This window comes from Pseudomonas sp. SJZ077 (assembly GCF_007993905.1).
GTDB lineage: Bacteria > Pseudomonadota > Gammaproteobacteria > Pseudomonadales > Pseudomonadaceae > Aquipseudomonas > Aquipseudomonas mandelii.
The window spans coordinates 1-56,042 of record NZ_VIUJ01000022.1 but is presented as its reverse complement, the minus strand read 5'-3'; the positions used below and the strand labels follow the sequence as shown (position 1 = coordinate 56,042).

Here is a 56,042-nt window from a genome sequence, read left to right as displayed (position 1 = left end):
CTCATCCCGCTCGACCCGGGTCACCGGGCAGCCGAGACGGATTTTCTCTTTGAAGGTCGCCGTCAATGGCTCGATGTAAGCACTCGAGCCACCTTCGATCACCCGCCATTGCGGGCGATTACTGACGGACAGCAGGCCGTGATTCTTGAAAAACCTGACGAAGGATTGCAGCGGGAAACCGAGCATGTCAGCCATGGACATCGACCAGATTGCTGCGCCCATCGGCACGATGTAATGCAGGATGAAGCGTTCGCCATAGCGGCCGTTTTTCAGATAGTCGTCCAGCGTGGTGTCGGCGGCGATCCGACCCTCGGCCAGGTCACGCTGCGCCTCTTTGTTGAAGCGCTGGATATCGCGCAACATGCCCCAGAAGCCGGGTGACAACAGATTTCGCCGTTGGGCAAACAAGCTGTTGAGGTTATTGCCGTTGTATTCCAGGCCCGAGTCCGGATCCTTCACTGAAAAACTCATTTCAGTCGGTTTCGACTCCACGCCGATCTGGCCGAGCAGGCGAATGAAATTCGGGTAGGTCCAGTCGTTGAACACAATGAAACCGGTGTCCACGGCGTAGCGCTGGTCATCCACGGTCACGTCCACGGTATGGGTGTGCCCGCCGATCCAGTCGCTGGCCTCGAACAGGGTGATCTCATGCCTGCGATTGAGCAGGTAGGCGCTGGTGAGCCCTGAGATTCCGCTGCCAATGATCGCAATGTTCACGGCACGTCCCTGATCGGTGGGCTGCTGCGCACCATGCGTTTGCCGATGGCCAGTTTCACGCAATTGGGCATTTTCGACAGGGGCCAGAGAGCAGCCATGAACAGCCCCGGAAAAGCGATCTCCAGGGGACGGTTCTTGAGTTTGGCGAAGATGTGCCGGGCGGCTTTCGCCACTGGCCAACTGAGCGGCATCGGGAAGTCGTTTTTCGCCGTCAGTGGGGTCTCGACAAACCCCGGGCTGACCACTGTGACTTCGATGCCTTCCGGCGCAAGATCGATGCGCAGGGATTCGAACAGATAACGCAGCCCGGCCTTCGACGCGCCATAGGCTTCGGCCCGTGGCAGCGGCAGGTAGGTCACCGAACTGGCGACGCCCACCAGATGCGGCGCGGTGCCCTTGCGCAACAAGGGCAACGCGGCCTCGATGCAATAGGCGCTCGCGAGCAGGTTGGTGCGCACCACGTGTTCGACGATCGAGGAATCGAACTGCTTGACGTCGACGTATTCGCACGTGCCGGCGTTGAGGATCACCGTGTCCAGCGAGCCCCATTCATGGGCGATCTGTTCGCCGATTTCGCGCACCGCCTGACTGCTCGTCAAATCGCCGGGCACGACCAGCACTTGCCCCGGATAACGCAGGGACAAGACTTTCAGCACCGCTGTAGAGCGCGAGCTCACGGCCAGATGAGCACCGGTTTTGAGGATTTCTTCAGCCAGCGAGGCGCCGATGCCGCTGCTGGCACCCGTCAGCCAGTATCGCCGTGGAGGTGTAAGACTCATCCCATTCTCCTTTTCAGCCAGGCAATCGCCCGACCCAATACGGGTAAATGTTCGTAAAGCAGTGCCCCGGCATCGAAGTAATCCCGGTGACGATAAACCTTGTCGCGCCAGAGCAGGTACGAGCAGCCGTCGACACGAATCAACCGGCCGCCGCTCAGGCGCGGATGGCGGTAACTCATGACCCAGCGCAGATAACCTTGGCCTTCGCCGGTCTGGTCGAAACCGTGAAAATCGAAACGCAGTTCGGTGACGTTGGCGTAGAGCTCGGTGAAGTAGCTGCGCAACTGTCCGATCCCTTGCACTTCATGCAGCGGATCGGTGAAGTGCACGTCTTCGGTGTACAGCTCGCCGAGGCGTTGCAAACTGTTTTTATCCAGCTGCGCGAATTGCCGGGCAAACTGCCGCAGGAAATCACTCATGAGCGCCTCCGGCATCGTGTCGCGAGGGCAAGTTCTTGAACGCGGCCAAGGCTCGCTGGCGCGAAGTGCTCAGGTTGACGATCGGCGACGGATAATCCGCCACGCCGAACAGACCGCCGACGTTCGCCGGGTTGTGCGCGTCTTTTTTGTTCAGCCCAGCCAGTTCCGGCAGCCAGTGCTTGATGAACACGCCTTCGGCGTCGAATTTCTCCGATTGGCTCAGCGGATTGAAAATACGGAAATAAGGGGCCGAGTCAGTGCCCGTGGACGAACTCCACTGCCAGCCACCGTTGTTCGCCGCCAGGTCGCCGTCGATCAAGTGGCGCATGAAAAAGCGTTCGCCTTCGCGCCAGTCGATCAGCAGGTTCTTGGTCAGGAACATCGCCACCACCATGCGCAAGCGGTTGTGCATCCAGCCGGTTTCGAGCAATTGACGCATCGCTGCGTCGATGATCGGCAGGCCGGTACGGGCTTGCTGCCAGGCCAGCAGTTCTTCCGGGGCGTCGCGCCAGGCCAGGGCTTCGGTTTCCGGGCGGAAGGCACGGTGACGCGAGACCCGTGGGTAGCCCACCAGAATATGTTTGTAGAACTCGCGCCACAGCAACTCGTTGATCCAGGTGACCGCGCCCACCTTGCCGCTTTCGAACTCGCCTTGATTACTGTGCAGGGCGGCGTGCAAACACTGGCGCGGGGAAATCACCCCGGCAGCGAGGTAAGCCGAGAGCTGGCTGGTGCCGGGTTTGGCCGGGAAGTCGCGCTCGCTTTTGTAGTAATCGATTTGTGCGTCGGCGAAGGTGTCGAGACGGCGTTGAGCTTCGGCTTCGCCGGCGGGCCAGAGCTGGCGCAGGCTGTCACTGGGCGTTTCGAACCCTTTAACGCTCGATGGAATGTCGTCACTGCTGATGGGCAACGGATCCTGTACGGCCGGTTTGGCCACCCGTCCCGGAAGCGACCGGTGCAGACGTTCGTAACAAACTTTGCGGAACTGGCTGAAGACCTGGAAGTAGGTGCCAGTCTTGGTCAACACGGTGCCCGGTTTGAACAACAACTGATCGAGGTAGCTGAAGAAGTCGATGCCATGGGCCTTGAGCGTTTCGGCGACTGCCGTATCGCGACGGCTTTCATGAACCCCGTATTCCTCGTTGACGTGCACCGCCTCCGCGTTTAATTGCTGACACAGCTTGAGCAAAACCTGCGGGGCTTCATCCCAGCGAGGGGCGTGGCGAATCAAAAGGGGAATGTTCAGTTCGCCCAGCGCGTCGCTCAGTTCACCCAGATTGCGCAGCCAGAAATCCACTTTGCACGGCGCGTCATCGTGTTCCAGCCATTGCGCCGGGCTCAACAGGTACACGGCCACCGTCGGGCCGCGAGCGGCAGCAGCCGACAGGGCGGTGTTGTCGTGCAGGCGCAAGTCGCTACGCAACCAGATCAAATGCATGGAAGTGTCCATTAAATAAGCCCACGCTTAACCAGTTCCTGGTGAGCCGATAGCGGGTCTTCGGCCAGGAACAAATCAACACTCTCGGACGTTTTTGCGGACAGCTCGGCGTGGTGGATGCATACCGTTGGTCCGGCAATCATTTTTGGGCAACTGACGCCATTCAAAAGTTTCGGCAGCTGCGAAATGTTCATGGCTTTGCTGGAATACAGCAGTACGCCGCGGGCTTGCAGGTGATCGACCGCCAGCGCGAGTTCGCCCGGCGGCAGCGGCCAGTCGAAGACCTCCACCGGGCAATCGGCGCTGCTGATCAGCCACGCGGTCAGCCACAGGCAAGGTTCCATTGGCTGGTCCGAGTGATTGATCAATAGCAAGGGCGCGGTACGTAACTGACGGTTGTTATGGTAGATGCGTGCGCCGAATTTGCTACGCAGCCAGGAAAAGAAAAACACCCGCTCCATCTGCGCGCCGAACTGGCCCTGCCAGCGTTGCTCCAGCTCCGCCAGCAACGGCATCAGCAGTTGTTCGCACAAGGTGCGGGGCGGATACAGCGCCATGGCTTGATTGACGGTGTCATCCAGCGTGCGTTCATTGAGCTGGGTCACCGCTTGCAGCAATGTCTGGCCCAGCACTTGCCAATCGTTTTCGACGGTTTCGGTAAAGGCCTGGGGCGTGTCGAGCAGCTGCTTGACCTGACTGACGGCCACGCCGCGATTGAGCCAGGTGAGGATGGTCAAAATCCGCTGCACGTGTTCGGCAGAAAACAGGCGATGCCCCTTGGGCGTGCGCTGGGGCACGATCAGCCCGTAACGACGTTCCCAGGCACGCAGGGTCACGGCGTTCACGCCAGTCTGGCGCGCCACTTCGCGAATCGGCAACCAGCCTTCGTCCAGGGCTTTCTTGAAGTCGGCGCCAAGGTCTTCGCTGGCGCTGGTGTCGATTGGGCTTTTCATTAGATGGCGTTTCGCAGGCTGAGGTTTTCCGGGTGCGGCTGAAGGTAAACCTGCTGCGCGATGTACGGATCCGGGTGTTGACGGAAATAGTGTTTGAGCAGCGTCAGCGGCACCACCAACGGCACGATGCCGTGCCGGTACTGGCCGATGACGTGCTGCATTTCCTGCTTGTCTTCAGGGCTGATGAATTGCTTGAGATAACCGCTGATGTGCTGCAGGACGTTGGTGTGGGTACGCCGCGTCGCGCATTTTTTCAATGCCGCCATCAGTTCGCTGAAATAGCGCGGGCCGAGTTCCGCAGGATCGGTCTGGCCCATGTTGCCCAGCAGGTTGCCCAGGGTTTTGTATTGCACCGGGTTATGGGCCATCAGCAAGTATTTGTAGCGCGAGTGAAATTCTATGAGGCCGCGTCGTGTCACTCCTTCTCGCAATAGCTGCTGCCAGGCGCTGTAGGCGAACACGCGGGTCAGGAAGTTTTCGCGCAATACCGGGTCGTTGAGGCGGCCATCTTCTTCCACCGGTAAGTCGGGGTGCAGGGCGCAGAACGCCTGGGCGTAGATACCACGTCCACCTCCGTCCACCGGCGACCCGTTGGCCTGGTAGACCTTGACCCGCTCGAGGCCGCAGGAAGGGGATTTCTGCATAAAGATGTAGCCGCAGATATCGTCCAGCTCCGCAGCCATTTTCTGACCGTACTCGGCGAGCGGCCGGGTGACGTTAGTCTCAGGGTTGACGGTGCCAACGGCTTCGGGATTTTCGGGGTCGCCGATCAGGCGGATCGGTTCGCGAGGAATGCCCAAGCCAATGGCGACTTCCGGGCACACCGGTACGAACTCGAAATAGTCGGTGAGGGTTCGGCTGCACAGGCGCGATTCCTTGTGCCCACCGTTGAAACGCACCTCCGCTCCCATCAAGCAGGCGCTGATGGCGATTTTCGGTAGAGTCGCTGGCTGTACATGCATCGGAACACCTCGAATCCAGACCTGTACAGAGCGGTAACTCTGTACAACTTTGCCTTCATCATAGATTCAAAGGTGTACAAGTCAAATTATTTGTATAGGTTTTCGAGAGGGGGTTGCATTCCCTTGTGGGAGAGGGCTTGCTCGCGATAGCGGTGGATCAGGCGACACATGGGTAGCTGACACACCGCATCCGCGGGCAGGATCTATTTCCAGCCGAGTATCCAGTCGTCGCTGGCTTTCAGCGATTGCCATGGGAGACGCTCACTGCGTTGGGTCAGCACCGCCTGCAATTCGACGTCCAGCACCGTGCCTTCCTCATCGCGGAACAGTTCGGTCACCAGAAAATGTTTTTCGCGGTTTCGCGGGTGGGCTGCTGTCCATTTCGACAGCAGCAATTTACTCGGATTGATTCTATTCACTGCAAGTGCTCGTGTAACCGTCGTGCAGCTTCCTGGCCGCTGAGCCAGGCGCCTTCGACACGCCCGGACAGGCACCAGTCGCCGCATACATACAGTCCCAGGTCGGCATCGGCCAAGGCACCCCATTCGTGACTGCTGGCGGGACGCGCGTAAAGCCAGCGGTGCGCGAGGCTAAAGGTCGGGGCGGGCATGGCGCTGTGCAACAGCTCGGCAAATGCACCGTGCAGTTGCTCAATCACCGCCTCCTTGGGCAGGTCGATATGTTGCCGGCTCCAGGCGCTCGTCGCATGCAGTACCCACGTGTCGAGGGTGTTGTCGCGCCCGGGTTTGCTGCGGTTGCGCGCCAGCCAGTCGAGCGGGCTGTCCTGCACGAAGCAACCTTCCATGGGGGTATCCAGCGGCGTATCGAACGCCAGCGCCACCGCCCACGTTGGCTCCATTTTTACCCCGGCGGCGGCCCCGGCGAGTTTCGGCGCGGAGGCCAGCAGTGCCGTGGCTTGAGGCGCCGGCGTGGCGATCACCACGTGACTGAACGGACCATGGGTGAAGCCTTCGGCGTCTTGCAGGTGCCAGTGTTCTTCACCTCGATAGACCTCGGTGATCCGGCAGGCGAAATGCACTTCCAGGTCGCCGAGCAAGCCGCGGGTGATGGCGCTCATGCGCGGTGTTCCGACCCAGCGTGTCTGTTCGTCCGGCGACAGGTTGAGCTGCCCGCCGTGGAAGGTGTAGAGCTGCGGCGTCCATTCGGCGACCCAGCCGTTGGATTGCCAACGCTGGACCTCGGTGACGAAGCGCCGGTCGCGGGCAGTGAAATACTGTGCGCCCATGTCCAAGGCACCCGCATCACTGCGCTTGCTCGACATGCGTCCGCCACTGCCGCGGCTTTTATCAAAAAGTTGAACAATGTGCCCGACTTCTGTCAGGGCCTGAGCGGCTGAGAGCCCGGCGATGCCGGTGCCGATGATTGCGATAGGTACAGTCATAGGGGCCTCGTTTACCTTTCTGTACAGACTACGCCGTGGTTTAAACCTGTACAATATTGTTTTTTGGTATAACTTTTAGCGTTCTCGATCTGACAGCTTGGCCTATTGTTAAACACAGACACAGCCCGATACCAAAGATCCCTGCTTATAAAAATAGACTAGTGATCAGGGTAAAACGCCACGCGAGGAAGAAGTCATGCACATATTGCTGACCGGCGGTACTGGTTTGATAGGACGTCAACTCTGCCGACACTGGTTGAGTCAGGGACATCGCCTGACAGTCTTGAGCCGCACGCCGGAAAAAGTCGCGAAAATCTGCGGTGCCCAGGTTCGCGGCGTCGCGTTGTTCGAAGACCTCGGGCAAGAATCGGTGGACGCAATTATCAATTTGGCGGGCGCGCCCATTGCCGATCGGCCATGGACGTCCAGGCGCAAAGCCTTGCTCTGGGCGAGTCGCATCACCCTGACCGAAACCTTGCTGGCCTGGCTCGAGACCCGCGCGCAGAAACCGCAGGTGTTGATCTCGGGTTCTGCCATCGGCTGGTACGGCGACAGTGGCGAGCGCGAACTGACCGAAGCGTCTCCGCCGTCCATCGATGATTTCGCCAGTCAGTTGTGCATTGCCTGGGAAGAAACCGCCCAGCGCGCCGAGGCCATGGGTATTCGGGTGATCCTGATTCGAACCGGTTTGGTGCTGTCTGCCGAGGGCGGCTTTTTGTCGCGGCTGTTGCTGCCATTCAAACTGGGGCTGGGCGGGCCTTTGGGCAGTGGTCGGCAGTGGATGCCCTGGATTCATATCAACGATCAAATCGCCCTGATTGATTTTCTTCTGCATCGCATTGACGCGAGCGGTCCATATAATGCCTGCGCGCCAAAACCGGTGCGCAACCGCGAGTTCGCCAAAACATTGGGCGCCGTGCTGCACCGGCCGGCGTTCATGCCGATGCCGGCCCTGGCCTTGAAAGTGTGTCTGGGCGAGTTGTCACTGTTGTTGCTGGGTGGCCAGAAGGCCGTACCGGCGCGCTTGCTGGAAGCGGGTTTCACTTTCCAGTTCACCGATTTGCGCGCGGCCCTGGACGACCTGTCCAGCCGCCTTTGAAATAGGACGTTGCATGACCGATCACGCATTGCTTCTGGTTAACCTGGGTTCACCTGCCTCTACATCGGTGGCGGATGTGCGCAGTTACCTCAATCAATTTCTGATGGACCCCTACGTGATCGACCTGCCATGGCCGGTACGACGCTTGCTGGTGTCGCTGATCCTGATCAAGCGTCCGGAGCAGTCCGCCCACGCCTACGCGTCGATCTGGTGGGAGGAGGGCTCACCGCTGGTGGTGCTCAGCCGTCGCCTGCGTGAGGCCATGGTTGCGCAATGGCACCATGGGCCGGTTGAGCTGGCGATGCGCTACGGCGAGCCGTCGATTGAGACGAAACTGGTTGAGCTGGCGGCTCAGGGCCACAAAAAAATCACCCTCGCACCGCTTTATCCACAATTCGCCGACAGCACCGTGACCACGGTGATTGAAGAAGCCAAGCGGGTGGTGCGTGAGAAGCGGCTCGATGTGCAGTTTTCGATTCTCCAGCCGTTCTACGATCAGCCGGAATACCTCGACGCATTGGTCGCCAGCGCGAAACCTTATTTGCAGCAGGATTACGATCACCTGTTGCTGAGCTTCCATGGTTTGCCGGAGCGGCACCTGAAGAAGATCGACCCTACCGGTCACCATTGCTTCCAAAGCGATAATTGCTGCCAGAACGCTTCGCCAGAAGTATTGGCGACCTGCTACCGCGCCCAATGCCTGCGCACGGCGTCGGAGTTTGCCAAGCGCATGGGGCTGGCGGATGGCAAGTGGTCGGTGTCGTTCCAGTCGCGTTTGGGTCGGGCGAAATGGATCGAACCCTACACCGAATCGCGCCTCGATGAGCTGGCGGGAATGGGCGTGAAGAAGGTGCTAGTGATGTGCCCGGCGTTCGTTGCCGATTGCATCGAGACGCTTGAGGAAATCGGTGATCGCGGGAAGGAATTGTTCCGCGAGGCGGGGGGCGAGGAATTGGTGCTGGTGCCTTGCCTCAACGATGATCCGCAGTGGGCGCGGGCGTTGAGTGCCTTGTGTGAAAGGGCGCCGTTGGCGCTTTAAAAGCTTCGCGGGCAAGCCTCGCTCCTACAGAATTGCGTCGTTGTGTCGAGCGACACACAACTTGTAGGAGCGAGGCTTGCCCGCGAAGGCATTCTCAAGGCTGACTACAACAACGGCTCATCCGCCTTCTTGTGCTTCCAGCTGTCATTGCCCGGCAGCAACAGATTCAGCCCGATCGCCACCACCGCGCACAACGCAATGCCTTTGAGGCCGAAGTCATCGGGGCCGGTGCCAGTGCCGACCAGCACACCGCCAATCCCGAACACCAACGTCACCGACACAATCACCAGATTGCGCGCTTCGCCCAGGTCGATCTTGTGGCGAATCAGCGTGTTCATCCCCACCGCAGCGATCGAGCCAAACAACAGGCACAGAATCCCGCCCATTACCGGCACCGGGATGCTTTGCAGCAGTGCGCCGAACTTGCCGACGAACGCCAGGCTGATGGCAAAGATCGCCGCCCAGGTCATGATTTTCGGGTTGTAGTTCTTGGTCAGCATCACCGCGCCCGTCACTTCGGCGTAGGTGGTGTTGGGCGGGCCGCCGAACAGACCGGCAGCGGTGGTGGCAATGCCATCGCCGAGCAGGGTGCGGTGCAAGCCGGGTTTCTTCAGGTAATCGCGGCCGGTCACGCTGCCGACGGCAATTACCCCGCCGATATGCTCGATGGCTGGCGCCAGGGCTACCGGAACGATGAACAGAATCGCCTGCCAGTTGAATTCCGGCGCGGTGAAGTGCGGAATCGCAAACCACGGTGCGGCGGCAATCTTCGCGGTGTCGACGACGCCGAAATAGAACGCCATGGCAAAACCGACCAGCACGCCGGAAATGATCGGCACCAGGCGGAAGATGCCTTTACCGAACACGGCGACGATCAGCGTGGTGAGCAGCGCCGGCATCGAGATCAGCATGGCGGTCTGATAGGGAATCAGCTCGGTGCCGTCGCCAGCCTTGCCCATCGCCATGTTGGCGGCAATCGGCGCCATGGCCAGGCCGATCGAGATGATCACCGGACCAATCACTACCGGTGGCAGCAGACGGTCGATGAAACCGGTGCCTTTGATCTTCACCGCAAGGCCGAGAAAGGTGTAGACGAAACCCGCCGCCATCACGCCGCCCATGGTCGCCGCGAGGCCGAACTGGCCCTTGGCGAGAATGATCGGGGTGATGAAAGCGAAGCTCGATGCGAGGAATACCGGCACCTGGCGCCCGGTGACGATCTGGAACAGAATCGTCCCCAGGCCTGCGGTAAACAGCGCCACGTTAGGGTCAAGGCCGGTAATCAGCGGCATCAACACCAGGGCGCCGAAGGCCACGAACAGCATCTGTGCGCCAGACAGAACCGTGCGCCAGAGCGGATCGTTGAACTCTTGCTGCATGCTCAAGCGTCCTTCTGCTTGGTACCGAAGATCTTGTCACCGGCATCGCCCAAGCCTGGGATGATGTAACCGTGTTCGTTGAGTTTTTCATCAATGGAGGCGGTGTAGATCATCACGTCCGGGTGCGCTTTGCCTACAGCGGCGATGCCTTCCGGCGCGGCAACCAGGACCATGGCGCGGATGTCGCGGCAACCGGCCTTTTTCAGCAGGTCGATGGTGGCGACCATGGAGCTGCCGGTGGCGAGCATCGGGTCGATGATCATTGCCAGGCGCTCGTTGATTTCCGGAACCAGTTTTTCCAGGTAGGTGTGGGCCTGCAGGGTTTGTTCGTTGCGGGCCACGCCGACGGCGCTGACCTTGGCACCCGGGATCAGGCTCAGCACGCCTTCGAGCATGCCGATGCCGGCGCGCAGGATTGGCACTACGGTGATTTTCTTGCCGGCGATTTTCTCCACCGACACGGTGCCGCACCAACCTTCGATGTCGTAGGTTTCCAGCGGCAGGTCTTTGGTGGCTTCATAGGTCAGCAGGGCACCGACTTCCTGAGCGAGCTCACGGAAATTCTTCGTGCTAATGTCGGCGCGGCGCATGAGGCCGAGTTTATGACGGATCAGCGGATGGCGGATCTCGAGGATGGGCATGGGAAAGGCTCCGGCGGCGGGCAAAAAAACCGGCCTAGATTAATCTATCCGAGGGTGTTGTCCTATAGACATACAGTACGTTAGTCCACAAACGCTTGATCTGGCCGTGCGGGATGCGTACCTTTGCCCGCTTTTCCCGAATCCGTCCCCCCCTGGAGAGCGCCATGTCCGCTGATCTCGAGCATATCCGTCAAATCATGCGAGAGGCTGACTGCCTGTACACCGAAGCTGAAGTCGAGGCGGCCATCGCCCGCGTCGGTGCACACATCAATGAACAGCTGGCTGACACTAACCCGGTGGTGTTCTGCGTGATGAACGGCGGCCTGATTTTCGCCGGCAAGCTGCTCACCCATCTGCACTTCCCGCTGGAAGCGTCCTACCTGCACGCCACCCGTTATCGCAACGAAACCAGCGGCGGTGACCTGTTCTGGAAAGCCAAGCCGGAAGTTTCGTTCCTCGACCGCGACGTGCTGATCATCGACGACATCCTCGATGAAGGTCACACCCTGGGCGCGATCATCGATTACTGCAAACACGCTGGCGCGCGCAAAGTGCACACCGCCGTGCTGATCGACAAGGACCACGACCGCAAGGCTCGCCCGGACCTGAAAGCCGATTTCGTCGGCCTGCCGTGCATCGACCGTTACATCTTCGGTTACGGCATGGACTACAAAGGTTACTGGCGTAACGCCAACGGGATTTTTGCTGTTAAAGGAATGTAAGAACATGACCGTGCCCAGCTTTCTTGATCAAACGTTGTTCGCCGGATTGGCCGAGAAAGCGGCCGCGAGTCCTCGCGGGCGTCAGCATCACAACTTCCATCAGATGGAAGAGGCTTGCCATCGCATGGCGGTGGGGTTACAGCCAAACACGTATATCCCGCCTCACCGACACTTGGGCGACAACAAGGCAGAAACATTGCTGGTCCTCAAAGGGCGGCTCGGTTTGCTGATCTTTGATGAGTCTGGCGTGGTCGTGACGAAGCAAGTCCTCGTCGCCGGTGGTGATTGTGTCGGCGTGGACCTGCCAACAGGCGTGTTCCATGGCCTGGTCGTGCTGGAAGCCGACAGCCTGATGTTCGAGTGCAAGGCCGGGCCTTATCGCCCGGTGGGTGAAGGTGAGCTGGCGACCTGGGCGCCACGTGAAGGCGAGCCGGGTGTGGCCGAGTATCAGGCGTGGATGCGCGCACAGTTTGATTGAGCCGTGCGCTCAATTTTCCTCGGCCAGCCAGCGTTCGCTTTTGCGACGGGCCTGTTCCAGGTTGTTCACGTAGGCCAGCTGACGCTGTTCCCGATGGATGCCCGCGCGCCTGAGCTTCAGGCGCACCCGTGGAGCGGTCGCCACCAGAATCAGGCCGATGCCGTCCTTGCGGTAATCCCTCAGGATATTGTCGAAGGCGGCCAGCGCCGTCATGTCCAGCATCGGCACGGCGCTCATCTCGACGATCACCACTTTGACCTCCGGGTTGAATTTGCGTAGCACCCCCAGCGCTTTTTCAGCTGCGCCGAAGAACAGCGGCCCGCGTATCGCGTAGCAGCGAACGTGCTCCGGCATGTCCTGCAAGGCTTGATGGAAGCCGCGAGGCAGTTCGGCGGTGTCGGTGAGATCGCTCATGCGCTTGATAAATAACCCGGCGGCCAGCAGCAGGCCGACGGCGACGGCCATCACCATGTCGAACAACACCGTCAGGCTCAGGCAGGTCAGCAAGACCAGCACATCGCTGCGAGGCGCGATGCGCAAGGTATGGAGCACGTGCCGGGCCTCGCTCATGTTCCACGCCACCATGACCAGCAACGCGGCCAGTGCCGCCATCGGCAAGTAGCTGAAAAGCGGTGCCAGGACGAGTATTGCCATCAGCACCACGGCGCTATGAATAATGGCGGCCAGTGGCGAAAAGGCGCCGCTGCGCACGTTGGTGGCACTTCGGGCAATGGCCGCCGTGGCGGTAATGCCACCGAACAAAGGTGCGATCAGGTTGCCCAGGCCCTGGCCCAGCAGTTCTGCGTTGGGGTCGTGTTTGCTGCCGGTCATGCCATCCGCCACCACCGCACACAACAAGGATTCGATGGCGCCGAGCATGGCAATGGCGAACGCGGGCGCCAGTAACTGACGGATCAAATCGTAAGACAGGTGCAGCGGCTGGCCGTCGGGGCCGGGTAGATTCCAAGGCCAATCGAAGCTTGGCAGGAACGGCGGAATGCCGGGATGGCTGACGCCGTCGACCATATAGCTGAAGCGCTCACCCAATGTCGCCACCGCCAGCCCGCCGTGCTCCAGCGCCACCCCCAGGAGCGCGCCGATTGTCAGCGCCACCAGATGCCCCGGAATCCTCGGCACCCACCGTGGCCAGACAATCAGAACGGCCAGGCATGTGAGGCCGATGATCCCGTCCCCTAGTCGGGCGCTGGGCAACGCCAGAATCAATACGCCCAGTTGTTCGATGTAGTGTTCTGCCTGGCCGGCGGTGGTCAGGCCCAGCAAATCCTTCAATTGCAGGGTGGCAATGACAATGCCGATCCCGGCGGTAAAGCCCAGGGTGACCGGGTACGGAATGTACTGAATCAACCGCCCGGCTCGAATCAGCCCCAAGGCAATGAGAATGACGCCGGCAAGCATGGTGCAAAGCAGCAGGCCGCCCAGGCCATATTGTTGGGTGATGGGCAACAGAATGACCACGAACGCGGCGGTCGGCCCACTGACATTGAAACGTGAACCTCCCGTCAGGGCGATCAGGGGCGCAGCGATCAGTACCGTATACAACCCTTGCTGGGGCGGTACACCTACGGCAATCGCCAGGGCCATGGCCAACGGGATGGCAATAATCCCTACCGTCACCCCGGCACTGATGTCGCCGCGTAAGCGCCTGAGGGTGTAGCCGGCGCGCCAGGTCTGACGCCAGGCCGCAAACAACGGGGGGACGGAGAACGTCATGCACACTCCCTAGAAGACGATGCACTGTTGAACGACGGCTGAAAGCTCGTCCAGCATGGCCAACCTCGTACTGCGAAGTATTGACCTATATCGCCAATTCGCGCGGTTGATCCTCATGCTAGAGTGCTTGGCCTCGTCTTCGGAGCCCGTCATGAGCCTTTTGATCCGCAGCTGCGCCGTCTTGTTGCTGACCCTCAGCCTGCCTCTGGCGGCCGCCCCGGCGCTGATGCACGCGCAGTTTCTGCCGCCTGATGACCTGACCCTGCGTGACGCGGAGCCCGAGCAGCAACAGTTGTTGCAGGTCACCGAGTATTCGGTGGTGGTTGGCAGCCAGCGTCAGTCCAATCAACAGCCGATTCCGGTCACGTCTCCGATGATGATCCGCCTCAAGGGCAAATCCTTGAACAAGGGCGCGACCATCAACCAGGTGCTGGTCAATTTCGACGGCGAAAGCAAAAGCCTGAAAAAGCCGATCTATGACGAAAAAAGCAAAACCCTGACGCTGTTTTACCCGATGGCGCAGTACCGGGTGGTGATCGATTTGTTGCGCAATGGCACGGTGTATTGCCAGTTCCTCAGCTACGCCAACGGCCATGTCTGGGCCGATCTGCACACGGGCGCTGTTCGTCCGCGTTGAGCCTTGTGCCCGGGCAGGGGTAAACTGCCCGCCCCGTGAAATGTCTGCGAGCTGGAGTCGGCAATGCGTAAAGATAAGAAACAAGTGATTGGTGACGAGATCGGCGATGAGCAGATCAAGTTGTTTCTCGATTTCGAACCGGTCGACGCCACTTCGCCGTCCCTGCATAAGCTGATCAAGGCCTACCGTGGCTTGCGCATCGATGACTTCGAGCGTTTTCTGACATTCTTCGTCGCAGCCGGCCTGGACCTGGATGGCAAGGATGAGCACGGCAATGACTTCGTCGCCCTGATCAAGGATCAGCGCAATGCCGCCGAGTACGTCGAGTTGATTGCCAAGGCGCGCGGCTGATCCCGGACACACCGGAATATGTGGCGAGGGAGCTTGCTCCCGCTTGAGTGCGCAGCGCTCACAAAATCTATGCCGTTCGCAGAGCTTTGGGGCCGCCTCGCAGCCCAGCGGGAGCAAGCTCCCTCGCCACAAAGATAATTTCAGCGTCCTAAAAAAACGCCCCGCTCTCACTGAGAACGGGGCGTTTTTCATGGGGCCGAATCAAGCGTAGCTTTCGGTCTCGTTACTGGCTTCAACCAGTTCCAGGGCGACGTTGTTGTGCGCATTGATCTTGCGATACAGCGCAGCGTCGGTTTCCAGAACTTTTTCCCGGGCCGGGAAGATTTCCGCCAGTTTGGCAGCCCATTCGCCGGATGCCTTGTTCGGGAAGCATTTTTCAATCAGCTCAAGCATGATCGAAACAGTCACCGAAGCGCCTGGGGAGGCGCCGAGCAGGGCGGCAAGGGAACCGTCCTTGGCCGCGACCAGTTCGGTACCGAACTGCAGAACGCCGCCTTTTTTCGGATCCTTCTTGATGATCTGCACCCGTTGGCCGGCCACTTCCAGGCGCCAGTCTTCGGCTTTCGCCTCAGGGTAGAAGCGACGCAGGGAGTCCAGACGCTGCTCCATCGACTGCATTACTTCGCTGACCAGGTACTTGGTCAGGTCCATGTTGTTTTTCGCCACGGCCAGCATCGGGCCGATGTTGCCGGCGCGAACCGACATCGGCAGGTCCATGAAGGAGCCATGCTTGAGGAACTTGGTGGTGAAACCGGCATAAGGTCCGAACAGCAGGGACTTCTTGCCATCGACCACGCGGGTATCCAGGTGCGGCACCGACATCGGTGGAGAACCCACCGCAGCCTGGCTGTAGACCTTGGCCTGGTGATGCTTGACCACTTCCGGATTGTCGCAACGCAGCCACTGGCCACTGATCGGGAAGCCGCCGAAGCCTTTGCTTTCTTCGATACCCGAGGCCTGCAACAGTGGCAGTGCCGCGCCGCCCGCACCGAGGAAGACGAATTTGGCGTCGACTTCACGGGTGTTGCCGCTGTTGACGTCCTTGATGCTGACGGTCCAGCCGCTGCCGTTACGCTTGAGGCCCGTCACGCGCTTGCAGTACTTGACCTGGGCATCGGGTGCGCTGGTCAGGTGCTTGAGCAATTGATTGGTCAGGGCGCCGAAGTTGACGTCGGTGCCGTTCATTACGCGGGTGGCTGCGACGACTTCGTCGGCTGGCCGGCCCGGCATCATCAACGGCATCCAGTCGGCCATGGTGGCCTTGTCTTCGGTGTATTCCATGTCCGAGAAGGCGTGGTGCTTACTCAGGGTCTTGAAGCGTTCCTTGAGGAAGGAAACGCCATCATTGCCCTGCACGAAGCTGAGGTGCGGCACCGGGCTGATGAACGTCTTGCAGGAGCCGAACGTGCCTTTTTTGGTCAGGTAGGACCAGAACTGCTTCGACACTTCAAACTGAGTGTTGATGTGCACGGCTTTCTTGATGTCGACGCTGCCGTCGGCCGCCTGCGGCGTGTAATTGAGCTCACACAGCCCGGCGTGACCGGTACCGGCGTTGTTCCATGGGTTGGAACTCTCCGCAGCACCGGAATCCATCAGCTCGACGACTTCCAGCTTGATCGCGGGGTCGAGTTCTTTGAGCAGTACGGCAAGGGTGGCACTCATGATGCCGGCCCCAACCAGTACTACGTCGACTGCTTCGTTATGCGCCATTTAACGCGTCTCCAAAATCTGCAGCACCAAATTGTCGGCATGGCTGCCAGGCGTTCCGGGGCGTGTCAGTGATGCCCAGGTACCCGTGGTCAGTGTTGCCATGTCCGAATCTTCGCAATTTTTCGCAACTTCGACGGATGCATGCGGCCGGGCCTAAAGAGTTACATGAACTCATCTCAGCGCGCGGCTGGCAATTCGACTTATGGTCGAGACATCCGTTTGTGCAACCAAATCCGTAGCGGACAGGCTTCAGGCTCCGGTGTTCGAGGAGTACTCGGTCCTGTGTCGTTGGGCTGTTTCAGACGCTAATGGTGCATGTTCAGACGCAAAACTATTCATTTGCTCGCCACACTCTTGTGAAGTTGTGAAAACCCGTTTTTTTCACGCTCTTTTGAAGACGTGAACCTCAAAAAAGGGCTGTCCCAGCCTGGCACCGTGCCCGGATGGATTGCCGTCATGGGGTACATGACAGGCAAAACGGGCAAACAGCTCAGTGACCGAGCGTAATGACAGCTCTGCAGATTCGCGAAAAGTGGGGTTTTTGCTCAAGGAACAGCAAGCGCGCCAGCTTCACTCGATCTGTGTGGGCGGCTCTCTGTGGGCGGTGCGGGGTGCCAATACCGAAGCATTGACGATGCTGCGAGGCCCGATCAGGAGACGTCCTTATAATCGGGGGGAGATTGTATCTAAGAAACGCAGGGAAATGGACGTGTTTAATGACTTTTATTAGGCGTCTGGTCAGGTGGTCAACAGATGTTGCACCCGTGCACGTGGCCGGCGCTGGCTGACACGGGCGCTCGGGGGCAGGGGATGGTGCAACCAGTTGAGGCGGATTTCTTCGATTTCGACCCAGCCATCGCCCATCGGCTGGAGGCTGCACTGCTTGAACGCCTGGCAATGGCCATTGCGGTCGAGCAGGGCAAAACTGCGGTGCAAGGGGCGTGGCGCGAACAGCGAGATGAGATAACGCATGACAAAGTACCTTGTGGGTGACCTGCCGAGAAGGTTGCCAGCAAGCCGTGACGTGAAAGTGTATGGGCGATGACAGATCTGTGACACGAGGGGGTTTCTGATAGGTTTGCAGGAAATTACTTCAATCATTGCAGCGCCCTAGTTCGCTGCAGTGGCGCACGGCTATACTGCGGGCCTGTTTGTGCCTGATTCTGGAGAGAAGAGCATGTTGCAACGCCTGTTGTTCGGTTTGATCACTGTGACCAGTTTGACCCTCGTCGGCTGCGCCCACAGCCCGCAACAACTGAACCCTGAACCCAAGCTGACAGCTCAGCTGGCGCCGGTCGGCCGCGGTCAGCCGGTGGTGGTGCGTGTGGTGGATGGTCGTCCGTCGCCAACCCTGGGCACCCGTGGTGGTTTGTACCCCGAGACCAGCGCGATCACCGTGCAGGGCGCGCAGATCCTGCCGAAGTTGCAGGCACAGGCCGAGGCGGCCGTGCGGTTGCTGGGCTTCACCCCGACCTCGAATGCGCTGAATGCCCCGCAATTGACCGTGACCCTGGCCGAGTTGAAGTATCAGTCGCCTAAAGAAGGCATGTACGTGACTGAAGCGACCATCGGCGCAACCTTCCGCTCGGATGTGCAGAACGCCAACCGTCGCTACAGCGGCCGTTACGGCGCATCCCTGGACCAGCGTTTCGGTATGGCGCCGAATCAGGAAACCAACACCAAGCTGGTCAGCGACGTGTTGAGCGATGCGTTGACGCGTCTGTTCAAGGACCCGACGATTGGTCAGATTCTCGGCGAGTAACTTTCGCGAGATTCAAAAAAGCCCGGTGCCAGCAATGGCTCCGGGCTTTTTCATGCCTGCTGATTACCGATCACCAGCAGGCGCGAGGCTGGTGGGGTCAGGCCGCTTGTGAATAGAAATCCAGCACGCTCACGCCGGTCAGCAAATCCGTCTCAGGCAAATCCGCATGCTGATGCCCGCCCAGTGCGCAATAAACCAGCCAATGGCGGTCCTGAACGTTAAAGGCGAGGCTTCCTACGAGGTTTTGTTGTTCGTCACTCTGGGCGATGAGGTAGAGGCGGTCCTGGTTTTCGGCGTGCAGCATGACGGTATCCGTGTCGGTTTCGAGGGCCGCCAGACTGGCGTATTCAGATGACGGAGCCGTGACACAGGGCAGCATTTGGTCAGATGGTTCGTTATTTGTCGGAAAGGCAGGGCAGGGGGACAGGCTTTCGGTAGAATTCGCGCCGCGGTCGTCGGTTCGGCGTCTGCCACACCTGTTTTGCCGAGGTCCGTGATGTCGTTGCATTTGATTTCGCTGTTCACCCACCATCCCGCCAAGTTGATCAACCTGCTGGCCTTGCTGTTGGCCTTCCCGGGTAGTTGGCTGCTGCATGCCACGCGTCGCCGTGAACAACGCGCCATGGCGAGCCTTGTCGCCCAACGCCAGAGCCGTCCGAACGAAGAGCCCACCCTGGATTGGGCGACGTTGCGCATGAACCGTTTCTTCTACCGCTTCGGCTTCGCGTGCCTGGGGTTGGCGTTGCTGGTGTCTTGGATCAGCACCTGGTTCTGAATCTTTGACGCAGAACCTTGTGGCGAGGGAGCTTGCTCCCGCTGGGCTGCGAAACGGCCCCACAACCAGCCATCCTTGTAGCGTCAGGCAAACCGCGAGCACCGATGTTTCGACTGCTGCTTAGTCGGGCGGGAGCAAGCTCCCTCGCCACAGGGACAGTGCCTTGCCGACCTACCGCGCCAAGGCCAATAAAAACGGCGCCTCGAAGGCGCCGTTGTTGTATCCAGTCAATTACAGCGGCAAACCTGCCTTGACCCGATACTGATTACGCACCGGCGTCGCATATTGCAGCACCAGATACGGCCGATGTTCCTCAGGGCAGGCTTCCAGTCGGCGTTGCCATTCTTCCTGGGCCTTGGCCAGTTCGTCGGCCGCAAACACCTCGGCAGCTTTTGGCACCTGCAATTGCGGGTCAGCGTCTTTCCACTGCGCGTAAGCCAGGTAATGCACCGGGAATAACCGGTAGCCGCCGAGAATCTGCCGGTCTATTTCGATCGCCAATTGCTTGGTGTCGTCGAACAGTTCGGTGATCGGCGCGGCGAAGTTCACGTGCACCCGGCCCTTGTAGCCGGTGATGCCCTTGGCGATGCTGACGTCGTCCTCGCCCGGGACTTTGGTGTAGCTGCCGGTGGTGGCACGGATGAACAACTCGCGGGCCTTGGCCTGGTCGCACGGGTCGTATTCGTAGCTGATCGACACCGGGCTGACGTTGAGCGAGCGGATGACTTCGCCGAACGGCTCGTCCTTGCGGCTCATGTGGAACATCTTCAGGATCGCCGACTCGGTGCGGTCATCACCGTCCTTGGCCCGGCCCTCGGCCTGGGCGATCCAGATGGAGGCGCAATCGTTGCGGATCGAGTGGTTGATGTAGGCGGACAGCAGCTGATACGCCGCCATCTTCTCGCGACGCCCGGTGATCGAACGGTGCACGATGAAGCTCTTGTTCAGGCGCATCAAATCGCTGACAAAGGGCTTTTGCAGCAAGTTGTCGCCGATCGCGATGCGCGGTGTCGGCAGGCCGGCGTGGTACACGGCGTAGTTGACGAAGGCCGGGTCCATCACGATGTCACGGTGGTTGGCGATGAACAGGTAGGCGCTGCCGGACTTGAACTGCTCGACGCCGGTGTACGTCACACCGTCCGTGGCTCGTTCGATGGTGTGGTCGACATACATCTCGACTTTATCCTGCAACGTCGCCACCGAGGTGACGCTGGCGAACTCACGGCGCAGCCGATGAGCTATAAGAGGTTTGAGCGCCCAGCCAAAGGCACCGGCAAAACGCGGGAAGCGGAAATGGATGAGGATATCTAGAAACGCCTTGTCGCCGAGCAGTCGGTCCAGCACCGCAGGGACTTCGCTGTCATTGTAAGGTCGGATGGCATCGAATTCGCCCATCATGCTCTCTTGTTAGAAACGGCTAGGGTAAGTAAAGGTTTTGATCGAAAACCAACGGGGCACGGTCTGAAAAGTTAGCCAGACAAAAATAGCCCTGCAAATAGACCGGCGATTATACGCACAAGTCACTTGGGAGACCGCGATGCTGGAACCTGCGTTGTACGAATGTCCGTATTGTGGTGAAGAGGTCGAGACGACGGTGGACCTGTCCGGTGGCGATCAGACCTATATCGAGGACTGTCAGGTGTGCTGTCGGCCGATAACGTTTGTGTTGCAGGTAGACGGAGAGGAATGGCATCTCGAAGTGTTCAGCGAAAACGAGTAAGGGGCGTCTATGCAGCGAATCTACGAGCCGGAAAACCTGATGGAAGGGGAGTTGCTGCAAGGCATGCTGGCCAGCGAGGGCATCGAGGCGCATCTGGTGGGCCGCGATTTGATCGGCGGGACCGGTGAACTGCCGATCTACGGCCTGCTGGGTTTGTCGGTGGACAACGACCAGGCCGAATACGCCCGCGAGCTGATCACCGCGTACAATGCCGCGCTGCCACTGCCCGGTGATGAACCGGACAGCTTTCCCGGCACGCTGGTCTGTTAGGCTGGCGTTCGTTTTATTGAGAGTCGTGTTGCCCCATGTGTGGACGTTATGCCCTGTTTCGCTGGAACCCCGCCTTCGCGGCCCTGCCTGGCTTCCCCGCCGATCAGCAGGCCCAGTGGAATATTTCCCCCAATGATTCGGTGCTGATGCTGCGTGCCGGTGCAGACGCTCAGCGTGAGTTGGCGCGGGCGCGTTGGGGGCTGACGCCGCCCTGGCTGACCGATCTTTCCCGCACCCCGGCCCATGCCCGGGCCGAAACCGTCGCTGAACAACCGATGTTTCGTCAGGCCTTGCGCGAACGCCGTTGCCTGCTGCCGGCCAACGGTTTCTACGAATGGCGCGGCACGACCCGCAAGCGCCCGTATTGGCTGACGCCGGGAGAAGGCTCGACCTTGTTTTTTGCGGCGATCTGGGAAGCGTATCCGGTGCAGGAGCAAGTGTGGCTGAGCACGGCGGTGATCACCCAGCCGGCCGCGAGTCAGCGTCGGCCGTTGATTCTGGATGAGGCAGGGCAGGCGGCGTGGCTTGATCCAGAGACGCCGCTGCATGTATTGCAAGGGTTGCTGGCCAGTGAACCCGCGGCGTTGCGCGAGCGGGTATTGGCAAATCTGGTGAATGATCCGAAGCTGAATGGGCCGGAGTGTCTGACTCCTGGTTAAAGGTTGCCTGTGCTGACGCCTTCGCGGGCAAGCCTCGCTCCTACGGACCGCAGTGTTCTGTAGGAGCGAGGCTTGCCCGCGAAGGGTTTTTTGGATCAAACCTTGAACTGATTGATCAACCGCCGCTGCTGCTCAGCCAACTTGGTCAGATCCGCACTCGCCGCACTGGATTCATCCGCCCCGCCGGCCACTTCATTGGCCACTTGCCCGATGTTGATCACGTTACGGTTGATGTCATCCGCCACCGCGCTCTGCTCTTCGGCCGCACTGGCAATCTGGGTGTTCATGTCATTGATCACCGACACCGCCTGAGTAATGGTCTCCAGGGCCTCGGCCGCTTTCGCCGCATGTTGCACGCTTTCGTCTGTGCGGTTCTGGCTGTCCTCCATGACCCGCACTACATCGCGGGTGCCTTGTTGCAGTTGCTGGATCATGGTCTGGATTTCTTCAGTGGCTTTCTGAGTCTTCTGCGCCAGGTTGCGCACTTCATCGGCCACCACCGCAAAACCGCGGCCCTGTTCGCCCGCGCGTGCCGCTTCAATGGCCGCATTCAAGGCCAGCAGATTGGTTTGTTCAGCGATCCCGCGAATGGCGGTCAGGATCGCATTGATGTTCTCGCTGTCCTTGGCCAGGGTTTGCACCACGCCCACAGCCTTGCCGATTTCAATTGCCAGGACGCCAATCGAATTCGACGTATCCCGGACAATTTGCATGCCCTGGGCCGCTGCCTGATCGGCATGGCTGGCGGCTTGCGCGGCCTGGGTGGCGTTGCGTGCCACGTCTTGGGCGGTGGCGGTCATTTCATGCACCGCCGTCGCCACTTGATCGATCTCGGCCATTTGCTTCTGCACACCGATGTTGGTGCGGATGGCAATGTCGGCGGTGTGTTCCGATGAATCGCTGACGCTCTGCACCGAGGTCACGACCTGGGTGATCATCGCCTGTAGCTTGGCGAGGAACGTGTTGAAGCCTTTGGCAATCGAGCCCAGTTCGTCGGCGCGGTCGCTGGTCAGGCGGCGCGTCAGGTCGCCTTCGCCTTTGGCGATATCGTCGAGCATCGCCACCATTTGCTTGAGCGGACGGGCGATGCCGTGGCCCACCAGCCAGATCACCAACAGACCGATACCGGCGATCAACAAACCGACCATGGCCATGCCGAAGGTGTCGGATTTGCGCTGAGCGTCCAGGTCGCCCTGGAGTTTTTGCAGGTCGGCCATCACGGCGTTCAGCGGCAATTGCAGCATCAAGGTCCAGCGCGCATCGGTCTGGCCGATGCCGAAGGGCAGGTACAACTCGATCCGGCCCTGGGCCTTGTCGACGGTGTAAGTCACTTCGCCGCCCTTGAGGTGGGCCATGTTGGCGATCTGCTTGCTGTCGAGAATGTCGCTGACCTTTTCGCCGAATTTGCTCGGGTCCTTGGTGTAGGCAACGATCCGGCCATTACCGCCGATCAGCGCCATTTCCCCTGCGCCGCTGTACAGTTTCTGATTCGCCCCCAGCAACATTTCCTGGATGAAGTTCACCGACAGGTCGGCACCGACGATGCCCTGGAAGGCGCCGTTGAGCATGATCGGTTCAATAAAGGAGGCGAGCATGACGATCTTGTCGCCGACCTTGTAGGGCGCCGGATCGATCACGCAGGACTTCTTGGTTTCTTTCGAGCACAGGTAGTACTCGCTGGCACGCACGCCGGTGGACAGGGTTTTCTGGTCATCGACGTCCACCAGTTTGTCCAGGCCCAGGGTGCCGTCCTCGTTGCGAAACCACCACGGCAGGAAGCGCCCGTTGCTGGCGTCGATGCCGACTACCTTGGTGTCGACGTAGGCTGCATCGTTGTGATCGAGCGCGTCTTTTTCCCAGCCTATATAGGTGCCGAGAATTTTCGGGTTCTTGGCCACGTTTTCCTTGATCAGGCTGATCAACTGCTCCCGGCTCAGACTCAATGTCGGCTGGCCATCGCCCCCCGGCGTACCGATCAGCGCGTTGACCCGCACCAGGCCGCCAGCGATCAGCAGCGGCGCTTCGAGTTCGCGCTGGATCTGGCTGACCTGAGTTTGCGCCAGAGAGGTCAGGCGCTGCTCGATGACTTGCTCGAATTGCGCCTGGGTCCGCTCCTGGACCATGTCTTGCGTCCGGGCGCCGGAAAACAGTGCGTACAGCACCAGCGCGGCGACTACGCTAAGGACGATGGCGCCGGCGAGGGCGGCCACGGAAAACTGGATCGACTTGAATTTCATGGGTGCTCCGCACGCAAGAGGACGTCTGCGGTGGTGTATCGGCAGGATGCTGGAGGGCCATGAGCGAGGCAGCGCGAAATGGCTGTTTTGGAGTGGTTGATGTCGTAAATGAATCATTGCCGGGCGTTGGCGGCCGTGGCGAGCGCCGTTATGTGAATTTTTTCCTACGGCAATGAGAGCTTTATCTGAAATGAGCGTCTACACGTCAGTTGTATCTGGTGCGGATACAGTTACCCGCCTAGGATACCCGGCATGTTTTCAGGGAGTTTTTTGATGAACAAGACATTGGTTGTGTGTGCGCTGAGCGCAGGTTTGTTGCTTGCCGGTTGTCAGTCGGTCAATACCACCAGCGGTGGGGCTGTTGGCGTAGAGCGTAAGCAGTACATGTTCAGCATGTTGTCCACCGACGAAGTCAACCAGATGTACGCGCAGTCTTATCAGAAGACTGTCGGAGAGGCGAGCACCAAGGGTGTGCTGGACAAGACCAGTAACGACGCCAAACGCGTCCAGCTGATTGCCGATCGGCTGATTGCCCAGGCGCCGGTGTTTCGTCCGGATTCGGCCCAGTGGAAATGGGAAGTCAACCTGATCAAGAGCGACGAGCTCAATGCCAACTGCGGGCCTGGCGGCAAGATCTTTTTCTACACGGGGCTGATCGACAAACTGCAACTCACCGACGATGAAATCGCCGCGATCATGGGCCATGAAATCGCCCATGCCCTGCGCGAGCATGGTCGTGAAGCGATGTCCAAGGCATACGGCGTCGAAATGGCCAAGCAAGGCGCAGGTGCGTTGCTCGGTCTGGGTCAGGACAGCCTGGCCCTGGCGGACACCGTGGCGAAATACGGCATGACCTTGCCCAACAGCCGTGGCAATGAAAACGAGGCGGACCTGATCGGCCTCGAGCTGGCGGCCCGCGCCGGTTACAACCCGAATGCGGCGATCACGTTGTGGAACAAAATGAGCAAAGCCTCGGAAGGCGCCCCACCTGAGTTCTTGAGTACGCACCCGGCTTCGTCCAGCCGGATTGCTTCGTTGCAGGCGGCGATTCCGAAGGTGATGCCGTTGTACGAGAAAGCGCCGAAATCCTGATGGTCAGGCGGTGATGCCGCTGACGCCTTCGCGGGTTAGCCTCACTCCTACAGGTTTTCGGTCGATTACGACACAGAATCTGTAGGCGCGAGGCTTGCCCGCGAAGAACGATAACGCGGTCTATCAACCTACGGCGTCAAACCCACCCGCTGCTCTGCATCGCCTTGTACACCGCCACAATCGCCAGGACAAAGAACGCCGACGCCGCCAGGCGACGGATCAGGGTGAGCGGCAATTTATCCGCCGCAAAGTTACCCGCCAGTACCACCGGCACGTTGGCAATCAACATCCCGGCGGTGGTGCCGATGATCACCAGCCACAAATCCGGGTATTGCGCGGCGAGCATCACCGTGGCGACCTGGGTTTTGTCGCCCATTTCTGCCAGGAAAAACGCGATCAGCGTGGTCAGGAACGGCCCGAACTTGCGGGCGGTGCTGGCTTCATCGTCGTCCATCTTATCCGGCACCAGGGTCCACAGTGCGGTCGCGGCGAAGCTCGCCGCCAGGATCCAGTGCAACACCGCATTCGAGAAGAAACTGCCGAACCAGGCGCCGACCGCACCGGCCGCCGCATGGTTGGCCAGGGTCGCGGCGACGATGCCGGCGATGATCGGCCAGGGTTTGCGAAAGCGGGCAGCGAGAATGAGCGCGAGCAGTTGCGTCTTGTCGCCGATTTCGGCCAAGGCAACGATTGCGGTGGGAACGAGCAAAGAGTCCAGCATCAGGGATTTTCCTAAGGGGCGGGTCGACACGGCTATGACACGTACAGCCTTCCCGCCCCGGGTAAGGTGTTCGTGTCATAGGTCTTGTCAAACCCTGCGATCCGTCTGATGCGGACGCTTGGGTCGCATACGCCATGGTCTGTTGACCAAGTATGTTGACGTATGCCGGACGAGCATGGCGCTCGTGGGAGACTACTCCCCTAGGACGGAGCGGATTCTGCCTAGGCAAAACCCGTTAGGCAAGCACTTATTTTTCAGCCTCGTTTGGCCCGATAAATTCTGAAACCCTGTCCTTCGGCCTTGATCGCGCACACGCCCAAGTGCTCTTCGATCAGCGGCTGATACTTCAGGAAGCTGTTCGCAACCAAGCGCAGTTCGCCGCCGTTTTTCAGATGTTTGGCTGCTTTTCGCAGCAAGTTCTCGGTGGCGAAGTAGTCGGTGTGAACGCCGACATGGAACGGTGGATTGCTCAGAATTGCACTTAAACCCATCGGTGCCGCGTCAATGCCGTCACCGGTAATCACGTCCGCTTCCAGGCCATTGGCAGCCAGCGTCATACGGCTGCTGGCGGCAGCGAATGCGTCCACGTCAAGCAACGTCACCTGATTGTGCGGATAACGACGTTTCACCGCCGCGCCCAGTACACCGGCACCGCAACCGAAGTCGAGCAAGTGGCCGCTCGGCAACTTGTCCAAGTGTTCCAGCAGCAATGCGCTACCGCGATCCAGCCGGCCGTGGCTGAACACGCCCGGCAGGCTGATGACTTTCAGCGGACCTTCGGCCAGCGGCAATTCATAGGTCTGGGCCAGGCTTTCCAGCGACTTGGCTTCTGGCGCGTTGGCCACGGTGACCAGCCAAAGCTGGCAATGCCGCGCGCTGTCGAGCTTGCGTGGCTTTCCGAACGGGTTCAGTTGCTTGGCCGCGCCTTCGATGCCGCTGCGTTTTTCACCCACCAGGTACAACTCTCGACCGGCCAGGCGAGAGGCGAGGGCGTTGAGAATGTAATCGGTCAGGTCCTTGGACTTGGGTAAAAACACCACCGCCGTCTCGAACTCACGCTCGGGTGCGGTCACACCAAAATGGCTGCGCTCGGCAAAACGCGCCTCCAGCGCCGCTTGATCACCGGCATGCCAGCACCAGCCATGGGCGTCGGGCAGACGGCCAAGCAAGTCGTCGGCGGGCAAACCGGCCAGCAGCACCGAACCCTGAAATAAGTCGGCCTGACGAAGCAGTACTTCACTGCGCGGATCCATAACTGCTCCTGTGAAAAAAAGTGCAGCAGTCTATCAACTGACGACCCGCAGCGCTTTACCGCTGAAGTATCCCTGCGCGTTTTCGGTCAACTGACCGACGATCCTTTGCCGCGCCTCGCGACTGCCCCAGGCGTTGTGCGGCGTGACGATCAGCCGTGGAATATCGTGGGCCAGCAACGGATTGCCGGCGGTCGGTGGCTCGACGCTCAGCACATCGGTCGCCGCGCCGCCCAGATGACCGTTGCGCAAGGCATCGGCCAGTGCCTGTTCATCGATCAAGCCACCGCGTGCGGTGTTGACCACGAACGCGCCGGGTTTCATCGAGGCCAGTTCGCGGGCACCAATGAAGTGGCGGGTGTGTTCGTTGAGCGGGCAGTGCAGGGTAAGCGCATCGATTTGCGGCAGCAGTTCATCCAGCGGTAAGCGATCCGGCCGGGCAGGGCGCCCCGGAATCTGTCCCAGCAACACACGCATGCCGAAGGCTTCGGCCAGCCGTGCGACGGCGCCGCCCAGTTCGCCATGGCCGAGCAGGCCGAGGGTTTTGCCCTCGAGTTCGACAATCGGGTAATCCAGCAGGCAGAACTGTTTCGCTTGCTGCCAGCGGCCTTCACCCACGGCTTTCTGATAGTCCGCCAGGCGCGTGGCCAGGTTGAGCAGCAACATGATCGTGTGCTGCGCCACCGACGGTGTACCGTAGCCCTGGCAGTTGCAGACCGTGATGCCGTGGGCACGAGCGGCCGCGAGGTCGACGTTATTGGTGCCGGTAGCGGTGATCAGGATCAGCTTCAGATCAGGGCTGGCGGCGATGGCGTTGGCGTCGATCAGAATCTTGTTGCTGATGGCCACGGTGGCGCCCTTGAGGCGTTCGATCACCTGCTCCGGCGTGGTCTGTGCGAACAGTTGCAAGTCGTCAAAGCAATCGCGCAACGGGCTGAGATCGAGGTCGCCCAGGTCCAGGGAAGGGTGGTCGAGGAAAACGGCGCGGCGAGAGTTCGTCATCAACTGTACCTTTTGTGCGGTGAACTGAAGGCGTAATCTGCCGAGCCTACCAGATGAAACATATAGTTACGCATTGCAGGCCAGGTGCGAAACCTGTGGGAGTGAGCCTGCTCGCGATGGGTCATTAACATTCAACACCTTTGTTGAATGTCAGATCGCATCGCGAGCAGGCTCGCTCCTACAGGGGTTGGCGTTGACCTGTGAATTTCATTTTGATCGATCTACCCCAAAGGAGCCCCCATGTACTGGACAGAGTTCTTGACCGTTGCCCTGATTCACTTGCTCGCCGTCGCCAGCCCCGGCCCGGATTTCGCCGTGGTGGTGCGTGAAAGCGTGACTCATGGCCGCCGCGCCGGGACCTGGACAGCGCTGGGCGTCGGTACGGCGATTTTCCTGCACGTCGGCTATTCATTGCTCGGCATCGGCCTGATCGTGTCGCAGTCGATCGTGCTGTTCAACGCCTTGAAATGGGCGGCTGCCGCGTATCTGCTGTACATCGGCTACAAGGCCTTGCGCGCGCAACCGGCTAAAGCCGTCACCGACGACTTGCACAAGGAAGCCGGCGAGCGCACACCCCGCGGTGCCTTCACCTCAGGTTTCGTGACCAACGGCCTGAACCCCAAAGCCACGCTGTTCTTTTTGTCGCTGTTCACCGTGGTGATCAACCCGCACACGCCGTTGGCGGTACAGGCAGGCTACGGGCTCTATCTCGCGGCGGCGACGGCCGTGTGGTTCTGCCTGGTGGCGCGGCTGTTCAGCCAGCAGCGCGTGCGCGCCGGTTTTGCGCGGATGGGCCATTGGTTCGACCGGACCATGGGTGTGGTGCTGATCGCCATCGGCGTCAAACTCGCTTTTACCGAGATGCATTGATCGCGCAGCGCCCTGGATAACGAACTCCCGCAAATGCTGGCGCAAAGCTAGCATTTGTACGGCTCTGCAAATCATTCCTTTGGCTGATTTGGCCGGCGTATAAGGGTTCTAGAGTGGTTGCCTCTTGAAGCCAACACCGTGCAGTCAGAAAAGGGATTCTTATGTTGCAGACTCGCGTTATCCCCCCAGCCGAAGGCGCTTACCAGTATCCGCTGCTGATCAAACGGCTGCTGATGTCCGGCGCTCGTTACGAGAAAACCCGCGAGATCATTTACCGCGACCAGTTGCGCTACAGCTATCCGACCCTGATCGAGCGGGTCGCGCGGCTGGCCAACGTGCTCACGGCGGCCGGGGTCAAGGCCGGCGATACCGTGGCGGTGATGGACTGGGATAGCCATCGGTATCTGGAATGCATGTTTGCCATCCCGATGATCGGCGCGGTGATTCACACCATCAACGTGCGCCTGTCACCGGAACAGATCCTCTACACCATGAACCACGCCGAGGACCGCTTCGTACTGGTCAACAGCGAATTCGTCGGGCTGTACCAGGCGATTGCCGGGCACCTGACCACGGTCGAGAAAACCCTGCTTCTGACAGACCTGCCGGAAAAAACCGCCGACTTGCCGAACCTGGTAGGCGAGTACGAGCAGTTGCTGGCGGCCGCGAGCACGCAGTACGACTTCCAGGATTTCGACGAAAACTCGGTCGCGACCACGTTCTACACCACCGGCACCACCGGCAACCCTAAAGGCGTGTACTTCACCCACCGGCAACTGGTGCTGCACACCATGGGCGTGTCGACCATCATGGGCGCCATCGACAGCGTGCGGCTGCTGGGCACCAACGACGTGTATATGCCGATCACGCCGATGTTCCACGTGCATGCCTGGGGCTTGCCGTATGTGGCGACCATGCTCGGGCTCAAGCAGGTTTATCCCGGCCGTTACGACCCGGAGTACCTGGTGGAGCTGTGGCGCAAGGAGAAGGTCACCTTTTCCCACTGCGTGCCGACCATCCTGCAGATGGTCCTCAATTCCAAGGCGGCGCAGAGCACCGATTTCGGCGGCTGGAAAATCGTCATCGGCGGCAGTGCGCTGAACCGTGCACTGTACGAAGCGGCCAAGGCCAAGGGCATTCAGCTGACCGCCGCTTATGGCATGTCGGAAACCGGGCCGTTGGTGTCCTGTGCCCACCTCAACGATGAGCTGATGGCCGGCACCGAAGACGAACGCACCACGTATCGCATCAAGGCCGGCGTGCCGGGGCCACTGGTGGAGGCGGCGATCGTCGACACCGACGGCAACTTCCTGCCCGCCGATGGCGAGACTCAGGGCGAACTGGTGCTGCGTGCGCCGTGGCTCACCGAGGGCTACTTCAACGAACCGCAAAAGGGCGCCGAGCTCTGGGCCGGGGGCTGGCTGCACACCGGCGACGTGGCGACGCTGGACAGCATGGGCGTGATCGACATTCGTGATCGCATCAAAGACGTGATCAAGACCGGCGGCGAGTGGATCTCGTCCCTGGACCTCGAAGATCTGATCAGCCGTCACGTGGCGGTACGCGAAGTAGCAGTGGTAGGCATCGCCGATCCACAGTGGGGCGAGCGCCCGTTTGCGCTGCTGGTGATCCGCGAAGGGCATGAGATCGGGGCTAAAGAGCTCAAGGAACACCTCAAGCCATTCGTAGAGTTGGGCCACCTGAGCAAGTGGGCGATCCCGAGCCAGATCGCCCTTGTTACTGAAATTCCCAAGACCAGTGTCGGCAAACTCGACAAGAAGCGCATCCGCCTAGACATCACTGAATGGCAGGCCAACAACAGCACCTTCCTCTCGACGCTTTAAGCGCCTTCTGGTGTGCCCGAAAGGGCACGCCAGCCCCACCAAGCAAGCGCTTGGCTTGTGGAATCCGAATTTTCAGCCATCCTTGGCATGCCGACATGTGTCGGACTGGCGAAAGGACTGTTCCAGAGTGGCCGGCAGCTGCAAATCACACTTTAGAGGGATCAAGCTCTACTACCTGCTGGCTATAGTCCGCTCAAGGATTTTTAAGAACGGAGCGCACGCACAAAACGGGGCGATGCAATTTGGAGTGACTTCGGGACGCCTTGGCTCCCCGTCATCCACAACGTTTTTAGAAGTGCTAACTGCCATAACAATAATGCACATGGAGTAGCGTCGATGACATCAGTAAACACGTTCTGGCGCCGGGCGAAATTGCCCCTGGCGGTCAGTCTCGCCTCTTCGCTCGCCGGGCCTGCATTCGGCGTCAGTTTCAACGTTGGTGAAATCGAAGGTCAGTTCGATTCTTCCCTCTCGATCGGTTCCAGCTGGTCTACCGAGAGTGCCAACAAGAACCTCATTGGCGTGAACAACGGTGGCAGCGGCCTGTCCCAGACCTCTGATGACGGTCACCTGAACTTCGAAAGCGGGAAAACCTTCTCGAAGATCTTCAAGGGCATCCATGACCTTGAATTGAAATATGGCGACACTGGCGTTTTCGTCCGTGGCAAATACTGGTACGACTTTGAACTGAAGGACGAAAGCCGTCCGTTCAAGGACATCAGCGACAACAACCGCAAGGAAGGCGCCAAGTCCTCCGGCGGGCAAATCCTCGACGCCTTCGTCTACCACAACTACTCCGTTGCCGATCAGCCGGGTTCCGTGCGTCTGGGCAAGCAGGTAGTGAGCTGGGGTGAAAGTACCTTCATCGGCGGCGGCATCAACTCGATCAACCCGATCGACGTGTCTGCGTTCCGTCGTCCGGGTGCCGAGATCAAGGAAGGCCTGATCCCGGTCAACATGTTCTATGTGTCCCAGAGCCTGACCGAAAACCTGTCGGCAGAAGCCTTCTACCAGTTGGAATGGGACCAGACCGTTGTCGATAACTGCGGCACGTTCTTCTCGCAGCCGGACATTGTTGCCGATGGTTGCGAAAACAACCTGCGCGTGCTGAACAAGCGTTCGCAGATTCCAGCCGTGGCGTTGGGTCCATTGGCCGCCAACGGCGTCAATGTCAACGAGGAAGGTGTGCTGGTCCAGCGTGGCGGCGATCGTGATGCTCGCGACAGCGGCCAGTGGGGCGCGTCCCTCAAGTACATGTTCGAGCCGCTGGACACCGAGTTCGGTGCCTACTTCATGAACTACCACAGCCGTGCGCCGATCTTCAGCGCCACGGGTGCGCCGCAGTCGGTCTATAACACCGCGGCTTCTCTGCCAGGACCGTTCGCCGCACTCGCGCCGCTGCTGGTGGCAGGTAATTCGAAATACTTCATCGAATACCCTGAAGACATTCGCCTCTACGGCCTGAGCTTCTCTACCACCCTGCCTACCGGTACGGCGTGGAGCGGTGAACTGAGCTACCGTCCGAACGCACCGGTGCAGCTCAACTCCACCGACATTCTGTTCGCCGGTGTACGACCTCTGGGCGGTGCCCTGGGTAACGCTTCGCTGCTCTCTGCCGGCCCGGGTCAAGACCTGCACGGCTATCGTCGTAAAGAAATCACCCAATTCCAGACCACCCTGACGCACTTCTTTGACCAGGTCATGGGCGCAAGCCGTCTGACCCTGGTGGGCGAAGTGGGCGTGACTCACGTCGGCGGCCTGGAAAGCACTTCCGACCTCCGTTATGGCCGCGATCCGGTCTACGGTCCGGGTGCATTGCCAGCCACTGGCGGGGCGAATACGTGTGTGGCCCTCAACACCAGCACCATCAACGGTGCCGGCCCAGGCACTCCAACCAACAACCGCAGCCGCAACTGCAACAGTGACGGCTTCACCACGTCGACTTCGTGGGGCTACCGTGGTCGCGCCATCTGGGAATACAACGACGTGTTCGCCGGCGTGAACCTCAAGCCGAACGTGGCTTGGTCCCACGACGTGGACGGTTACTCGCCAGGCCCTGGCGGCAACTTCGAAGAAGGTCGCAAAGCCGTGAGCCTGGGTGTCGATGCCGAATACCAGAACACCTACACCGCGAGCCTGGCCTACACCAACTTCTTTGATGGCAAGTACACCACCGTCGATGACCGCGACTTCGTTGCGCTCAGCTTCGGCGTGAACTTCTAAGCACTGTTTTTTCAGGACGAACACACATATGAAAATAACAAAGAGTCTGTTCCACGCTGGAGTTCTGGGGCTTTCGCTGCTGGCGACCAGCGTCATGGCGGCAGTGCCTGCTGCCGAAGCGGACAAACTGGGCAAGAGCCTGACGCCGATGGGCGCCGAGATGGCGGGCAACGCTGACGGTTCGATCCCGGCCTGGAAACCGATGGCGAAAAACGCCGGCACCGTCGACGGCAAAGGCTTCCTGTCTGACCCGTTCGCCAGTGAAAAACCGCTGTTCACCATCACTGCGCAGAACGTCGACCAATACAAAGACAAGCTCGCTCCGGGCCAGTACGCGATGTTCAAGCGCTACCCGGAAACCTTCAAGATGCCGGTTTACCCGTCCCATCGTGGCGCGACCGTGCCGGATGCCGTGTTCGCCTCCATCAAGAAAAACGCCACCAACACCAACCTCGTGTCTGGCGGCAACGGCCTGGAAAACTTCGAAACCGCCGTACCGTTCCCGATTCCAAAGACCGGCGTTGAAGTCATCTGGAACCACATCACCCGTTATCGCGGAGGCAGCGTGACCCGCCTGGTGACCCAGGCGACGCCGCAACCGAACGGCTCTTACAGCCTGGTGTACTTCCAGGATCAGTTCGTGTTCCGCGACAAGATGAAGGACTACGATCCGGCGAATCCGGGCAACATCCTGTTCTACTTCAAGCAGAAAGTGACCGCGCCGGCACGTCTGGCCGGTGGTGTGCTGCTGGTGCACGAAACCCTCGATCAGGTTAAAGAGCCACGTTCGGCGTGGGTCTACAACGCCGGTCAACGTCGAGTGCGTCGTGCGCCACAAGTGTCCTATGACGGGCCGGGTACTGCGGCTGACGGCCTGCGGACCTCCGACAACCTGGACATGTACAACGGTGCGCCGGATCGCTACGACTGGAAACTCGAAGGCAAGAAAGAGATGTACATTGCCTCCGACAGCTACAAGCTCGATTCGCCGCAACTGAAGTACGACGACATCATCAAGGCCGGTCACATCAACCAGGACCTGGCTCGCTACGAGCTGCGCCGGGTCTGGCATGTGGTGGCTACCTTGAAGGAAGGTCAGCGTCACATCTACGCCAAGCGTGACTTCTACATCGACGAAGACACCTGGCAAGCCGCGGTGATCGACCACTACGACGGTCGTAATCAACTGTGGCGTGTGGCGGAAGCTCACTCCCAGAACTACTACAACGTGCAAGTGCCGTGGTACACCCTGGAAACCCTGTACGACCTGCAATCGGGCCGTTACCTGGCACTGGGCATGAAGAACGAAGAGAAGTCGGCGTATGACTTCGGCTTCACCGCGACCACCAGCGATTTCACCCCCGCTGCGCTGCGTCAGGACGGGGTTCGTTAACCTGCACTGAACAGAGGCCGCATCCTCGAAAAACGCCCCGACTGGTTCGGGGCGTTTTTTTTTGCCCGGATTTCTCACTGTGAATCTTCAGTGTCGATGACGGCCTATCGCGGGCAAGCTCACTCCCACAGGTAGCGCGCTGTTCCATGAGCGCGCGGTCAACTGTGGGAGCGAGCCTGCTCGCGATGGAGACGCGATACGGTCTGTCAGGAAAACGCCATCTCAAGCCCCGCAACTTCTGCTTGTATTCTTTTTGTAGCCATTTGTAGCAATAACCTTCATTCCCTCTTCGTTTACCGATAGTCTGCGGACATCTGCAACGCCGCCACCCGCAATTCAAACAAGAGCCGGCCATGACTGATCTGTCCCCACTCCCGGGCCCTGCAAGCGTTGCCGTCGCGGCACTGGACGGGCGCTTTTTTCGGCCCCCGTTGCCCGACGGCCATGTGCTGCGGCCTCGCCTGTGCGAGCGCCTGAGTGCTGGCCTCGGTGGCAGGCTGTTGCTGGTCAGTGCACCCGCCGGGTTCGGCAAGAGCTCACTGGCGGTGGAGTTCTGTCAGGGGCTGCCGGCCCATTGGCACAGTCTGTGGTTGGGGTTGAGTCCTCGAGACAGCGATCCGGGGCGTTTCCTCGAGCGGTTGCTCGAAGGTCTTCAGGATTACTTTCCGAAGCTCGGCAGCCAGGCCCTGGGTCTGTTGAAAATGCGCCAGCGCCATCAGCCCTTCGCCTTCGAAGAATGGCTGGACGGGTTGCTCGATGAACTGGCCATCCACCTTTCGCCAATGACACCATTGCTGCTGGTGCTGGATGACTATCACCTGGCACAGGGGCCTGTGCTGGATCGTTGTTTGCAGTTTTTCCTCAATCATTTGCCCGATGGCTTGCTGGTCATGGTGACCAGCCGACAGCGTCCGGACTGGCATCTGGCGCGTTTGCGCTTGTCGCGGCAATTGCTTGAGTTGCATGAGCAGGACCTACGACTGACCCACGATGAAGCCCTCACGTTGCTCGATCGACACAGCAGTTCATTGCGTGGCGAGGCACTGGAAAACCTGATCCAGCGCAGTGAAGGCTGGGTCGCCGGCCTGCGTTTCTGGTTGCTGGCGGCGTCCGAAGCCGGTACCGACGGAGCATTGCCGCAGTCGTTGCACGGCGGAGAAGGGCTGATTCGCGATTACCTGCTCGAAGAAGTCATCGATTGCCTGCCCGCCGAAGTGCAGTCGTTCCTGTACGACACCGCGCCTCAGGAACGTTTTTGCAGCGAGCTCTGCGACGCGGTCCGCGAGGCCCATGACAGTGCCGAAATCCTGCGTTTCCTTCAGGCGCACCAAGTGTTTCTGGTGCCGCTGGACGAACATGGGCACTGGTATCGCTATCACCATTTGTTTTCCGACCTGCTGCGTACCCGGCCCGCCGCCCAGTCAATCGTGCCGGCCGCCAGCCTGCATCTGCGCGCCTGTCGCTGGTTCAATGCGCAGGGGTTGCTCGACGAAGCGGTGGAGCAGGCACTGCGCGCCGGACACCTGGACGTTGCAGCGAACCTGGTGCAAAACCTCTCTGAAGAACAACTGCTCGCCGAACAGAATGTCGGCATGTTGCTGCGCTGGAAAATGGACTTGCCCGACAGCCTGCTGATCAGCACACCGCGCCTGATTGTGCTCTACAGCTGGGCGTTGGGACTGGCCTGTCAGCTGGACGCTGCCGAGGAGCTGGCGGCGCACTTGAGTCGTTTCCTGCCAGCCCCGTCGGCCACTGCGCAGAAGTCCATGCTAGCGCAATGGCTGGCCCTGAGTGGCATCATCGCCCGGGGGCGAGGCAATCGCGCGCTCACGCAACTTTACTGCACCGAAGCGCTGGATAGTCTGCCGGCCAAGCGCTACGGGCAACGGCTGATGTGTCTTTCGACGCTGTCCAACCTGGCGATCGCCGACGGCGACCTGTGGCGTGCACGCAGCTTGAACCGCGAATCGCTGGAATTGGCGCAACGGGTCGGCAACCCACTGTTCGAAGCGCTGGCCCATTACGACCGCGCACGTGTTCTGCAAGCGCGCGGAGAAATTCTGCGCTCGTTGCAGGAGGTCCGTCAGGGGCTGCAACGCCTGCAAGGGTTATCCCCGCAACGGCTTTACGCCGTGCGTGCACGCCTGACCTTGTACGAGGGCTTTTTGCTGGCCGTGCGCTTGCAGCCGCAAGCCGCGCGGGTGCGTCTACAAGCCGGTTTGAATGAAGCCCGAGCCTGTCGCGATATCAGCGTGTTGATCGGCCACTGCGTGATCGCCCGGCTCGAGGGCAGCAGCGGCGAGTTCGCCAAAGCCTTCGCCGAACTCGCCGAAGCCGAACGCCTGATGCACATCTGGGACGTGCCGCCGATCTACTACCTGGCGATGATCACCCTGGTCAAATGCGAGCTCTGGCTGGCCCAGGGCCGTACCGATCTGGCCGAAGCCTGGCTGGCGCGATTGGGACAGACCTACAACGGCGAGCACGCGGCAGCGCCGCCGGAATTCCATCCACAGCTGCCGCTGCATATCGAATTGCAGCAAGCCTTGCTGGAGGTGATCCAGGGGCAGCCGATGCTGGCCGAGGGGCGTTTGAACGCGCTGCTTGAGCATGGGCAGAAATCGGGACGGCAAATGCTCAGCGTGATGGCGCTGACTCAGAAAATCACCCTGTTGCTTTCGGCCGGGCGTGAGCCCGAGGCGCGCAAGGCGTTTGCCCAGGCACTGGAAGCGGCAGCTGGTGGCGTCCTGCAACCGTTCGACCGATTGCTGGCCGAACACCCGGACTGGCTGCGCGGGCAACTGCAACTATGCGCTCCTACAGTCGTTTCGCAGGAACTGACCGAAAAACTACCAGCCATGGCCGCTCGCCCCACACTGGAAGTATCCCCCGCAACAGAACAGCTCAGCGCGCGTGAACTGGCCGTCCTGCGCCTGATCGCCCAAGGGTGCTCGAACCAGGAAATCAGCGATCAGCTGTTCATCTCGCTGCACACGGTCAAGACCCACGCCAGTCACATCAATAGCAAACTCGGGGTTGAGCGGCGCACGCAGGCGGTGGCGCGGGCTAAAGAGTTAAGGGTGCTGGAGTAGCGCATTTTCAAGATCTACCGGGTCCGCTAAATGACGGAATACGGTTTTGTGCCAAAATTGCCCATCCCTGTTTTCCGAGCATGCCCCGATGTCCCAGCAGCCCACCCTGATCCGCGAAACCTTCCCCGTCGGCCCATTGCAGTGCAACTGCACGATCATCGGCGACCCGATCACCAAAAAAGCCATCGTGGTCGACCCAGGCGGCAACCACGAACTGATCCTCGCGCGCCTCGATGCCTTGGGCCTGAAGGTGGTGAGCATCATCCACACCCATGCGCACCTGGATCACTTTCTGGCCTCCGGTCAGCTCAAGGAGAAAACCGGCGCGACCCTGCACCTGCACAAAGAAGATCAGTTCCTTTGGGACAATCTGGAGATGCAGTGCCAGATGTTCGGTGTGCCTTACACGCCGGTGCCGTCGCCGGATCGCTGGTTGGCCGACGATGAAGAGCTGGCTTGCGGTTGCGGCGTGGCGTTGCACACGCCGGGTCATACCCCGGGTTCCATGAGCTTTTGGTTTTCCGAGGCCAAGCTGCTGATTGCCGGTGACACGTTGTTTCGTCGCGGGGTAGGGCGTACGGATTTGTGGGGTGGCGATCAAGCGACCATCGTGCGGTCAATCAAGCAGCGACTCTATACGCTCGACGAAGAAGCAACGGTCGTGACCGGGCATGGTCCGGACACGCGCTTGGGCGATGAAATGCGCGAGAACCCGTTTGTGCGGGCTTGAAGGCAATCGACGGAATTTTCGTCGGCCAAAATGATCCAACACCCGCAAAGGTCCAATGCCTTTGTCCGTTGCACCCCAGAATGCAAAAAGTAGGAGCTCTTCATGTTCACCAAGCAGCGTTTGATTATCGTCGCTACGGCTGTGGCCTTGCTGTCTGGCTGCGCCTCGCCTAACCCTTATGACAACCAGGGCCAGGCTGACAGTGGCTCCACGGGCATGAGCAAAACCGCTAAATACGGTGGCCTCGGCGCTCTGGCTGGCGCCTTGGCTGGCGCCGCCATCGGTCATGATAACCGTGGCAAGGGCGCGCTGATTGGCGCTGCCGTGGTGGGTGCTTCCGCTGCCGGTTACGGTTACTACGCTGACCAGCAAGAGAAAAAGCTGCGGGCCAGCATGGCCAACACCGGTGTCGAGGTGCAGCGTCAGGGTGACCAGATCAAACTGATCATGCCGGGCAACATCACGTTTGCCACCGATTCGGCAAATATCGCCTCCAGCTTCTATCAGCCGCTGAACAATCTGGCCGGCTCGCTGAAGGAGTTCAGCCAGAACCAGATCGAAATCGTCGGCTACACCGACAGCACCGGCAGCCGCCAGCACAACATGGACCTGTCGCAACGTCGTGCGCAGAGCGTGGCGACCTATCTGACCTCGCAAGGTGTCAGCGGCGCCAACCTGTCGGCTCGCGGTGCCGGGCCGGATAACCCGATTGCCAGCAACGGCGACGTCAATGGCCGGGCGCAGAACCGCCGCGTTGAAGTCAACCTGAAGGCGATTCCGGGTCAGCAGTACGGTGGTCAGCAACAGCCGGGTACGGTTCAGCAATACCCGTAACATCTGCGCAATAAAAAACTGTGGGAGCGAGCCTGCTCGCGAAGGCGGCGTGTCAGACAACAATCAGGTTGGGCTGACACGCCGCCTTTCGCGAGCAGGCTCGCTCCCACATTTGGTTTTGGCCTGTCGCGACTTTCCTAGTTGGCTTCTTTTACCGCGCTGAGAAACGCGCAAGTACGTTCCTGTTGCGGGTGCTCGAAGATCTGCTGCGGCGTGCCTTGTTCATGGATCTGGCCCTTGTAGAAGAAGCACACGCGATCAGCGAACTCCCGGGCAAACCCCATCTGGTGTGTGACCATCAGCATGGTCAGGTTGTGCTCGGCACCGAGTTTGCGGATCACGTTGAGCACTTCGCCGCACAATTCCGGGTCGAGCGCCGAGGTGACTTCGTCAAACAGCATGACCTTGGGCCGCATCGCCAATGCCCGGGCAATCGCGACCCGTTGTTGCTGCCCGCCCGACAGCTGCGAAGGGTAGTGCCCCAGTTTGCTGCCCAGCCCGACCAGTTCCAGCAAATCTGCCGCCCGTTCCCGCGCTTCGGCCGGTTTCATGCCGAGCACCTGCACCGGCGCTTCGATGACGTTTTGCAGCGCCGTCATGTGCGGGAACAGGTTGAAGCTCTGGAACACCATGCCGATCTTGCCGCGAACGCGACGGATATGCCGATCATTGGCCGGTACCAGCACGCCATTGCGGTTAGGCATGTGGGTCAGCAGGTCATCCTCGATGCGGATCAGTCCGTCATCGATGCCCTCAAGCGTCATCAACACCCGCAGCAGCGTGGATTTGCCGGAGCCACTGGGGCCGATGATCGCGACTTTCTCCCCTGGCGTAACGTCCAGGTTCAGGTGGTCGAGTACGGTGAAATTGCCGTAACTCTTGGTGACGTCCTGGAAGCTGACAATCGGCTTGACCGGATTGGGTTCATGCATGGCCGTGGCCTCCTGCGGATGCAGCGGTGACGGATGGCTGCGCCGGGAAAGGTCGGTAGGTGTCGAGAGTGGAGAAGTCATTAGCGTAGCTCCAGGCGCACTTCAAGGCGCCGTACCAGATAAGCCAAGGCGATGCTCAGGGCGAGGAAAAACAGACCGACCATGGTGATCGGCTCCAGGTAGCGGAAGTTCTCGGAACCGATGTTTTTGGCCTGTTGCATGATTTCCACCACGGTAATCGCCGACAGCACCGGTGTGTCCTTGAGCATCGCCACCAGGTAGTTGCCCAATGGCGGCAGGATCGGCCGCAGGGCCTGGGGCAAGATGATGTTGCGGTAGGCGTTGTAGGGCGCGATGTTCAGCGCCGTGACCGCTTCCCATTGCGCTCGCGGCACGGCGTCGAGGCCACCGCGATACACCTCGGCGATGTAGCAGGCGTAATGCAGGCCGATGCCGAGAATCCCGACTTGCATGGCCGTCATGCTGACGCCGTAATTGGGCAGCACGTAGTAGAGGAAATACACCTGGATCAGCAGCGGCGTGCTGCGGATGAACTCGATCACCCCGGTCGCCGGCCACGACAACCAGACTCTGCGGCTGCGTCGGCCAATCGCCAGGAACAGCCCCAGGACAATGGCGATCAGGAAACCGATCAGGGTAATCCCCACGGTGTTGAGCGAAGCGCGCAGCAAATCGGGGAGGATTTGCCAGGCGTAGGTCCAGTCGAACAGTGTCATGACAGACCTCCACGCATCCGCCCGCGAGCCAGACGCCGCTCTATCTGGCGCATGCCGATATTGATGGCTTGCGCCAGGACGAAGTAGATCACCAGCGCCAGGCTGAAGATTTCCAGGGTCTGGAAGGTTGCCTGATCGAGTTGCCGGGCACGAAAGCTCAGGTCCGACAACGTGATCAGCGACACCAGCGAGGTGTTTTTCAGCAATTCGATCAGCAGGTTGGTGCCGGGTGGGATGGCCGCAAGTAAGGCCTGCGGCAGGATGATCCGCCGAAAGCGTTTGTAGCCGCTGAAGTTCAGCGCCGTGGACGCTTCGTACTGACCTTTGGCGACCGAACTGATCGCGCCGCGCATCACCTCGGCGCCGTAAGCGCCGATGTGCAGGCCGAGGCCGACAATGGCCACGCTGTAGGGGCTCAGCTCAATATTGAACGGCGGCAACGGCAGCACAAAAAACAGCCAGAACAATTGCACCAGCAACGACGTGCCGCGGAACACTTCAATGTAAGCAATCGAAAACCAGCGCAGTGCCCGCCATGGCGACATGCGCCCGAGTGCCGCCAGAATGGCGGCGGCAATCGCCAGCAGCGAGCCGAAGAATGTCACCTGGAGGGTTACCCAGGCGCCTTGTATCAACAGCGGAAGTAATTCACCCATGATTCAACCTGGCCATCCGGAGTAAGCAGGGGAAATAGGCATCGCGCCGTGGCGCCATGCCTGTTTCGACTATTGAGCGCAGAGCTCGGCAGCCGTTTTGCTTGTCACGTTGGATTTGTCGAAGCCGAAAGGGGCGACCGCCTTGAGGTGCTCTTCGGAGCCCAGCCACTTTTTCATCTCGGCGTTGACCGCATCACGCAGGTCCTTGTCTTCCGGGCGGAAAGCGAGGGCGCCGTAGCCGATGTGCGACGGATCGTCCTTGAACTCAGTGACGGCTTCGACTTTCTCGCCGCCCTTGGCGGCCAGGCCTTTCATGGTCAGTTGCGTGCCCACTGCCGCGTCGGCACGGCCGGCGCGCACGGCTTGCAGCTGCGCGGTGGTGTCCGGCACCTGAAGGATTTGCGCATCCTTCACGCCGGAGTCGCGCGCATAGGCCAGGTTCACCGTGCCGGCCATGATCGCCAGCTTCACATCAGGGTTCTTGGCGATGTCTTCATAGCTGTGCAGGTTCTTCGGGTTGCCTTTGGCCGTGAGCAGGGCATCCGGCAGCTGGTACTGCGGATCAGTAAACAGCACCTGCTTGCAACGAGCCGGGGTGATGTACATGCCGGCGGCAATCACGTCGAATCGCCCCGCGCGCAGTCCCGGGATCAAGGAGCCCCATTCGGTCAACACGCCGTCGACTTTCTTGATGCCCATCTTCTCGAAGATCGCTTTGGCGATTTCCGGCGATTCGCCGGTAACCTTGCCGTCGGTTTCGGTATAGGCGAAAGGGGTTTCGTTGGCGTAACCGATGCGAATGCTGCTGTTCTGTTTGACGGTTTCCAGCGTATTGGCGGCGTGGGCGCTGGCGGCCAGGCCGAACAAGGCACACGCCACGAACAGACGACGCAAAACATGGGGGGTGCGGGTGGGGAAATTGCTCATCGATAAAATCTCCTGTTTCTTGTGGACCCGTCTGTGACGGCTCTGTGGTAGGAGGCAGTGTGACAAGAGCAAAGCGTATAAGGACTGATCCATGGCGCGGGACGCAGTTCCGATACAGGTCGATTGGTTTTGTTGTAGGGGCTTGAAACGTGCCCGGGCATCGACCTTGGTCCGAGCATACAAAAGCCTCAGGCATCGTGGCATTGCACTAGGACAATTGCTTTGCATGTATTCTCGCGGGATGCTGTGCGCACTGGTACCTACGCGGGTTTTAGCGCCGATGGATAAGTGGAAAGCAGCATTGGACGTCGCCCGCAGCGGTGAGTCCAAATACAAGATCCTGGTGCAGGCCATCGCCGACGACATCGAGCAAGGCGTGTTGGCCAACGATCAGCGCCTGCCGCCGCAACGGCACGTCGCCGATGCGATGGGCATCAGCGTGCAGACGGTCACCAACGCCTATAAGGAGCTGGAGCGCCAGGGCCTGGTGCGTTGCGAAGTCGGGCGCGGCAGCTTTGTGTCGCGACGCATGAGCGATCGGGTCGCCACCTATATTCTCGACAGCCCCGAGCGGGCCCTGGTGGATTTTTCCATCACCCGGATCATGCACACCCGTGAGCATGACCAGTTCTGGCGCGAGACCTGCCGCGAACTCAGCACCGAAGAGGATCAGCCGTGGATTCATGCATTTCGTCCGATTGCCGGGTTCGAATCGCACCGGGAAGCGGCCATGCACTGGATCGGGCGACAAGGGTTACGGGTCGAGCGTGACGACATCCTGATCACCAACGGCGCGGCCCACGGCATCTTTCTCGCGCTGGCTTCCTTGGCCGGCCCGGACGATGTGGTGCTGTGCGAGGGCGTCACCGACCACGGTGTGATCGGCAATTCCCAGGTGCTGGGGTTTACCCTCAAAGGCCTGGAGATGGACCGTTACGGCATTGACCCCGAGCATTTTGAAGACATGTGCAGTAACGAGCGCATCACCGCGCTGGTCTGTACACCGAACCTGAACAATCCCACCACCAGCCTGATGCCGGATAGCCGCCGGCGTGAAATCGCCGAGATCGCCCGGCGCTTCGGGGTGCACATCATTGAAGACGATGTGTACGGCCCGTTGCTCGATGAGCGACGCGCGCCGCCGATCAGTCATTACCTGCCGGAGCTGTCGTTCTATTGCACCAGCATGACCAAGTCGGTGCTCACCGGTTTGCGCATCGGTTATCTGGTCGTGCCCAAGCGGCTGGCGCTGCGCACCGAGAGTATCTTGCGGGTCAACAGCTGGATGGCCACGCCCATGGTGTCCGAGATCGCGGCGCGCTGGATTCGTGATGGTCGCGCCGACACCCTGGTGGGCCTGCAGCGCAAACTCCTGGCGGGCCGCCAGGCGCTGGTCACTGAGTATCTGGACGAATACCTGATCGCCCAGCACCCCTATGCCTTGAACGCCTGGATCGGAATTCCGCCCCATTGGGAAATCGACAGCCTGGTCCGGGCATTGCGCCACAAACACATTGCCGTCACTTCACCTGACCCGTTCACCGTGCGCGGCACGCCTCGGCCGCGAGCGGTGCGGGTCTGTGTGGGCGCCGAATGCAGTGATGAAGAAATGCGTGTTGCGCTGATCGGCATGCGCGAGATCTTCGGCCAGTACCCGCAGATCCATGACTTTTGAGCGAGAAAAAGTTCGCGAAAAGTTTGTCGGCTAAATTGCCCTAGTACATTCATCGCGACAATCCAGCCCTCTTAGACTGCGCCCAACACCTCGGTTGGGATGCGGTCATGTCAGCACTGCAATTGAACGATATTTACCTCGCTCGCCAGCGGATCGAATCGTTGGTTCGGCGCACGCCCATGGAGTATTCACCCAGCCTCTCGCAGCGCTTGGGTGTGGCGGTGTTTCTCAAGCTCGAATCCCTGCAACTGACCGGCAGCTTCAAGTTGCGTGGCGCCAGCAATGCCGTGGCGCAGCTTGATGTCGAGCAAAAGGCCCGTGGCGTGGTGGCCGCCTCGACCGGCAATCACGGTCGGGCGCTGGCGTATGCCGCGTCCCGGCAAGGTGTGAGGGCGACCATTTGCCTGTCGCGCCTGGTGCCGGCGAACAAGGTGCAGGCCATTCGGGATCTGGGGGCCGAGGTGTGCATCGTCGGTCACTCTCAGGACGATGCCCAGCGCGAAGCCGAACGGATTGCCAGCGAGCAGGGCGCGACATTGCTGCCGCCCTTCGACCACCCGGCGATCATCGCGGGGCAAGGCACCCTCGGGCTGGAAATCCTCGAGCAGCAGCCAGAGGTGGCGCAAGTGCTGGTGCCGTTATCCGGCGGCGGTCTGTTTGCCGGCGTGGCACTGGCGATCAAAAGCGCCAATCCACACATCGTCACTCACGGCATCAGCATGCAGCGTGGCGCGGCGATGCACGCCAGCCTTGAAGCCGGGCATCCGGTCGAAGTCGAGGAGTTGCCGACCCTGGCCGATTCGCTCGGCGGCGGCATCGGTCTGGACAATCGTTACACCTTCAACATGACCCGCAACCTGTGCGACCACCTGCATTTGCTCAGCGAAGCCTCTATCGCCAATGCCATCCGCCATGCCTACCGCGAAGAGCGTCTGGTGCTCGAAGGCGCGGCGGCGGTCGGTATTGCCGCGTTGCTCGACGGATTGATTGAGCCGCGTGGGCCGATCGTGGTGGTGGTCAGCGGCCGTAACGTCGATGTCGATCAGCATTTACGCGTGCTCGCCGGAGCCGATGCGTGAACCCCACAACAATAACCATCCGATTGGAGCGCTGCGTTGATGAGTGACATTACTTTATTGAGCGAAGCGGATTTGCGCGCCTGTGTGGCGCTGGATTTGCCGAGTATCGAAGCCATCGAGCAAGCCTTTGTGCTGCTGGCCACGGCCGCCGTGGCAATGCCGCCGATCCTGCGTCTGGACATCCCGGAGCACAACGGCGAAGTGGACGTGAAGACCGCGTATCTGCCGGGTCTGGAGCGTTTTGCGATCAAGGTCAGCCCGGGCTTTTTCGATAACCCGGCACTCGGCCTGCCGAGCCTCAACGGCATGATGATGCTGTTGTCGGCGCGCACCGGTTTGCTGGAGGCCTTGTTGCTGGATAACGGTTACCTGACGGCCGTGCGCACTGCGGCGGCGGGTGCGGTGGCGGCGCGGGCACTGTCGCGGCCCGACAGTCGCAACGTTGCGCTGATCGGGGCCGGCGAGCAGGCCGCGCTGCAGTTGCAGGCCTTGCGCCTGGTGCGTCCGATTGAATCGGTGCGGGTCTGGGCGCGTGACAGCGCCAAGGCAAACAGCTTCAGCGCAGAACTGGCGCGCAGCAGCGGTCTGGCGGTGACGCCTTGCGCGAGTATCGAAGAGGCCATGGCCGACGCGGACATTGCGATCACTTGCACGCCCAGTCGTGAACCCTTGATTGAAGCGCGCCATTTGCATCCCGGCCTGCACATCACTGCCATGGGCTCCGACGCCGAACACAAAAACGAAATTTCGCCCCAGGCGTTGGCGCAGGCCGACCTCTACGTGGCTGATCGCTTGAGCCAGACCCGCCTCCTCGGTGAATTGCATCACGCCTTGGCGGCCGGCGTCATGGCCGAGGAATCGCGCCTGGTCGAGTTGGGTCAGGTGCTGGCCGGGCAACGTCCCGGCCGCACCGATGCGGCACAGATCACCGTGTGTGACCTCACCGGTACCGGTGCTCAAGACACCGCCATCGCCAATCTGGCCTTCGAGCGTGCGCGCTCGGCCGGCAAGGGTTTCCAGTTCGGCAGCTAAGCCGTTTTTTCATCCGTGCGTCATTTATCAGAGGGCATGTGCATGTCTCAGATAGTCGTCAATCTCCCGTTCGAACGGGAGGAATACGCCCAGCGTCTGGCCAGGGTTCGAGCGGCCATGCAGGTTCAGGGCATCGAGTTGCTGCTGGTCACTGATCCATCGAACATGGCCTGGCTGACCGGCTATGACGGTTGGTCGTTTTACGTCCATCAATGTGTGTTGCTGGCGCTCGACGGCGAGCCGGTCTGGTTCGGGCGCGGGCAAGATGCCAACGGCGCCAAGCGCACCGTGTTCATGCAGCATGAAAACATCATCGGGTACCCGGACATTTATGTGCAGTCCCGGGAACGCCATCCAATGGATTACCTGTCGCGCGAAGTCATCAGCGCTCGCGGCTGGGACGCGCTGACCATTGGCGTGGAAATGGACAACTATTACTTCAGCGCCGCCGCCTATCTGTCGCTGAAGAAACACCTGCCAAAGGCCACGCTGATCGACGCGGTCGGGCTGGTGAACTGGCAGCGGGCGATCAAGTCGCCCCAGGAAATCGCCTACATGCGCATCGCCGCGCGCATCGTTGAAAACATGCACGCGCGGATCCTTGAACGCATTGAGCCGGGCATGCGCAAAAACGAACTGGTGGCCGAGATCTACAGCAGCGGCATTCTCGGCGCCGACGGTCATGGCGGTGATTACCCGGCCATCGTGCCGCTGTTGCCGACCGGCGCCGATGCCAGCGCGCCGCACCTGACCTGGGACGACACGCCATTCGAAAAGGGCGCCGGCACGTTCTTCGAAATTGCCGGTTGCTACAAGCGATATCACTGCCCGTTGTCGCGCACCATTTACCTGGGCAAACCGCCGCAGCATTTCCTCGACGGCGAAAAAGCCGTGGTCGAAGGCATCGCCGCCGGGCTCGAAGCGGCCAAGCCAGGGAACACCACGGGTGACATTGCCGTCGCGTTTTTCAAAGTGCTGGAGAAGTTCGGCATCCACAAGGACAGCCGTTGCGGTTATCCGATCGGGATCAGTTATCCGCCGGATTGGGGCGAGCGCACCATGAGCTTGCGTCCCGGCGACACCAGCGTGTTGCAACCGGGCATGACCTTCCACTTCATGCCGGGCCTGTGGATGGACGATTGGGGGCTGGAAATCACCGAGAGCATTTTGATCACCGAGACCGGTGTCGAAACGTTATGCAACGTGCCACGCCAACTGTTCGTGAAGGATTGAGCCATGAGCGAATTGCCTGATAACCCGATCAGCGCCACGGTGGATTTCGCCCGCGAAGGCGTGCAGCACGGGTTTCTCAAACTTCCGTATTCGCGGGACGACTCGGCCTGGGGCGCGGTGATGATTCCGCTGACGGTGATTCAGCGTGGTCAGGGACCGACGGCGCTGCTGACCGGCGGTAACCACGGCGACGAATACGAAGGCCCGGTTGCGCTGAGCAAACTGGCGCAGGGGTTGACGGCTGGTGAAGTGAGCGGGCGGGTGATCATCGTCCCGTTCATGAATACCCCGGCGTTCCACGCCGGACGGCGCACGTCGCCCATCGACAAGGGCAACCTGAATCGCAGTTTTCCCGGCAAGCCGGACGGCACGGTGACCGAGAAAATCGCCGATTACTTCAACCGGACCTTGTTGCCTTTGGCCGATATCGTGCTGGACATTCATTCTGGCGGCCGCACCCTGGATTTCCTGCCGTTCGCCGCGAGTCATGTGCTGCCCGATAAACACCAGCAAGCCCGATGCGAAGCCGGCATGCGCGCGTTCAATGCCCCCTACAGCATGCGCATGCTGGAGCTGGATGCGGGGGCGATGTACGACACAGCCGCCGAGCGACAGGGCAAAGTTTTCGTCACCACCGAACTGGGTGGCGGTGGTTCGTCCAGCGCACGCAGTGTGGCGATCGCCGAGCGCGGGGTGCGCAATCTGCTGGTGCATGCCGGGATTCTCGAAGGCGAGGTCCAGACCGCTGCGTCGATCATGCTCGACATGCCGGATGCTGATTGCTTCATTGCCAGCGAACATGACGGCTTGCTGGAAATGTGTCGCGATCTGGGTGACAACGTGAGCAAGGGCGAGGTGATTGCCCGGGTTTATGACGCCACCCGCAGCGGTGTTGCTCCGGTGGAATATCGTGCGGCCCGCAGCGGTTTACTGGCGGCGCGGCATTTCCCCGGGTTGGTGCAGTGCGGTGACACCGTGGCAGTCATCGCCGAAGTATTGGCGTAACACAATCCTTGTGGGAGCGGTCACGTCAGCTCCCACAAGGTCCCAATGGCACAGGAGTTCCTCGGCCCATGCACAAGCTTGATCGCTACGACCTGAAAATCCTGCGAATCCTTGCCGAAGACGGGCGGATCACCAAGTCGAGCCTGGCCGACGCGATCAATCTATCGGTGACCCCGGCCTGGGAGCGCGTGCGCAAACTGGAAGCGCTTGGGTTGATCAAGGGCTACCGGGCGCAGATTGACTGGAATGCGGTATTCAAAAGTCAGCAGGTCCTGGTCGAAATCACCCTGGCCCGACACACCGCACAGGATATGCGCCGGTTCGAGCAACGCATGTGCGAGGCGGCTGAAGTGGCGTTCTGTTACGCCACCGGTGGCGGGGTGGATTACATGGCGATGATCCAGGCGCCGGACATCGATCACTACCAGCGGTTTATCGACCAGCTGCTGCTCGACGATCTGGGCATCGAGCGTTACTTCACCTACATCGTGACCAAGACCATCAAGACCGCCGGCGCCTTGCCAGCGGAGCTGGCACAAGAGCCCTGAACACGACAGATCCGTGTGGGAGAGGGCTTGCTCACGTTGACTGACACGCCGCTTTCGCGAGCTGGCTCGCTCCCACATGACTGCTTGTCTGACTGAAAGAACAGTGTTCGTTAAGGGTCACCGCAAAATCTTCGGTTTTGCGCTGTTCAATCAGAAAAAACCGCCTGCCAAGCCCCGCCAAACACCCAATAACCCGAGCCGAGCTGCCCTAGCATGGTTCCACGCACACGGTTTGGAGTAACCGCCATGACATACAAACATCCGCTGCTGTTCAAGGCACTGTGTTACGTCGATGGGCATTGGGTCCACAGCGACAGTGGTCACAGTGTCGCCGTGCATAACCCTGCCGACCTGAAATTGATCGGCCACGTGCCGATGCTCGATCAGCCGCAGATTGTCGCGGCTGTCGATGCCGCGCACCGGGCTTTTGCCGGCTGGCGCGAACAAAGCCTCGATGCGCGTGGGACGATTTTGCGGCGCTGGGCGGCGTTGATCCTTGAGCATCAGGAAGACCTGGCACGCATCCTCAGTCAGGAACAAGGCAAGCCGCTGGCCGAGTCTCGTGGGGAAATCGCTTACGCCGCGAGTTTCATTCCCTGGTTCGCCGAGGAAGCACGGCGTCTTTATGGGCAAAACATTCCCAGCCACATTCCTGGTGCACATCTGGGCACTCTCAAGGAGCCGGTCGGCGTCTGTGCACTGCTGACACCGTGGAATTTCCCGTCGGCCATGATCACCCGCAAAGCGGCCGCCGCCCTGGCCGCTGGCTGCACCGTAGTGATCAAACCGGCCCATGAAACGCCTTTTTCAGCATTGGCGCTGGCGCAACTGGCGGAGGAGGCGGGCTTCCCGGCGGGCGTGTTCAACGTGGTGCTGGGCGAGCCGCAGATGACCATGCAAACCCTGGTGCAGGACAGCCGCGTGCGTTCGGTCAGCTTCACCGGCTCGACCCGCGTCGGCAAGTTGGTGTTGCAAGCGGCAGCGCAGGACGTGAAGAAAGTCTCGCTGGAACTGGGCGGCAATGCGCCGTTCATCGTCTGCGCCGATGCCGATCTGGCGCTGGCGGTGAAAGTCGCCGTAGAAGCCAAATTCCAGACCTCGGGTCAGGATTGCTGCGCGGCCAACCGGATCATGGTGCAGCGCTCGATTTACCCGGAATTCCTCCAGCGCTTTGCCGCTGCGGTTCGCGAGCTGCGGGTCGGTCCGGCCCTGGTGGGCGATCAAGAACAACCTGTCGACATCGGCCCGTTGATGCACCGGGCCGCTTTCGAGGTGACGGCCGAGCGTGTGGCTGACGCCCTTCAACTCGGTGCGCAACGCTTGGTCGGCGGCGAGGCTCACGCCTTGGGGGGATTGTTCTACCAGCCGACGGTGCTCGCGGATGTCACCCCGCAGATGCGCATCTACCGAGAAGAGAATTTCGCGCCGATTGCGGGGGTGATGCCTTTTGACACCCTTGAGCACGCCATCGAAATGGCCAACGACACCGAATACGGTTTGGCCGCCTACATTTGTTCCAATCGCCTGGACCTGATCTACCCGCTGATTCGCCGACTCGACCACGCCATGGTCGCGGTCAACGGCGTCAAGTTCACCGGCCATCCAATTCCGTTCGGTGGCATGAAAGCCTCGGGGCTGGGCCGCGAAGGCGGCACCGAGGGCTTCGAAGCCTTTGTCGAAACCAAATACTTTTGCCTGCACCATCAAGGCCAGTTCTAAGGAGACATGTCATGAACCAAGAACTCGATATCCTGTTCGAACAAGACCGCGCGCACTTCATGCACCCCTCGACCCACGCCCATGACCACGCCAGCGGCGCGCTCAAGGGACGCATCATCAAGAGTGCGTCGGGCATTCGCATCCGCGACCACGAGGGCCGCGACTTCATCGATGCCTTCGCCGGCCTGTACTGCGTGAACATCGGCTACGGCCGTACCGAAGTCGCCGATGCGATCTACAAGCAGGCCAAGGAGCTGGCGTATTACCACACCTATGTGGGGCATTCGACCGAGGCGATCATCGAGTTGTCCAGCCGCATCATGGACTGGGCGCCGCAGGGCATGAAAAAGGTCTATTACGGTCTGTCCGGGTCTGACGCCAACGAAACCCAGATCAAACTGGTGCGTTACTACAACAACGTATTGGGTCGCCCGCAGAAGAAGAAAATCATCTCCCGCGATCGCGGTTATCACGGCTCGGGCATCATGACCGGCAGCCTCACCGGCCTGCCGACTTTTCATCAGCACTTCGACCTGCCGGCCGAAGGCGTTAAACACACCGTTTGCCCGCACTGGTACCGCAAGGCGCCGGCCGGCATGGATGAAGCGGCGTTCGTGCGCTATTGCGCCGACGAACTGGAGAAAATGATCCTCGCCGAAGGGCCGGACACCGTGGCCGCGTTCATCGGCGAGCCGTTGATGGGCACCGGCGGCATCATCGTTCCTCCGGCGGGTTATTGGGCGGCGATTCAAGCGGTGCTCAACAAATACGACGTGTTGCTGATCGCCGATGAAGTGGTGTGCGCGTTCGGTCGGCTGGGTTCGAAGATGGGCAGCCAGCGTTACGGCATGCAGCCGGACTTGATCACCACCGCCAAGGGCCTGACGAGCGCCTATGCACCATTGTCGGCAGTGATCGTCGGCGAAAAAGTATGGGACGTAATCGAAAAAGCCTCTGAATCACAAGGTGCAATGGGCCATGGCTGGACGTACTCCGGTCACCCGATCTGCGCCGCCGCGGCCTTGGCCAACCTCGATATTCTGGAGCGGGAAAACCTCACCGCCAACGCCGAGAAAGTAGGCAGCTACCTGAACCGCCGGTTGCGCGAAACCCTGGAAGGCCATCCGCTGGTGGGTGAAGTGCGCGGTGACGGCATGCTTGCCGCCGTCGAGTTCATGGCCGATCGCGAGCAGCGCACGCCGTTCGACGCCGCCTTGAAGGTCGGCCCGAAAGTTTCGGCGGCCTGTCTCGAGCGCGGCATGATTGCCCGGGCGATGCCTCACGGCGACATTCTCGGCTTTGCGCCGCCGTTGATTTTGACCGAGGAAGAAGCCGACCTGATCGTCGACATCACCAAGAGCGCGGTGGATCAGGTGGCCAGCGAAGTGCTTGGCTGATCCCCAGCCTGGTTGAACAGGGCCCGTCCGATTCACAGATCGGGCGGGCTTTTTTGCGTCGCCTGTTCAGGCCCGCAAAGAGGCCCTGACAGGCACCAAAAATCCTCGATCAGAAACAAAAAAACCTCGGACAATCACTCGTCCGAGGTTTTTTGTGTCGCGCGAGACCTGATTACTTCTTCAGGCCGTAATGCTCATCGAGCATGCCCGGCGCGTTCGGAGCTTTGGGGGCGTAGTCGCGAGGCGGCTCCTGATTGCGCGGTGGCGTCAGGCGTTCCCGTGGAGCCTGTGCCGAATCGGCGTGCAGGGCGGCCAGCAAGCGTTGACGAGTCTGCTCGTCCAGGGCCAGGCGGTTGGCACCCTCGGCGAGGTGATCCTGCACTTCCTGATAGCTCGCCGTCAGCTTCTTGACCAGGTTTGCAGTGCTGTTGAAGTGGGTGACCACCTCGTTCTGATAACTGTCGAAACGTTCCTGAATGTCATCCAGCTGACGTTGGGTGCTGCTAGGCGCGGCATTCGGCACCAAACGAGCGATCAGGAAACCAATGGCGACACCCACAACCAGGGCAAGAGTCGGCAACAACCAAACTAAGAGCGAGTGTTCCACGAGTCCTTCCTCTATAAACGGCTTTGCTTTACGTTAACGGCTCGAACCTGCGCTGTATACCGCGATTCACTCGCAATAGATTGGCACAGACAATTTGCTAGACGAGTCGACCCGATTCGAGGTCACGGAGTTCCTTCCTTGCTTATGCGCGAAACCCCTGTAGTGATTGATGGCCCGGTCGGCCAACTGGAAGCCCTTTATCTTGATAATGAGCAGCCGCGCGGCATCGCGCTGATCTGCCACCCGAACCCGGTGCAGGGCGGCACCATGCTCAATAAAGTCGTATCGACCCTGCAGCGCACCGCGCGCGACGCCGGTTTGATTACTTTGCGCTTCAACTACCGTGGCGTCGGTGCCAGCGAAGGCACCCACGACATGGGCACCGGCGAAGTCGACGACGCTCAAGCCGTTGCCGAATGGCTACGGGCCAAACACCCCGAGTTGCCGCTGACCCTGTTCGGTTTCTCCTTTGGCGGTTTTGTTGCAGCAAGTCTCGGCGGACGCCTGGAAGCCAAGGGCGAACAGCTCAAGCATCTGTTCATGGTCGCGCCGGCTGTCATGCGCCTGGGCGATCAGGATCAACTGCCGCAGCAGGGTGAACTGACCCTGATCCAGCCGGAAACCGACGAAGTGATCGATCCGCCACTTGTTTACGAATGGTCCGACAAGCTCGAACGCCCCCATGAGCTGCTGAAAGTGGCAGAATGCGGACACTTTTTTCATGGCAAGCTGACCGATCTCAAGGATCTGATCCTGCCGCGCCTTTCGAATTGATTGCAGTCTGACAAGCGATTACCCATGACGACTCGTACCCGTATCCTCACCGGCATCACCACTACCGGCACGCCGCACCTGGGCAACTACGCCGGCGCCATCCGCCCGGCGATCCTGGCCAGCCGTGACAGCAATGCCGATTCGTTCTACTTCCTGGCCGACTACCACGCCCTGATCAAATGCGACGACCCGCTGCGCATCCAGCGCTCGCGTCTGGAAATCGCCGCGACCTGGCTGGCCGGTGGCCTGGATGTGGATCGTGTGACGTTCTATCGCCAGTCCGACATCCCGGAAATCCCCGAGCTGACCTGGCTGCTGACTTGCGTTGCCGCCAAGGGCCTGCTCAACCGCGCCCATGCCTATAAGGCCTCGGTGGACAAGAATGTCGAGGCAGGCGAAGACCCGGATGCGGGCATCACCATGGGCTTGTACAGCTACCCGGTGCTGATGGCCGCGGACATCCTGATGTTCAACGCCCACAAGGTGCCGGTCGGTCGCGACCAGATCCAGCACGTGGAAATGGCCCGCGACATCGGCCAGCGCTTCAACCACCTGTTTGGCCAGGGCAAAGAATTCTTCACCATGCCGGAGGCGCTGATCGAAGAAAGCGTCGCCACGCTGCCAGGCCTCGACGGTCGCAAGATGTCGAAGAGCTACGACAACACCATTCCGTTGTTCAGCAGCGCCAAGGAAATGAAGGACGCGATCTCGCGGATCGTCACCGACTCCCGCGCGCCGGGCGAAGCCAAGGATCCGGACAACTCGCACCTGTTCACCCTGTTCCAGGCGTTTGCCACGCCGGCACAGTCCGATGAATTCCGCAGCGAACTGTTGCAGGGCCTGGGTTGGGGCGAGGCGAAGAATCGCCTGTTCCAACTGCTCGATAGCGAGCTGGGCGAGTCCCGCGAGCGTTATCACCAACTGATCGAACGCCCGGCGGACCTGGAAGACATGCTGCAACTCGGCGCGAAAAAAGCCCGTTCGGTCGCCACGCCGTTCCTCCACGAACTGCGCGAAGCGGTCGGCCTGCGCTCTTTCGTCGCTCAGACTCAGGTCGCTGCCACCACCAAGAAGAAAGCCGCGAAAGCCGCGCGTTTTGTCAGCTTCCGCGAAGAAGACAGCAGTTTCCGTTTCCGTCTGCTGGCGGCCGATGGCGAGCAACTGCTGTTGTCGCGCAACTTCGCCGACGGCAAAACCGCTGGTCAAGTGACCAAGCAGCTGCAATCGGGCCAGCCGTTGGATGTGCGCAGTGAAGAGCAGAGCTTCAGCGTCTGGCTGGAAGGTGAGTGCGTGGCCGACAGCCCGACCTTTGCTGACAACGCCGCTCGCGACGTCGCCATTGACGCCTTGCGGGTTGCGCTGACACCGGTTCAGGAATAAATCAACGGCTCGACCCGACCAAGGGCCGATTGCCATTCCCACGGGCCGTCGCTACAGTGACGGCCCGTTTTTGTTGCCTTGCTAACGAATTATGACGCCCCTAGAACGATATCAAGCTGATCTGAAACGCCCGGAATTCTTCCATGACGCCGCGCAGGAAACCGCCGTGCGTCATTTGCAGCGCCTGTACGACGATCTGGTCGCTGCGTCGAACACCAAGCCGGGCCTGCTCGGCAAACTGTTTGGCAAGAAAGATCAGGCACCGGTCAAGGGCCTGTATTTCTGGGGTGGCGTGGGTCGCGGCAAGACTTACCTGGTCGACACCTTCTTCGAAGCGTTGCCGTTCAAGGAAAAGGTCCGCACTCACTTCCACCGCTTCATGAAGCGCGTGCACGAAGAGATGAAGACCCTCGGCGGCGAGAAGAACCCGCTGACCATCATCGCCAAGCGCTTCTCTGATGAAGCCCGGGTGATCTGTTTCGATGAATTCTTCGTGTCCGACATCACCGACGCGATGATCCTCGGCACGCTGATGGAAGAGCTGTTCAAGAATGGCGTGACCCTGGTTGCGACCTCGAACATCGTGCCGGACGGTCTGTACAAGGATGGCCTGCAACGTGCGCGCTTCCTGCCGGCCATCGCGCTGATCAAACAGAACACCGACATCGTCAACGTCGACAGCGGCGTCGACTATCGTCTGCGCCACCTCGAGCAAGCCGAGCTGTTCCACTTCCCTCTGGACGAAGCCGCTCAGGAAAGCCTGCGCAAAAGCTTCCGCGCCCTGACTCCGGAATGCACGGCCGCCATCGAGAATGACGTGCTGATGATCGAGAACCGCGAAATTCGCGCCGTGCGCACCTGCGATGACGTGGCCTGGTTCGACTTCCGCGAACTGTGCGACGGCCCGCGCAGCCAGAACGATTACATCGAGCTGGGCAAGATTTTCCACGCCGTGTTGCTCAGCGGTGTCGAGCAGATGAGCGTCACCACCGACGACATCGCCCGACGCTTTATCAACATGGTCGACGAGTTCTACGACCGTAACGTCAAGCTGATCATCTCGGCTGAAGTCGAGCTCAAGGACCTCTACACCGGCGGTCGTCTGAACTTCGAGTTCCAGCGCACGCTCAGCCGTCTGCTGGAAATGCAGTCGCACGAATTCCTGTCCCGGGCGCACAAGCCGTAGGACGATTCGGACAATAAAAAAAGGGCCTGCACATGCAGGCCCTTTTTTGTTCACCGCAGATTTCCTGTGGGAGGAGCCTGCTCGCGAAGGCGGAGTGTCAGTCACATAGATGTTTGATGTGATACCGCTTTCGCGAGCAGGCTCGCTTGTATGGTAGGACTTGAAGGGAGGAGGAGGGACAAGGCTCGATTCTGACTGTTGACGCAGTACAGACTGTGGGAGAT

General features: G+C 60.3%; 54 protein-coding genes, 1 pseudogene and 1 riboswitch (1 of these 56 running past the window's edge). Of the genes and pseudogenes, 30 read left to right on the top strand and 25 right to left on the bottom strand.

Annotated features, from left to right (window positions below; all coding sequences use genetic code 11):
* From FBY01_RS26145 to FBY01_RS26110, 8 genes are all read right to left on the bottom strand, one after another.
* Positions 1-717, bottom strand: partial view of an NAD(P)/FAD-dependent oxidoreductase gene (locus FBY01_RS26145; protein WP_145310076.1) — the 5' portion only. The gene continues 531 nt to the left of window position 1, outside the view; only the first 717 of its 1,248 coding nucleotides appear in the window; it begins with the start codon at positions 715-717; its stop codon lies beyond the left edge, outside the window.
* Positions 714-1,496, bottom strand: coding sequence for an SDR family oxidoreductase (locus FBY01_RS26140; protein WP_145310078.1), 783 nt, complete (start codon positions 1,494-1,496; stop codon positions 714-716). Before FBY01_RS26140 ends, FBY01_RS26145 begins: the two co-directional genes overlap by 4 nt.
* Positions 1,493-1,915, bottom strand: coding sequence for a nuclear transport factor 2 family protein (locus FBY01_RS26135; RefSeq protein ID WP_145310080.1), 423 nt, complete (start codon positions 1,913-1,915; stop codon positions 1,493-1,495). Before FBY01_RS26135 ends, FBY01_RS26140 begins: the two co-directional genes overlap by 4 nt.
* Positions 1,908-3,353, bottom strand: coding sequence for a deoxyribodipyrimidine photo-lyase (gene phrB, locus FBY01_RS26130; protein ID WP_145310082.1), 1,446 nt, complete (start codon positions 3,351-3,353; stop codon positions 1,908-1,910). Before phrB ends, FBY01_RS26135 begins: the two co-directional genes overlap by 8 nt.
* Before the next feature lie 11 nt (positions 3,354-3,364).
* Positions 3,365-4,306, bottom strand: coding sequence for a MerR family transcriptional regulator (locus tag FBY01_RS26125; RefSeq protein ID WP_145310084.1), 942 nt, complete (start codon positions 4,304-4,306; stop codon positions 3,365-3,367).
* Positions 4,306-5,268 carry a DUF523 and DUF1722 domain-containing protein gene (locus FBY01_RS26120; protein ID WP_145310086.1) on the bottom strand — a complete coding sequence of 321 codons (963 nt, stop codon included), beginning with the start codon at positions 5,266-5,268 and terminating at the stop codon, positions 4,306-4,308. Before FBY01_RS26120 ends, FBY01_RS26125 begins: the two co-directional genes overlap by 1 nt.
* A gap of 203 nt (positions 5,269-5,471) precedes the next feature.
* The gene (locus FBY01_RS26115; protein WP_010458245.1) at positions 5,472-5,687 is read right to left on the bottom strand and encodes a TIGR02450 family Trp-rich protein; all 216 of its coding nucleotides are present in this window, start codon (positions 5,685-5,687) and stop codon (positions 5,472-5,474) included.
* Positions 5,684-6,670 carry an NAD(P)/FAD-dependent oxidoreductase gene (locus tag FBY01_RS26110; RefSeq protein WP_077749006.1) on the bottom strand — a complete coding sequence of 329 codons (987 nt, stop codon included), beginning with the start codon at positions 6,668-6,670 and terminating at the stop codon, positions 5,684-5,686. The genes FBY01_RS26115 and FBY01_RS26110 overlap by 4 nt, the downstream gene beginning before the upstream one ends.
* 196 nt (positions 6,671-6,866) lie before the next feature.
* Here FBY01_RS26110 and FBY01_RS26105 point away from each other — a divergent pair, with 196 nt between their 5' ends.
* Positions 6,867-7,769: a TIGR01777 family oxidoreductase gene (locus FBY01_RS26105; protein WP_145310088.1), complete on the top strand. Its 903-nt coding sequence runs from the start codon at positions 6,867-6,869 to the stop codon at positions 7,767-7,769.
* A 13-nt stretch (positions 7,770-7,782) separates the two neighbouring features.
* On the top strand, positions 7,783-8,808 hold the full coding sequence (hemH, locus tag FBY01_RS26100) for a ferrochelatase (protein ID WP_145310090.1): 1,026 nt from the start codon (positions 7,783-7,785) through the stop codon (positions 8,806-8,808).
* 104 nt (positions 8,809-8,912) lie between these two features.
* Here the strand turns inward: hemH and FBY01_RS26095 are convergent, their stop codons facing one another.
* Together FBY01_RS26095 and upp are read right to left on the bottom strand one after the other, a co-directional pair.
* The gene (locus tag FBY01_RS26095) at positions 8,913-10,187 is read right to left on the bottom strand and encodes a uracil-xanthine permease family protein (RefSeq protein ID WP_010458235.1); all 1,275 of its coding nucleotides are present in this window, start codon (positions 10,185-10,187) and stop codon (positions 8,913-8,915) included.
* Positions 10,188-10,189: 2 nt separating this feature from the next.
* The gene (gene upp, locus FBY01_RS26090; RefSeq protein ID WP_010458234.1) at positions 10,190-10,828 is read right to left on the bottom strand and encodes a uracil phosphoribosyltransferase; all 639 of its coding nucleotides are present in this window, start codon (positions 10,826-10,828) and stop codon (positions 10,190-10,192) included.
* A 164-nt stretch (positions 10,829-10,992) separates the two neighbouring features.
* Here upp and FBY01_RS26085 point away from each other — a divergent pair, with 164 nt between their 5' ends.
* Together FBY01_RS26085 and FBY01_RS26080 are read left to right on the top strand one after the other, a co-directional pair.
* Complete coding sequence (locus FBY01_RS26085) at positions 10,993-11,550, top strand: hypoxanthine-guanine phosphoribosyltransferase (protein WP_010458232.1); 558 nt, start codon at positions 10,993-10,995, stop codon at positions 11,548-11,550.
* 4 nt (positions 11,551-11,554) lie between these two features.
* The gene (locus FBY01_RS26080) at positions 11,555-12,028 is read left to right on the top strand and encodes a WbuC family cupin fold metalloprotein (RefSeq protein WP_102595357.1); all 474 of its coding nucleotides are present in this window, start codon (positions 11,555-11,557) and stop codon (positions 12,026-12,028) included.
* 9 nt (positions 12,029-12,037) lie between these two features.
* Here the strand turns inward: FBY01_RS26080 and dauA are convergent, their stop codons facing one another.
* Positions 12,038-13,759: a C4-dicarboxylic acid transporter DauA gene (gene dauA, locus FBY01_RS26075; protein WP_010458228.1), complete on the bottom strand. Its 1,722-nt coding sequence runs from the start codon at positions 13,757-13,759 to the stop codon at positions 12,038-12,040.
* Positions 13,760-13,910: 151 nt separating this feature from the next.
* On the opposite strand from dauA, the gene FBY01_RS26070 reads away from it, so the two are divergent.
* Together FBY01_RS26070 and FBY01_RS26065 are read left to right on the top strand one after the other, a co-directional pair.
* Positions 13,911-14,396, top strand: a complete 486-nt coding sequence (locus tag FBY01_RS26070; RefSeq protein WP_145310092.1) for a hypothetical protein — start codon at positions 13,911-13,913, stop codon at positions 14,394-14,396.
* A gap of 63 nt (positions 14,397-14,459) precedes the next feature.
* Positions 14,460-14,747, top strand: coding sequence for a PA4642 family protein (locus tag FBY01_RS26065; RefSeq protein ID WP_145310094.1), 288 nt, complete (start codon positions 14,460-14,462; stop codon positions 14,745-14,747).
* A 201-nt stretch (positions 14,748-14,948) separates the two neighbouring features.
* Here FBY01_RS26065 and mqo read toward each other — a convergent pair whose 3' ends face one another.
* A complete protein-coding gene (gene mqo, locus FBY01_RS26060) occupies positions 14,949-16,457 on the bottom strand; it encodes a malate dehydrogenase (quinone) (protein WP_077749003.1) in 1,509 nt (502 codons plus the stop codon).
* 738 nt (positions 16,458-17,195) lie between these two features.
* Complete coding sequence (locus tag FBY01_RS26055; protein WP_010458219.1) at positions 17,196-17,429, bottom strand: hypothetical protein; 234 nt, start codon at positions 17,427-17,429, stop codon at positions 17,196-17,198.
* Between the two features lie 205 nt (positions 17,430-17,634).
* On the opposite strand from FBY01_RS26055, the gene FBY01_RS26050 reads away from it, so the two are divergent.
* Entirely contained in the window at positions 17,635-18,219 is a 585-nt protein-coding gene (locus tag FBY01_RS26050; protein WP_010458217.1) for a YajG family lipoprotein, read from the top strand.
* 97 nt (positions 18,220-18,316) lie between these two features.
* Here FBY01_RS26050 and FBY01_RS26045 read toward each other — a convergent pair whose 3' ends face one another.
* On the bottom strand, positions 18,317-18,523 hold the full coding sequence (locus FBY01_RS26045) for a hypothetical protein (protein WP_010458215.1): 207 nt from the start codon (positions 18,521-18,523) through the stop codon (positions 18,317-18,319).
* A gap of 192 nt (positions 18,524-18,715) precedes the next feature.
* Between FBY01_RS26045 and FBY01_RS26040 the strand changes: the two genes are divergently transcribed.
* Positions 18,716-18,994: a hypothetical protein gene (locus FBY01_RS26040; RefSeq protein ID WP_010458213.1), complete on the top strand. Its 279-nt coding sequence runs from the start codon at positions 18,716-18,718 to the stop codon at positions 18,992-18,994.
* A 231-nt stretch (positions 18,995-19,225) separates the two neighbouring features.
* On the opposite strand, the gene FBY01_RS26035 is transcribed toward FBY01_RS26040, so the two are convergent.
* The gene (locus tag FBY01_RS26035; RefSeq protein ID WP_077749002.1) at positions 19,226-20,392 is read right to left on the bottom strand and encodes a 1-acyl-sn-glycerol-3-phosphate acyltransferase; all 1,167 of its coding nucleotides are present in this window, start codon (positions 20,390-20,392) and stop codon (positions 19,226-19,228) included.
* 139 nt (positions 20,393-20,531) lie between these two features.
* On the opposite strand from FBY01_RS26035, the gene FBY01_RS26030 reads away from it, so the two are divergent.
* From FBY01_RS26030 to FBY01_RS26020, 3 genes are read left to right on the top strand one after another with little or no spacing between them, the layout of a single operon-like run.
* A complete protein-coding gene (locus tag FBY01_RS26030; protein WP_010458210.1) occupies positions 20,532-20,714 on the top strand; it encodes a CPXCG motif-containing cysteine-rich protein in 183 nt (60 codons plus the stop codon).
* A 9-nt stretch (positions 20,715-20,723) separates the two neighbouring features.
* A complete protein-coding gene (locus FBY01_RS26025; protein WP_010458208.1) occupies positions 20,724-20,984 on the top strand; it encodes a putative signal transducing protein in 261 nt (86 codons plus the stop codon).
* Between the two features lie 35 nt (positions 20,985-21,019).
* A complete protein-coding gene (locus tag FBY01_RS26020; RefSeq protein ID WP_010458207.1) occupies positions 21,020-21,643 on the top strand; it encodes an SOS response-associated peptidase in 624 nt (207 codons plus the stop codon).
* A gap of 95 nt (positions 21,644-21,738) precedes the next feature.
* Here the strand turns inward: FBY01_RS26020 and FBY01_RS32355 are convergent, their stop codons facing one another.
* Both FBY01_RS32355 and FBY01_RS32350 read right to left on the bottom strand, forming a co-directional pair.
* Positions 21,739-22,482 carry a methyl-accepting chemotaxis protein gene (locus tag FBY01_RS32355; protein WP_370693218.1) on the bottom strand — a complete coding sequence of 248 codons (744 nt, stop codon included), beginning with the start codon at positions 22,480-22,482 and terminating at the stop codon, positions 21,739-21,741.
* A 111-nt stretch (positions 22,483-22,593) separates the two neighbouring features.
* Positions 22,594-22,791: pseudogene (locus FBY01_RS32350) on the bottom strand (HAMP domain-containing protein); the annotation flags it as partial.
* Between the two features lie 1,362 nt (positions 22,792-24,153).
* Between FBY01_RS32350 and FBY01_RS26010 the strand changes: the two are divergent.
* A complete protein-coding gene (locus tag FBY01_RS26010; RefSeq protein ID WP_010458203.1) occupies positions 24,154-24,972 on the top strand; it encodes a M48 family metallopeptidase in 819 nt (272 codons plus the stop codon).
* Between the two features lie 136 nt (positions 24,973-25,108).
* Here FBY01_RS26010 and FBY01_RS26005 read toward each other — a convergent pair whose 3' ends face one another.
* The 3 genes from FBY01_RS26005 to FBY01_RS25995 form a co-directional block, all read right to left on the bottom strand.
* Positions 25,109-25,693 carry a TMEM165/GDT1 family protein gene (locus tag FBY01_RS26005; RefSeq protein ID WP_010458201.1) on the bottom strand — a complete coding sequence of 195 codons (585 nt, stop codon included), beginning with the start codon at positions 25,691-25,693 and terminating at the stop codon, positions 25,109-25,111.
* 90 nt (positions 25,694-25,783) lie between these two features.
* A riboswitch (yybP-ykoY riboswitch) is annotated at positions 25,784-25,906 on the bottom strand.
* Positions 25,907-25,947: 41 nt separating this feature from the next.
* Positions 25,948-26,946 (bottom strand): class I SAM-dependent methyltransferase, encoded by a 999-nt coding sequence (locus FBY01_RS26000; RefSeq protein ID WP_010458199.1) that lies wholly within the window; start codon positions 26,944-26,946, stop codon positions 25,948-25,950.
* A gap of 33 nt (positions 26,947-26,979) precedes the next feature.
* Positions 26,980-27,945 carry a 2-hydroxyacid dehydrogenase gene (locus FBY01_RS25995; protein WP_010458197.1) on the bottom strand — a complete coding sequence of 322 codons (966 nt, stop codon included), beginning with the start codon at positions 27,943-27,945 and terminating at the stop codon, positions 26,980-26,982.
* A 240-nt stretch (positions 27,946-28,185) separates the two neighbouring features.
* On the opposite strand from FBY01_RS25995, the gene FBY01_RS25990 reads away from it, so the two are divergent.
* The 7 genes from FBY01_RS25990 to FBY01_RS25960 all read left to right on the top strand — a co-directional run bounded on the left by FBY01_RS25990 (position 28,186) and on the right by FBY01_RS25960 (position 38,931).
* Positions 28,186-28,815: a LysE family translocator gene (locus FBY01_RS25990; protein WP_083375764.1), complete on the top strand. Its 630-nt coding sequence runs from the start codon at positions 28,186-28,188 to the stop codon at positions 28,813-28,815.
* Positions 28,816-28,976: 161 nt separating this feature from the next.
* On the top strand, positions 28,977-30,659 hold the full coding sequence (locus FBY01_RS25985; RefSeq protein WP_077748998.1) for a fatty acid--CoA ligase: 1,683 nt from the start codon (positions 28,977-28,979) through the stop codon (positions 30,657-30,659).
* Positions 30,660-30,995: 336 nt separating this feature from the next.
* Positions 30,996-32,882 carry a DUF1302 domain-containing protein gene (locus FBY01_RS25980; RefSeq protein WP_102595362.1) on the top strand — a complete coding sequence of 629 codons (1,887 nt, stop codon included), beginning with the start codon at positions 30,996-30,998 and terminating at the stop codon, positions 32,880-32,882.
* Positions 32,883-32,910: 28 nt separating this feature from the next.
* Positions 32,911-34,275 carry a DUF1329 domain-containing protein gene (locus FBY01_RS25975; protein ID WP_145310098.1) on the top strand — a complete coding sequence of 455 codons (1,365 nt, stop codon included), beginning with the start codon at positions 32,911-32,913 and terminating at the stop codon, positions 34,273-34,275.
* A gap of 353 nt (positions 34,276-34,628) precedes the next feature.
* Positions 34,629-37,367: a LuxR C-terminal-related transcriptional regulator gene (locus tag FBY01_RS25970; protein WP_145310100.1), complete on the top strand. Its 2,739-nt coding sequence runs from the start codon at positions 34,629-34,631 to the stop codon at positions 37,365-37,367.
* 88 nt (positions 37,368-37,455) lie between these two features.
* Positions 37,456-38,097, top strand: a complete 642-nt coding sequence (locus tag FBY01_RS25965) for an MBL fold metallo-hydrolase (RefSeq protein ID WP_010458191.1) — start codon at positions 37,456-37,458, stop codon at positions 38,095-38,097.
* A 102-nt stretch (positions 38,098-38,199) separates the two neighbouring features.
* Positions 38,200-38,931, top strand: a complete 732-nt coding sequence (locus FBY01_RS25960; protein ID WP_010458190.1) for an OmpA family protein — start codon at positions 38,200-38,202, stop codon at positions 38,929-38,931.
* Between the two features lie 137 nt (positions 38,932-39,068).
* Here the strand turns inward: FBY01_RS25960 and ehuA are convergent, their stop codons facing one another.
* From ehuA to ehuB, 4 genes are all read right to left on the bottom strand, one after another.
* Positions 39,069-39,863, bottom strand: a complete 795-nt coding sequence (gene ehuA / locus FBY01_RS25955; RefSeq protein WP_010458189.1) for an ectoine/hydroxyectoine ABC transporter ATP-binding protein EhuA — start codon at positions 39,861-39,863, stop codon at positions 39,069-39,071.
* An 80-nt stretch (positions 39,864-39,943) separates the two neighbouring features.
* Positions 39,944-40,600: an ectoine/hydroxyectoine ABC transporter permease subunit EhuD gene (gene ehuD, locus FBY01_RS25950; RefSeq protein ID WP_145310102.1), complete on the bottom strand. Its 657-nt coding sequence runs from the start codon at positions 40,598-40,600 to the stop codon at positions 39,944-39,946.
* A complete protein-coding gene (ehuC, locus tag FBY01_RS25945) occupies positions 40,597-41,256 on the bottom strand; it encodes an ectoine/hydroxyectoine ABC transporter permease subunit EhuC (protein ID WP_145310104.1) in 660 nt (219 codons plus the stop codon). Before ehuC ends, ehuD begins: the two co-directional genes overlap by 4 nt.
* 69 nt (positions 41,257-41,325) lie before the next feature.
* Complete coding sequence (ehuB, locus tag FBY01_RS25940) at positions 41,326-42,183, bottom strand: ectoine/hydroxyectoine ABC transporter substrate-binding protein EhuB (protein ID WP_010458186.1); 858 nt, start codon at positions 42,181-42,183, stop codon at positions 41,326-41,328.
* 280 nt (positions 42,184-42,463) lie between these two features.
* On the opposite strand from ehuB, the gene FBY01_RS25935 reads away from it, so the two are divergent.
* The 8 genes from FBY01_RS25935 (at position 42,464) to FBY01_RS25900 (ending at position 51,871) form a co-directional block, all read left to right on the top strand.
* Entirely contained in the window at positions 42,464-43,858 is a 1,395-nt protein-coding gene (locus FBY01_RS25935) for a PLP-dependent aminotransferase family protein (RefSeq protein ID WP_042932568.1), read from the top strand.
* Between the two features lie 107 nt (positions 43,859-43,965).
* A complete protein-coding gene (eutB, locus tag FBY01_RS25930; RefSeq protein ID WP_010458182.1) occupies positions 43,966-44,937 on the top strand; it encodes a hydroxyectoine utilization dehydratase EutB in 972 nt (323 codons plus the stop codon).
* 39 nt (positions 44,938-44,976) lie between these two features.
* Positions 44,977-45,969 (top strand): cyclodeaminase, encoded by a 993-nt coding sequence (locus FBY01_RS25925; RefSeq protein WP_145310106.1) that lies wholly within the window; start codon positions 44,977-44,979, stop codon positions 45,967-45,969.
* 42 nt (positions 45,970-46,011) lie between these two features.
* On the top strand, positions 46,012-47,202 hold the full coding sequence (gene doeA, locus FBY01_RS25920; RefSeq protein WP_083375769.1) for an ectoine hydrolase DoeA: 1,191 nt from the start codon (positions 46,012-46,014) through the stop codon (positions 47,200-47,202).
* 3 nt (positions 47,203-47,205) lie between these two features.
* A complete protein-coding gene (gene doeB, locus FBY01_RS25915; RefSeq protein WP_083375770.1) occupies positions 47,206-48,207 on the top strand; it encodes a N(2)-acetyl-L-2,4-diaminobutanoate deacetylase DoeB in 1,002 nt (333 codons plus the stop codon).
* Positions 48,208-48,275: 68 nt separating this feature from the next.
* Positions 48,276-48,755: an Lrp/AsnC family transcriptional regulator gene (locus tag FBY01_RS25910; protein WP_083375771.1), complete on the top strand. Its 480-nt coding sequence runs from the start codon at positions 48,276-48,278 to the stop codon at positions 48,753-48,755.
* A 246-nt stretch (positions 48,756-49,001) separates the two neighbouring features.
* Positions 49,002-50,474, top strand: coding sequence for an NAD-dependent succinate-semialdehyde dehydrogenase (locus FBY01_RS25905; protein ID WP_010458172.1), 1,473 nt, complete (start codon positions 49,002-49,004; stop codon positions 50,472-50,474).
* Between the two features lie 11 nt (positions 50,475-50,485).
* Positions 50,486-51,871 carry an aspartate aminotransferase family protein gene (locus FBY01_RS25900; protein WP_145310108.1) on the top strand — a complete coding sequence of 462 codons (1,386 nt, stop codon included), beginning with the start codon at positions 50,486-50,488 and terminating at the stop codon, positions 51,869-51,871.
* A 172-nt stretch (positions 51,872-52,043) separates the two neighbouring features.
* On the opposite strand, the gene FBY01_RS25895 is transcribed toward FBY01_RS25900, so the two are convergent.
* Positions 52,044-52,478 (bottom strand): YhcB family protein, encoded by a 435-nt coding sequence (locus FBY01_RS25895; RefSeq protein WP_010458168.1) that lies wholly within the window; start codon positions 52,476-52,478, stop codon positions 52,044-52,046.
* 144 nt (positions 52,479-52,622) lie between these two features.
* On the opposite strand from FBY01_RS25895, the gene FBY01_RS25890 reads away from it, so the two are divergent.
* The 3 genes from FBY01_RS25890 to zapE all read left to right on the top strand — a co-directional run bounded on the left by FBY01_RS25890 (position 52,623) and on the right by zapE (position 55,818).
* Positions 52,623-53,252: an alpha/beta hydrolase gene (locus tag FBY01_RS25890; protein WP_042932570.1), complete on the top strand. Its 630-nt coding sequence runs from the start codon at positions 52,623-52,625 to the stop codon at positions 53,250-53,252.
* 24 nt (positions 53,253-53,276) lie between these two features.
* Positions 53,277-54,632, top strand: a complete 1,356-nt coding sequence (locus tag FBY01_RS25885) for a tryptophan--tRNA ligase (RefSeq protein WP_010458165.1) — start codon at positions 53,277-53,279, stop codon at positions 54,630-54,632.
* A 91-nt stretch (positions 54,633-54,723) separates the two neighbouring features.
* Positions 54,724-55,818 (top strand): cell division protein ZapE, encoded by a 1,095-nt coding sequence (gene zapE / locus FBY01_RS25880; protein ID WP_010458163.1) that lies wholly within the window; start codon positions 54,724-54,726, stop codon positions 55,816-55,818.
* Positions 55,819-56,042: the final 224 nt, after the last annotated feature.

Bases quoted from the DNA above. Each gene is read 5' to 3' on its own strand.
- FBY01_RS26140 (WP_145310078.1), bottom strand. From the start codon at position 1,496: ATGAGTCTTACACCTCCACGGCGATACTGGCTGACGGGTGCCAGCAGC.
- FBY01_RS26135 (WP_145310080.1), bottom strand. From the start codon at position 1,915: ATGAGTGATTTCCTGCGGCAGTTTGCCCGGCAATTCGCGCAGCTGGAT.
- phrB (WP_145310082.1), bottom strand. From the start codon at position 3,353: ATGCATTTGATCTGGTTGCGTAGCGACTTGCGCCTGCACGACAACACC.
- FBY01_RS26125 (WP_145310084.1), bottom strand. From the start codon at position 4,306: ATGAAAAGCCCAATCGACACCAGCGCCAGCGAAGACCTTGGCGCCGAC.
- FBY01_RS26120 (WP_145310086.1), bottom strand. From the start codon at position 5,268: ATGCATGTACAGCCAGCGACTCTACCGAAAATCGCCATCAGCGCCTGC.
- FBY01_RS26110 (WP_077749006.1), bottom strand. From the start codon at position 6,670: ATGACTGTACCTATCGCAATCATCGGCACCGGCATCGCCGGGCTCTCA.
- FBY01_RS26105 (WP_145310088.1), top strand. From the start codon at position 6,867: ATGCACATATTGCTGACCGGCGGTACTGGTTTGATAGGACGTCAACTC.
- hemH (WP_145310090.1), top strand. From the start codon at position 7,783: ATGACCGATCACGCATTGCTTCTGGTTAACCTGGGTTCACCTGCCTCT.
- FBY01_RS26095 (WP_010458235.1), bottom strand. From the start codon at position 10,187: ATGCAGCAAGAGTTCAACGATCCGCTCTGGCGCACGGTTCTGTCTGGC.
- upp (WP_010458234.1), bottom strand. From the start codon at position 10,828: ATGCCCATCCTCGAGATCCGCCATCCGCTGATCCGTCATAAACTCGGC.
- FBY01_RS26085 (WP_010458232.1), top strand. From the start codon at position 10,993: ATGTCCGCTGATCTCGAGCATATCCGTCAAATCATGCGAGAGGCTGAC.
- FBY01_RS26080 (WP_102595357.1), top strand. From the start codon at position 11,555: ATGACCGTGCCCAGCTTTCTTGATCAAACGTTGTTCGCCGGATTGGCC.
- dauA (WP_010458228.1), bottom strand. From the start codon at position 13,759: ATGACGTTCTCCGTCCCCCCGTTGTTTGCGGCCTGGCGTCAGACCTGG.
- FBY01_RS26070 (WP_145310092.1), top strand. From the start codon at position 13,911: ATGAGCCTTTTGATCCGCAGCTGCGCCGTCTTGTTGCTGACCCTCAGC.
- FBY01_RS26065 (WP_145310094.1), top strand. From the start codon at position 14,460: ATGCGTAAAGATAAGAAACAAGTGATTGGTGACGAGATCGGCGATGAG.
- mqo (WP_077749003.1), bottom strand. From the start codon at position 16,457: ATGGCGCATAACGAAGCAGTCGACGTAGTACTGGTTGGGGCCGGCATC.
- FBY01_RS26055 (WP_010458219.1), bottom strand. From the start codon at position 17,429: ATGCGTTATCTCATCTCGCTGTTCGCGCCACGCCCCTTGCACCGCAGT.
- FBY01_RS26050 (WP_010458217.1), top strand. From the start codon at position 17,635: ATGTTGCAACGCCTGTTGTTCGGTTTGATCACTGTGACCAGTTTGACC.
- FBY01_RS26045 (WP_010458215.1), bottom strand. From the start codon at position 18,523: ATGCTGCACGCCGAAAACCAGGACCGCCTCTACCTCATCGCCCAGAGT.
- FBY01_RS26040 (WP_010458213.1), top strand. From the start codon at position 18,716: ATGTCGTTGCATTTGATTTCGCTGTTCACCCACCATCCCGCCAAGTTG.
- FBY01_RS26035 (WP_077749002.1), bottom strand. From the start codon at position 20,392: ATGATGGGCGAATTCGATGCCATCCGACCTTACAATGACAGCGAAGTC.
- FBY01_RS26030 (WP_010458210.1), top strand. From the start codon at position 20,532: ATGCTGGAACCTGCGTTGTACGAATGTCCGTATTGTGGTGAAGAGGTC.
- FBY01_RS26025 (WP_010458208.1), top strand. From the start codon at position 20,724: ATGCAGCGAATCTACGAGCCGGAAAACCTGATGGAAGGGGAGTTGCTG.
- FBY01_RS26020 (WP_010458207.1), top strand. From the start codon at position 21,020: ATGTGTGGACGTTATGCCCTGTTTCGCTGGAACCCCGCCTTCGCGGCC.
- FBY01_RS32355 (WP_370693218.1), bottom strand. From the start codon at position 22,482: ATGGCCGAGATCGATCAAGTGGCGACGGCGGTGCATGAAATGACCGCC.
- FBY01_RS26010 (WP_010458203.1), top strand. From the start codon at position 24,154: ATGAACAAGACATTGGTTGTGTGTGCGCTGAGCGCAGGTTTGTTGCTT.
- FBY01_RS26005 (WP_010458201.1), bottom strand. From the start codon at position 25,693: ATGCTGGACTCTTTGCTCGTTCCCACCGCAATCGTTGCCTTGGCCGAA.
- FBY01_RS26000 (WP_010458199.1), bottom strand. From the start codon at position 26,946: ATGGATCCGCGCAGTGAAGTACTGCTTCGTCAGGCCGACTTATTTCAG.
- FBY01_RS25995 (WP_010458197.1), bottom strand. From the start codon at position 27,945: ATGACGAACTCTCGCCGCGCCGTTTTCCTCGACCACCCTTCCCTGGAC.
- FBY01_RS25990 (WP_083375764.1), top strand. From the start codon at position 28,186: ATGTACTGGACAGAGTTCTTGACCGTTGCCCTGATTCACTTGCTCGCC.
- FBY01_RS25985 (WP_077748998.1), top strand. From the start codon at position 28,977: ATGTTGCAGACTCGCGTTATCCCCCCAGCCGAAGGCGCTTACCAGTAT.
- FBY01_RS25980 (WP_102595362.1), top strand. From the start codon at position 30,996: ATGACATCAGTAAACACGTTCTGGCGCCGGGCGAAATTGCCCCTGGCG.
- FBY01_RS25975 (WP_145310098.1), top strand. From the start codon at position 32,911: ATGAAAATAACAAAGAGTCTGTTCCACGCTGGAGTTCTGGGGCTTTCG.
- FBY01_RS25970 (WP_145310100.1), top strand. From the start codon at position 34,629: ATGACTGATCTGTCCCCACTCCCGGGCCCTGCAAGCGTTGCCGTCGCG.
- FBY01_RS25965 (WP_010458191.1), top strand. From the start codon at position 37,456: ATGTCCCAGCAGCCCACCCTGATCCGCGAAACCTTCCCCGTCGGCCCA.
- FBY01_RS25960 (WP_010458190.1), top strand. From the start codon at position 38,200: ATGTTCACCAAGCAGCGTTTGATTATCGTCGCTACGGCTGTGGCCTTG.
- ehuA (WP_010458189.1), bottom strand. From the start codon at position 39,863: ATGCATGAACCCAATCCGGTCAAGCCGATTGTCAGCTTCCAGGACGTC.
- ehuD (WP_145310102.1), bottom strand. From the start codon at position 40,600: ATGACACTGTTCGACTGGACCTACGCCTGGCAAATCCTCCCCGATTTG.
- ehuC (WP_145310104.1), bottom strand. From the start codon at position 41,256: ATGGGTGAATTACTTCCGCTGTTGATACAAGGCGCCTGGGTAACCCTC.
- ehuB (WP_010458186.1), bottom strand. From the start codon at position 42,183: ATGAGCAATTTCCCCACCCGCACCCCCCATGTTTTGCGTCGTCTGTTC.
- FBY01_RS25935 (WP_042932568.1), top strand. From the start codon at position 42,464: ATGGATAAGTGGAAAGCAGCATTGGACGTCGCCCGCAGCGGTGAGTCC.
- eutB (WP_010458182.1), top strand. From the start codon at position 43,966: ATGTCAGCACTGCAATTGAACGATATTTACCTCGCTCGCCAGCGGATC.
- FBY01_RS25925 (WP_145310106.1), top strand. From the start codon at position 44,977: ATGAGTGACATTACTTTATTGAGCGAAGCGGATTTGCGCGCCTGTGTG.
- doeA (WP_083375769.1), top strand. From the start codon at position 46,012: ATGTCTCAGATAGTCGTCAATCTCCCGTTCGAACGGGAGGAATACGCC.
- doeB (WP_083375770.1), top strand. From the start codon at position 47,206: ATGAGCGAATTGCCTGATAACCCGATCAGCGCCACGGTGGATTTCGCC.
- FBY01_RS25910 (WP_083375771.1), top strand. From the start codon at position 48,276: ATGCACAAGCTTGATCGCTACGACCTGAAAATCCTGCGAATCCTTGCC.
- FBY01_RS25905 (WP_010458172.1), top strand. From the start codon at position 49,002: ATGACATACAAACATCCGCTGCTGTTCAAGGCACTGTGTTACGTCGAT.
- FBY01_RS25900 (WP_145310108.1), top strand. From the start codon at position 50,486: ATGAACCAAGAACTCGATATCCTGTTCGAACAAGACCGCGCGCACTTC.
- FBY01_RS25890 (WP_042932570.1), top strand. From the start codon at position 52,623: ATGCGCGAAACCCCTGTAGTGATTGATGGCCCGGTCGGCCAACTGGAA.
- FBY01_RS25885 (WP_010458165.1), top strand. From the start codon at position 53,277: ATGACGACTCGTACCCGTATCCTCACCGGCATCACCACTACCGGCACG.
- zapE (WP_010458163.1), top strand. From the start codon at position 54,724: ATGACGCCCCTAGAACGATATCAAGCTGATCTGAAACGCCCGGAATTC.